At 36.0% G+C, this 49183-nt stretch carries 57 protein-coding genes; 41 read left to right on the top strand and 16 right to left on the bottom strand.

The genetic code is table 11. The features are described from left to right. Positions 1-376 precede the first annotated feature (376 nt). Together HYG89_RS11895 and HYG89_RS11890 are read left to right on the top strand one after the other, a co-directional pair. Positions 377-1558 carry a DUF4268 domain-containing protein gene (locus HYG89_RS11895; RefSeq protein ID WP_178867698.1) on the top strand — a complete coding sequence of 394 codons (1182 nt, stop codon included), beginning with the start codon at positions 377-379 and terminating at the stop codon, positions 1556-1558. A 250-nt stretch (positions 1559-1808) separates the two neighbouring features. Further along, positions 1809-2231, top strand: coding sequence for a hypothetical protein (locus tag HYG89_RS11890; RefSeq protein WP_178867696.1), 423 nt, complete (start codon positions 1809-1811; stop codon positions 2229-2231). Positions 2232-2256: 25 nt separating this feature from the next. On the opposite strand, the gene HYG89_RS11885 is transcribed toward HYG89_RS11890, so the two are convergent. Beyond that, positions 2257-2499, bottom strand: coding sequence for a hypothetical protein (locus HYG89_RS11885; RefSeq protein ID WP_178867694.1), 243 nt, complete (start codon positions 2497-2499; stop codon positions 2257-2259). Between the two features lie 681 nt (positions 2500-3180). Here HYG89_RS11885 and HYG89_RS11880 point away from each other — a divergent pair. The 3 genes from HYG89_RS11880 (at position 3181) to HYG89_RS11870 (ending at position 4917) form a co-directional block, all read left to right on the top strand. Then, a complete protein-coding gene (locus tag HYG89_RS11880) occupies positions 3181-3747 on the top strand; it encodes a hypothetical protein (protein ID WP_178867692.1) in 567 nt (188 codons plus the stop codon). 68 nt (positions 3748-3815) lie between these two features. After that, positions 3816-4304, top strand: a complete 489-nt coding sequence (locus HYG89_RS11875; protein ID WP_178867690.1) for a single-stranded DNA-binding protein — start codon at positions 3816-3818, stop codon at positions 4302-4304. A 112-nt stretch (positions 4305-4416) separates the two neighbouring features. Next, on the top strand, positions 4417-4917 hold the full coding sequence (locus HYG89_RS11870; RefSeq protein WP_178867688.1) for a hypothetical protein: 501 nt from the start codon (positions 4417-4419) through the stop codon (positions 4915-4917). A gap of 579 nt (positions 4918-5496) precedes the next feature. Here HYG89_RS11870 and HYG89_RS11865 read toward each other — a convergent pair. Both HYG89_RS11865 and HYG89_RS11860 read right to left on the bottom strand, forming a co-directional pair. Then, on the bottom strand, positions 5497-6078 hold the full coding sequence (locus tag HYG89_RS11865) for a hypothetical protein (protein WP_178867686.1): 582 nt from the start codon (positions 6076-6078) through the stop codon (positions 5497-5499). A 45-nt stretch (positions 6079-6123) separates the two neighbouring features. Further along, on the bottom strand, positions 6124-6342 hold the full coding sequence (locus HYG89_RS11860) for a hypothetical protein (protein WP_178867685.1): 219 nt from the start codon (positions 6340-6342) through the stop codon (positions 6124-6126). Positions 6343-6842: 500 nt separating this feature from the next. Between HYG89_RS11860 and HYG89_RS11855 the strand changes: the two genes are divergently transcribed. Beyond that, positions 6843-7493 (top strand): hypothetical protein, encoded by a 651-nt coding sequence (locus tag HYG89_RS11855; protein ID WP_178867684.1) that lies wholly within the window; start codon positions 6843-6845, stop codon positions 7491-7493. Positions 7494-7504: 11 nt separating this feature from the next. Here HYG89_RS11855 and HYG89_RS11850 read toward each other — a convergent pair whose 3' ends face one another. Continuing rightward, positions 7505-7720, bottom strand: a complete 216-nt coding sequence (locus HYG89_RS11850) for a hypothetical protein (RefSeq protein ID WP_178867683.1) — start codon at positions 7718-7720, stop codon at positions 7505-7507. A 229-nt stretch (positions 7721-7949) separates the two neighbouring features. Between HYG89_RS11850 and HYG89_RS11845 the strand changes: the two genes are divergently transcribed. The 3 genes from HYG89_RS11845 (at position 7950) to HYG89_RS11835 (ending at position 10691) form a co-directional block, all read left to right on the top strand. Then, positions 7950-8930: a DNA/RNA non-specific endonuclease gene (locus HYG89_RS11845; protein ID WP_178867682.1), complete on the top strand. Its 981-nt coding sequence runs from the start codon at positions 7950-7952 to the stop codon at positions 8928-8930. Positions 8931-9110: 180 nt separating this feature from the next. Next, positions 9111-10268 (top strand): hypothetical protein, encoded by a 1158-nt coding sequence (locus tag HYG89_RS11840; RefSeq protein ID WP_178867681.1) that lies wholly within the window; start codon positions 9111-9113, stop codon positions 10266-10268. Between the two features lie 12 nt (positions 10269-10280). Next, a complete protein-coding gene (locus tag HYG89_RS11835; protein WP_178867680.1) occupies positions 10281-10691 on the top strand; it encodes a zinc-finger-containing protein in 411 nt (136 codons plus the stop codon). A gap of 65 nt (positions 10692-10756) precedes the next feature. Here the strand turns inward: HYG89_RS11835 and HYG89_RS11830 are convergent, their stop codons facing one another. Further along, a complete protein-coding gene (locus tag HYG89_RS11830) occupies positions 10757-11086 on the bottom strand; it encodes a hypothetical protein (RefSeq protein WP_178867679.1) in 330 nt (109 codons plus the stop codon). 189 nt (positions 11087-11275) lie between these two features. Next, a complete protein-coding gene (locus tag HYG89_RS11825; RefSeq protein WP_178867677.1) occupies positions 11276-11602 on the bottom strand; it encodes a hypothetical protein in 327 nt (108 codons plus the stop codon). 179 nt (positions 11603-11781) lie between these two features. On the opposite strand from HYG89_RS11825, the gene HYG89_RS11820 reads away from it, so the two are divergent. The 9 genes from HYG89_RS11820 to trbC all read left to right on the top strand — a co-directional run bounded on the left by HYG89_RS11820 (position 11782) and on the right by trbC (position 20715). Beyond that, on the top strand, positions 11782-13518 hold the full coding sequence (locus HYG89_RS11820) for a PIF1 family DEAD/DEAH box helicase (protein ID WP_178867675.1): 1737 nt from the start codon (positions 11782-11784) through the stop codon (positions 13516-13518). A 21-nt stretch (positions 13519-13539) separates the two neighbouring features. Then, positions 13540-14745: a hypothetical protein gene (locus tag HYG89_RS11815; RefSeq protein ID WP_178867673.1), complete on the top strand. Its 1206-nt coding sequence runs from the start codon at positions 13540-13542 to the stop codon at positions 14743-14745. 61 nt (positions 14746-14806) lie between these two features. After that, positions 14807-15496: a hypothetical protein gene (locus HYG89_RS11810; RefSeq protein WP_218644958.1), complete on the top strand. Its 690-nt coding sequence runs from the start codon at positions 14807-14809 to the stop codon at positions 15494-15496. A gap of 227 nt (positions 15497-15723) precedes the next feature. Then, positions 15724-16722, top strand: a complete 999-nt coding sequence (locus HYG89_RS11805) for a ParM/StbA family protein (protein ID WP_178867671.1) — start codon at positions 15724-15726, stop codon at positions 16720-16722. 11 nt (positions 16723-16733) lie between these two features. Then, on the top strand, positions 16734-17258 hold the full coding sequence (locus HYG89_RS11800) for a hypothetical protein (protein ID WP_178867669.1): 525 nt from the start codon (positions 16734-16736) through the stop codon (positions 17256-17258). Further along, on the top strand, positions 17255-17992 hold the full coding sequence (locus tag HYG89_RS11795; protein WP_178867667.1) for a DsbC family protein: 738 nt from the start codon (positions 17255-17257) through the stop codon (positions 17990-17992). Before HYG89_RS11800 ends, HYG89_RS11795 begins: the two co-directional genes overlap by 4 nt. Before the next feature lie 12 nt (positions 17993-18004). Continuing rightward, positions 18005-18646, top strand: a complete 642-nt coding sequence (locus HYG89_RS11790) for a hypothetical protein (RefSeq protein WP_178867665.1) — start codon at positions 18005-18007, stop codon at positions 18644-18646. After that, a complete protein-coding gene (locus HYG89_RS16030) occupies positions 18630-19850 on the top strand; it encodes a TraU family protein (RefSeq protein WP_256734008.1) in 1221 nt (406 codons plus the stop codon). The genes HYG89_RS11790 and HYG89_RS16030 overlap by 17 nt, the downstream gene beginning before the upstream one ends. A 1-nt stretch (position 19851) precedes the next feature. Next, on the top strand, positions 19852-20715 hold the full coding sequence (trbC, locus tag HYG89_RS11775; protein ID WP_178867663.1) for a type-F conjugative transfer system pilin assembly protein TrbC: 864 nt from the start codon (positions 19852-19854) through the stop codon (positions 20713-20715). A 41-nt stretch (positions 20716-20756) separates the two neighbouring features. Here trbC and HYG89_RS11770 read toward each other — a convergent pair whose 3' ends face one another. Then, positions 20757-21218 carry a hypothetical protein gene (locus tag HYG89_RS11770; RefSeq protein WP_178867661.1) on the bottom strand — a complete coding sequence of 154 codons (462 nt, stop codon included), beginning with the start codon at positions 21216-21218 and terminating at the stop codon, positions 20757-20759. Between the two features lie 63 nt (positions 21219-21281). Between HYG89_RS11770 and HYG89_RS11765 the strand changes: the two genes are divergently transcribed. Further along, positions 21282-21755 carry a hypothetical protein gene (locus tag HYG89_RS11765; protein WP_178867659.1) on the top strand — a complete coding sequence of 158 codons (474 nt, stop codon included), beginning with the start codon at positions 21282-21284 and terminating at the stop codon, positions 21753-21755. 208 nt (positions 21756-21963) lie between these two features. On the opposite strand, the gene HYG89_RS11760 is transcribed toward HYG89_RS11765, so the two are convergent. Next, the gene (locus tag HYG89_RS11760; protein WP_178867657.1) at positions 21964-22335 is read right to left on the bottom strand and encodes a hypothetical protein; all 372 of its coding nucleotides are present in this window, start codon (positions 22333-22335) and stop codon (positions 21964-21966) included. A gap of 135 nt (positions 22336-22470) precedes the next feature. Between HYG89_RS11760 and HYG89_RS11755 the strand changes: the two genes are divergently transcribed. The 3 genes from HYG89_RS11755 to HYG89_RS11745 all read left to right on the top strand — a co-directional run bounded on the left by HYG89_RS11755 (position 22471) and on the right by HYG89_RS11745 (position 24943). Beyond that, positions 22471-23877, top strand: coding sequence for a tetratricopeptide repeat protein (locus tag HYG89_RS11755; protein WP_178867655.1), 1407 nt, complete (start codon positions 22471-22473; stop codon positions 23875-23877). A gap of 8 nt (positions 23878-23885) precedes the next feature. Then, entirely contained in the window at positions 23886-24464 is a 579-nt protein-coding gene (locus HYG89_RS11750; RefSeq protein WP_178867653.1) for a hypothetical protein, read from the top strand. A 113-nt stretch (positions 24465-24577) separates the two neighbouring features. Next, on the top strand, positions 24578-24943 hold the full coding sequence (locus HYG89_RS11745) for a hypothetical protein (protein WP_178867651.1): 366 nt from the start codon (positions 24578-24580) through the stop codon (positions 24941-24943). Between the two features lie 32 nt (positions 24944-24975). Here the strand turns inward: HYG89_RS11745 and HYG89_RS11740 are convergent, their stop codons facing one another. Continuing rightward, positions 24976-25920, bottom strand: a complete 945-nt coding sequence (locus HYG89_RS11740) for a DnaJ domain-containing protein (protein WP_178867649.1) — start codon at positions 25918-25920, stop codon at positions 24976-24978. 291 nt (positions 25921-26211) lie between these two features. On the opposite strand from HYG89_RS11740, the gene HYG89_RS11735 reads away from it, so the two are divergent. Beyond that, positions 26212-26700, top strand: a complete 489-nt coding sequence (locus tag HYG89_RS11735) for a hypothetical protein (protein ID WP_178867647.1) — start codon at positions 26212-26214, stop codon at positions 26698-26700. Positions 26701-26739: 39 nt separating this feature from the next. Here the strand turns inward: HYG89_RS11735 and HYG89_RS11730 are convergent, their stop codons facing one another. Then, a complete protein-coding gene (locus HYG89_RS11730; protein WP_178867646.1) occupies positions 26740-28710 on the bottom strand; it encodes a hypothetical protein in 1971 nt (656 codons plus the stop codon). A gap of 219 nt (positions 28711-28929) precedes the next feature. Here HYG89_RS11730 and HYG89_RS11725 point away from each other — a divergent pair, with 219 nt between their 5' ends. Continuing rightward, a complete protein-coding gene (locus tag HYG89_RS11725; protein ID WP_178867644.1) occupies positions 28930-29772 on the top strand; it encodes a hypothetical protein in 843 nt (280 codons plus the stop codon). A 51-nt stretch (positions 29773-29823) separates the two neighbouring features. Here the strand turns inward: HYG89_RS11725 and HYG89_RS16025 are convergent, their stop codons facing one another. Continuing rightward, positions 29824-29880 carry a hypothetical protein gene (locus HYG89_RS16025; RefSeq protein ID WP_372595710.1) on the bottom strand — a complete coding sequence of 19 codons (57 nt, stop codon included), beginning with the start codon at positions 29878-29880 and terminating at the stop codon, positions 29824-29826. A 569-nt stretch (positions 29881-30449) separates the two neighbouring features. Here HYG89_RS16025 and HYG89_RS11720 point away from each other — a divergent pair. The 3 genes from HYG89_RS11720 to HYG89_RS11710 all read left to right on the top strand — a co-directional run bounded on the left by HYG89_RS11720 (position 30450) and on the right by HYG89_RS11710 (position 34455). Continuing rightward, complete coding sequence (locus tag HYG89_RS11720) at positions 30450-31286, top strand: nuclease-related domain-containing protein (protein ID WP_178867642.1); 837 nt, start codon at positions 30450-30452, stop codon at positions 31284-31286. Positions 31287-31465: 179 nt separating this feature from the next. Next, the gene (locus tag HYG89_RS11715) at positions 31466-32755 is read left to right on the top strand and encodes a hypothetical protein (RefSeq protein ID WP_178867640.1); all 1290 of its coding nucleotides are present in this window, start codon (positions 31466-31468) and stop codon (positions 32753-32755) included. Positions 32756-33138: 383 nt separating this feature from the next. Then, a complete protein-coding gene (locus HYG89_RS11710; protein WP_178867638.1) occupies positions 33139-34455 on the top strand; it encodes a hypothetical protein in 1317 nt (438 codons plus the stop codon). A 50-nt stretch (positions 34456-34505) separates the two neighbouring features. On the opposite strand, the gene HYG89_RS11705 is transcribed toward HYG89_RS11710, so the two are convergent. Further along, positions 34506-35315: a hypothetical protein gene (locus tag HYG89_RS11705; RefSeq protein WP_178867637.1), complete on the bottom strand. Its 810-nt coding sequence runs from the start codon at positions 35313-35315 to the stop codon at positions 34506-34508. A 157-nt stretch (positions 35316-35472) separates the two neighbouring features. Here HYG89_RS11705 and HYG89_RS11700 point away from each other — a divergent pair, with 157 nt between their 5' ends. From HYG89_RS11700 to HYG89_RS11675, 6 genes are all read left to right on the top strand, one after another. Next, entirely contained in the window at positions 35473-35811 is a 339-nt protein-coding gene (locus tag HYG89_RS11700) for a hypothetical protein (RefSeq protein ID WP_178867636.1), read from the top strand. Further along, complete coding sequence (locus HYG89_RS11695; RefSeq protein WP_178867635.1) at positions 35808-36110, top strand: hypothetical protein; 303 nt, start codon at positions 35808-35810, stop codon at positions 36108-36110. Before HYG89_RS11700 ends, HYG89_RS11695 begins: the two co-directional genes overlap by 4 nt. A gap of 131 nt (positions 36111-36241) precedes the next feature. Continuing rightward, entirely contained in the window at positions 36242-36985 is a 744-nt protein-coding gene (locus HYG89_RS11690; protein WP_178867634.1) for a thermonuclease family protein, read from the top strand. Between the two features lie 512 nt (positions 36986-37497). After that, entirely contained in the window at positions 37498-38268 is a 771-nt protein-coding gene (locus tag HYG89_RS11685; protein WP_178867633.1) for a hypothetical protein, read from the top strand. Positions 38269-38276: 8 nt separating this feature from the next. Beyond that, the gene (locus HYG89_RS11680) at positions 38277-38747 is read left to right on the top strand and encodes a hypothetical protein (RefSeq protein WP_178867632.1); all 471 of its coding nucleotides are present in this window, start codon (positions 38277-38279) and stop codon (positions 38745-38747) included. 8 nt (positions 38748-38755) lie between these two features. Further along, positions 38756-39370 carry a hypothetical protein gene (locus HYG89_RS11675; RefSeq protein WP_178867631.1) on the top strand — a complete coding sequence of 205 codons (615 nt, stop codon included), beginning with the start codon at positions 38756-38758 and terminating at the stop codon, positions 39368-39370. Between the two features lie 17 nt (positions 39371-39387). On the opposite strand, the gene HYG89_RS11670 is transcribed toward HYG89_RS11675, so the two are convergent. After that, the gene (locus HYG89_RS11670; RefSeq protein WP_178867630.1) at positions 39388-40557 is read right to left on the bottom strand and encodes a hypothetical protein; all 1170 of its coding nucleotides are present in this window, start codon (positions 40555-40557) and stop codon (positions 39388-39390) included. 8 nt (positions 40558-40565) lie between these two features. Next, positions 40566-40967, bottom strand: coding sequence for a protein-disulfide reductase DsbD N-terminal domain-containing protein (locus HYG89_RS11665; RefSeq protein ID WP_178867628.1), 402 nt, complete (start codon positions 40965-40967; stop codon positions 40566-40568). A 103-nt stretch (positions 40968-41070) separates the two neighbouring features. On the opposite strand from HYG89_RS11665, the gene HYG89_RS11660 reads away from it, so the two are divergent. Next, the gene (locus HYG89_RS11660; RefSeq protein ID WP_178867626.1) at positions 41071-42501 is read left to right on the top strand and encodes a DUF4116 domain-containing protein; all 1431 of its coding nucleotides are present in this window, start codon (positions 41071-41073) and stop codon (positions 42499-42501) included. A 56-nt stretch (positions 42502-42557) separates the two neighbouring features. Further along, positions 42558-42866, top strand: coding sequence for a hypothetical protein (locus HYG89_RS11655; protein ID WP_178867625.1), 309 nt, complete (start codon positions 42558-42560; stop codon positions 42864-42866). Positions 42867-42975: 109 nt separating this feature from the next. On the opposite strand, the gene HYG89_RS11650 is transcribed toward HYG89_RS11655, so the two are convergent. Together HYG89_RS11650 and HYG89_RS11645 are read right to left on the bottom strand one after the other, a co-directional pair. Next, complete coding sequence (locus HYG89_RS11650; RefSeq protein ID WP_178867624.1) at positions 42976-43518, bottom strand: hypothetical protein; 543 nt, start codon at positions 43516-43518, stop codon at positions 42976-42978. Positions 43519-43815: 297 nt separating this feature from the next. After that, complete coding sequence (locus HYG89_RS11645) at positions 43816-44013, bottom strand: hypothetical protein (protein WP_178867623.1); 198 nt, start codon at positions 44011-44013, stop codon at positions 43816-43818. A 221-nt stretch (positions 44014-44234) separates the two neighbouring features. Between HYG89_RS11645 and HYG89_RS11640 the strand changes: the two genes are divergently transcribed. The 6 genes from HYG89_RS11640 (at position 44235) to HYG89_RS11615 (ending at position 48637) form a co-directional block, all read left to right on the top strand. Further along, the gene (locus tag HYG89_RS11640; RefSeq protein WP_178867622.1) at positions 44235-45026 is read left to right on the top strand and encodes a hypothetical protein; all 792 of its coding nucleotides are present in this window, start codon (positions 44235-44237) and stop codon (positions 45024-45026) included. Positions 45027-45035: 9 nt separating this feature from the next. Further along, positions 45036-45689, top strand: coding sequence for a hypothetical protein (locus tag HYG89_RS11635; protein WP_178867621.1), 654 nt, complete (start codon positions 45036-45038; stop codon positions 45687-45689). Between the two features lie 65 nt (positions 45690-45754). Further along, positions 45755-46045: a hypothetical protein gene (locus HYG89_RS11630; RefSeq protein WP_178867620.1), complete on the top strand. Its 291-nt coding sequence runs from the start codon at positions 45755-45757 to the stop codon at positions 46043-46045. Continuing rightward, positions 46045-47448, top strand: a complete 1404-nt coding sequence (locus HYG89_RS11625) for a hypothetical protein (protein WP_178867619.1) — start codon at positions 46045-46047, stop codon at positions 47446-47448. The genes HYG89_RS11630 and HYG89_RS11625 overlap by 1 nt, the downstream gene beginning before the upstream one ends. 82 nt (positions 47449-47530) lie before the next feature. Further along, positions 47531-48088, top strand: a complete 558-nt coding sequence (locus tag HYG89_RS11620) for a hypothetical protein (RefSeq protein ID WP_178867618.1) — start codon at positions 47531-47533, stop codon at positions 48086-48088. A gap of 228 nt (positions 48089-48316) precedes the next feature. Further along, on the top strand, positions 48317-48637 hold the full coding sequence (locus tag HYG89_RS11615; RefSeq protein WP_178867617.1) for a hypothetical protein: 321 nt from the start codon (positions 48317-48319) through the stop codon (positions 48635-48637). The last annotated feature ends 546 nt before the right edge of the window (positions 48638-49183 follow it).

Raw genomic sequence — 49183 nt, 5'->3', positions numbered from 1 at the left:
AAAATCATTTGAATGATTTCTTCTTGGTCTACGTGCCATAAAATACTCCATATATTGATGTTTATAACATCATTTGAGGAGCAGAATATCACTTATAGGAGTTGTTCAAATTTACGGATCCATCTCTGAGATAGGGTTGACAAAAATGCAATATTGAATGAAGTCTAGTTCTTGAGCATGAGTAAAAACGGAGATTGAAAAAAGTAGAAAAAGATAATAGTGATTCTTCATATCAAATTTATTATTTTTATGTCCATATTGACTTACTTGTGGATTGTTCATTTTATATGGACACTTATGGAGTGGATACTGTTGCATAAAAAATCAAATACAGTATGAGCTAGTTAGCTAGGTTTTTAATATTTCGGAGAGGGATATGAGCTTATATACAGTAGACACGGCTAATAAAAAACTAAAACCACTAGACATCACACAACTGAAACAACACAACCTGACAGAGCGTTATGACTTACAGGAATGGTTGGTGAGTCACCCTGAAGCATTAGGCGAAGAACTACTCATTATCCAAAAAGAATTTGATGGGTTTGATGGAACAGGTGAACGCTTAGACCTGTTGGCATTAGACACCAAAGGGCAACTTGTACTCATTGAAAACAAACGAGATGACAGTGGACGTGACGCTGTGTGGCAGGCACTCAAGTATGCCTCTTATGTTGCGCCATTTACCTCTGACGACATCGAAGATGTCTTTGCAAAATATTTAGTTAAAAATAAACCTGTATATGCAGATTTAGATGATCATGCTTTTGATGCGGATCAAGTGAAAAACACTGCCAAAATACTGATTGAACGCTTTTTAGAAGAACATCAAGAAATGGGTGTGGCAATTACCACCTTAAACCCACGCAATAGCCAACGAATAATCTTAGTGGCAGGTGAGTTTCGTAAGGAAGTCACCAATACAGCACTGTGGTTACTTGACCGTAAGATTGATGTGAAATGCGTGAAGGTATCACCTTATAAACTAGACGAACAACTGTTAGTAGATATTCAACAAATTATTCCTGTCCCTGAAGCATCAGAATATATGGTTCGACTCACCCGCAAGGAAGATGAAGAAACCATTGCCAAAGTAAAACAAGCAGATCATACCGATATTCGTTACCAATATTGGGAACAATTGCTCGCTCATTTCGCTCAAAGTGACAATTCGCTTTATAACAACATTAGCCCCAAGACCGATCATTGGCTCAGTTCAGCAACGGGTATTTCTCAATGTAACTACCATCTGATTTTATTACAGAAAGCAATACGGGTAGATATTGAGTTTGCTAGAAAGGATACCGTAGAGAACAAACAGTTATTTGATTTCTTCTATCAGCGTAAAGACGAGATTGAGCACAAATTTGGTCAGCCTTTAGATTGGCTGAGATTAGATACCAAGAAATCATCTCGGATTGAATTTAGTTTGTATACTGACGGGCATAATTCGGATTTATGGCAAAGCTATATGGTGTGGCATTTGGAACATATACAAAAGCTTGAACAGGCATTTAAGCCATATATGAATGAAGCATATCAAGCTATTAAAAATTGATTTATATCAATGTTTCATAAAGTGAAAACATTGATTTTGAAGTAAGTGTAGAGGGTAAAAGATGTATCAACAAATTGGCAGTATTAATGAGACCATTACTAAAATGTTTCGTGCGGAAACATTGACTCGCTGTGAATGGTGTTTCTTCTATTAACAACCAATCAACACTAATTACATTAAGAAAACAAGTGTTTGATTATTTATTTGTGGTATATGGTATTATAAATATATCAACAAATAGGAGTTAGTTATGGATCATACCTGTGTCACCTTAGAAGTACCTACCGCTTTAGTCGAACTGACTGTTGAAGCACTTAAACAATTCGATCATAAACCTATCTATGATTTATCATCCGGTTTCATACAGCCGCCTATTACAGAAATATTGCTCGAAAATGTATGTAGAGGTGATGTTTCAGATGAACTCGAATTTTTAGAAAAGTACAGCATCCCCTACTCTTGCCATGTGGAACCTGATCCGAATATTCCGGAAGCGCATTATCATCTTCGTCATGCTGATGATGGCACTCCAATCAAGAAAGTATATTTTGGATCACCGCACCATTTGGAAATTCATGATGTGCAAAAGCTATTAGAGAATGCAGAAAGCGAAGCTGCTCTACGTGAAGGCCTAGAATCTCTGATTGAAAAAACTAAACAGCCTGAATGGTAAAAAAAAGCCCCCCGAAGGGGCTTAATTATTTGCGTTTGGCGTAAAGAAAATAATTGATAAAAGGTGCTGCAAAAGCGATTCCACCTATATAACCGAGGATCGTAAAGTAATCTGATTCAGGAACGATACCTGTTGATTTGAAATAAGTCAGAACAAAGGTAAAGCCAATTAAAAAAAATAGGATGGCAGAAGTTTGCTTAGTAAATTTACCGAACTGCTCCGAGTTCAGGTTCACCAAGTCTGCAATATGTGACCGTGATAAATTCATGCTCATGTCCTATGTATATCTTGCTTTAGTTCCCATTTTACGCGGATTATAAATTGAGACTGTATTTAAAACATTACCAAGTGAATGATTATTAAATCGTTTGTTAAAAACAGATAGTTAAAGCGCCTGTATGTTACATAGATTTTCAGTATTCATGTTCGCAGGCTCATTTGCGCCGTTTAAATAGTTTCAGCGCTGAAACACCCAACGGATGATATTCGGGTTTTGAATAGCGTTGTTGCTCAGATGGTAAGGGGAATCTTTAAAGAAAGTGTCGAGTACACTAGATGCGGCGTTACTTTTACTGACTTAGAATTTAAAAGCAATTACGTTCCCGACCTGTTTACTGATCTTGCTGAAATAGAAGAAAGCAATAATTTAATGAACGCTGTAGCGAGTGTTCAAACCAAGTTGTTGAGCCTTTATTTGTTTCAATTCCATGTGTAATTTGTTTTGAAGTGATAATGTCATTGTTTCCGCGCGGAAACAAAAAAATCAAAAAATAGTTGCACTAAAGTGGTATATGTTATAGTATTCATGGTGTAGGTTATTTCAAATAGCCAAGCTTAATTCTTTACACTCCAACTGTTGATGATTCTCATGTGAAGAAGATAAAACCCGCCGTATGTAATGGCGGGTTTTTTTTGACATAATAAAAGCAGTTACTTAATAGGTATAAAAATGTTGAATTTTAAGTATCAGCAAGAAGTCGGCTATGAAATGTTGCAAACAAATTATATTCGTAAAAACACTTTAAAAAACAAGATAGGTATCATCTTGTTTTTGGTGGTTTATACAGCCCTCTCCTTCTATGCTTATTTTCCTATTATCGATCCTTATATCCAAGGATTTATTAAGCTTTTACAGCAGTTTGTTTTCTATTCTTTTTTAGCTGTAATGCTTTGGAGCTTTGTAAAACTTAAAAGAACCGGCGAAATACCACTTGTTGAATTCACTGAAACTTCCAAATTAAAGCCATTCTTAAATGATAATAAATATAAATTTGCCCACTTAAATATCTATCGCTGTATTGCATTAATGGCTCTAAATGATCCTCAAGTGAATGAATGTTTAATTGAGTCGGGAGCCTTTAAAGGTAAGACTATCAGTGAGGTAAAGGATGTGCTTGATGCCCGATCTGAGAAAGATGTATGCACAAAAGATGAACTTGATTCCATATCATCTGTATACATAAATAATAAAATAAATGATTCTAAAACATTTTCTGATATATTAATAAAATGTTAGCTTATTGATTAGGTTATCATGATATATTTCATGTAATGAGCTGATTACATATATGGATTTGTATTGCTATGCAAACTTTAAATAATATGCAAATTTTGGGGAACATCGGTACTAAAGCAAAGACGATTGATTTCCCTAACGGTGGTAAGAAAACGATACTTTCTGTAGCAACAAACATTGGCTATGGTGAGAACCAAAGAACGATATGGCATACAGTTTTGCTCTACAACAAAAGTGCTGAAATATGTTCGGAATTGGATAAAGGCGATATTGTTTGGGTTAGCGGCTATATGGATTATCGTAAGTGGGAAGATGAAAATGGTGTTCAACGTATAGCACCGGAACTACACGCTGAAAAATTTAATATTTTAAAAGGGCAAGCTGTTAAACCATCAAGTAATGATGTACCGGCTCAACAAGCAGGTTCGTATGCTGATTTAAATAAACAAGAACAGAACAAACAAAAAGCAGAAAATAGTCCCCCACCCTCTGCACCAACACCACCTAAAGCTAAACCTGATCCTTCTGATACAACTCCCAAAGACCTTCCTTACTAGGTCATATAACTAAAAATAAAAACCTCATGTATTGAGGTTTTTTTATATGCTCTTGCTTATTTGTGGTATATGTAATAATCTAATAGCACTTAATCAACAAATGGAGTTAATCATGTATAAGCGGGTACTTTTAACCAAACCTTTACTGAATATCAAATTTTCATCATGGGAACTTAGCAATTTTTTAAGTGGTTTTATACTGGCCAAGATTTGTAGTGTTATTTTAATAGGTCAATCGGATCAGGAAAATGTTAAGTCAATTTGCGCTTTTATATTTGAGTTTGGATCACCAGTATTAATATTAATGGGTTGTGCTGTATTGCAGCTTTATTTTTCAATTAAGAAAATTATAGATAATTCTGAGTCTGAATCAGATAAGATTGTGCGCAGGTCAATCGAACTTCGGGAATCTATTATTCATGCGTTAATGTGTTCAGCGGCAGGCTTCGGCATTTTCATAGGTTTCGTGCTTATTTTATCTCAATATATAATTTCAGTTGACCAGTTAAAGATCATTATAAATGGCATATTACCTTTTGAATTCTCACTAGCAATTTGTATGAGTTTGATTTGGGGCAATATAATTAAATTCACAACCCATTATAAAATTTAAACTAAATAAAAAGGACCAAATTTATTGGTCCTTTTTTTATATTTGTTTCCGCGCGGAAACAGACAGGATGCTCAGGTGTCAAATTGTTGGTCAGGGTTTGGGTTTAATATGATTATTGAATTCCGGCTGCGCGTTGAAATTTTGTCTTAATGTGTTTCCGCGCGGAAACAGACAGGATGCTAAGGTATCAAATTATTGGTCAGGGTTCGGGTTTAATATGGCTATTGAATTCCGGCTGCGCGTTAAAATTTAGTCTTAATGTGTTTCCGTGAGGAAACAGACAGGATGCTAAAGTATCAAATTATTGGTCAGGGTTTGGGTTTAATATGACTATTGAATTCCGGCTGCGCGTTGAAATTTAGTCTTAATGTGTTTCCGCGCGGAAACAGACATGATGCTAAGGTATCAAATTATTGGTCAGGGTTCGGGTTTAATATGGCTATTGAATTCAGGCTGCTCGTTAAAATTTAGGGCTATACGGAATAAAGTGTTGAAATTAAGATTTTAATTAAGTCTAAAATGAATCAAATTTGGTGGGATACGGAATTAGAAAGCCCTCATGTGAGGGCTGTTTTTAAACTATGCGGTAATTTCTTTTAATCGCTGAATCATAAATATCTCATCAAGATCGAAAGATTTAGCGAGGTTTAAATTGTTTTGGTATGAAGTAGCACAATCTTCTGCAATAGCTAAGTCGAGATTGCCATTTAAGTCACGCACACAAATTTGAAAATCTAAAGCATCTTTGATGGTAAGTATGTCTGCAAAACTATCGTTTGGATATTCTTTGCTTAATTTTGCATATTCAGATTTATAAGACTTTAAAGCATCTTGAATCTGATCATCGCTCATTGCGTTTAAGTATTCTGCAAAAGCATCATTAATGACAACCTTGCCTTTTCTTTGCATTTCTTCAATCACAATCACATGCTTTTGTTCAGACAACTCAAGAATACCGCTTTTTATTGCAAGCAATCTGCTATTGAGAATACGCTGAATATCAGACCATACACCAACTGGAATGGGTTTTTTGCCACTCATCCAGTCTGTAATTGTTGGTCTTGCCACTGGCAGATTGTCAGCTAGATCAGCTTTCCATGTTTTTCCAAAAGCCGCAATACCGAGTTTTTCTAGTAATTCAGATTGATTAATTTTTTCCATGTCTGTTCACCAAAAAAATAAGGCGAAATTAATCGCCCTTTAAAATTAATATTGTGCGTCTTTCCAAGTAGAAACAACCAGTCTGAATTTGTCACCGTAAGCATTAGATGTATTTACGATCTCATCCATAACTTCTTTAGAAACAACAACTGCATCATTGCCAATTGCGACTTTAAGTGAGCGTGGAGAGTAAGATACAACTTTATTAGCAAGTAAGGTATTGAATGATTTTGCGAATGGTTTAGCGATTTTGATAGTGTTCATTTTTAAAAGCCCTTTGCTTTTTGACTGATGACCTGTTCATCTGTCTATGTGTTTAATGTTAGACTAATTATAATTAGTCGTAAAGCATTAAGTTGTTTTATTTTTATTCAGCCTAGGAAAGGTAGTTCCACACTATATTCTGAGATAGAGATTTTACTTAAAGACTAAATTCCATTACTTATTCCGTAGAGCCAAATTTAGTTTTAATGTGTTTCCGCGCGGAAACAGACAGGATGCTCAGGTATAAAATTATTGGTCAGGGTTCGGGTTTAATATGGCTATTGAATTCCGGCTGTGCGTTAAAATTTAGTCTTAATGTGTTTCCGCGCGGAAACAGACAGGATGCTCAGATATGAAATTCTTAGTAGAACATTTTTGTTTTATGTTTAAAAAAATGTAGGAAAAGGTTCACAAAAAAACCACACTTAGTCATGTTGCTGATATGTGGTATATGTTTTATAATTAAATACTCGAAGAATCTATCAACATCGGAGTTTGCTATGAATGCACAGGTATTAAATACGGAAAAGTTAAGCTATAAGCATATTGGGAACCTAGCTAATGCTTTATATGTTCTTTCTCAACATGCGTTAAAACAAAAGATTCAGGCAGTCCAACTTACAGAACAAATTAAAGTAGGTGATATCCCTGAACAAGATGTAGTAGATGTTCAACAGAAAATTAAATCTGTTTTAAAGACGCAACAGTTTTTTCATAGTGAACGGCAAATAATTATTCACTATCTACTGGCTAAGGATATAGCTACTTTTAAAAAGTTTGTTGTGGTGAAAGGGGTAGCTTATGGACTGGTTAAACTCAATAAGTACAACTTGTACTGCATTGTAAATAAAAAATTGATTAAAAAATTTAATGCGGTTCAGGTTGGCGATCACTTCGATCAAATGCCATTATTGAGCGATAACGAGTTAGAGGAAATTATTTCGTTGAAAGAAGCAAAGCGCATATTCAAGCTTTACTACAATGAAGTTTTGCGTCAAACGAAAAAAGGAAGAAAAAAAATCTCAAAGCTTAAAGCCGATAAGAAGGCACAACCCAAAGAAAAGATTTTAGGGACCTCAAAATCAGCATCAGGCAGCGTAGTGGTGATTAAAAAACGGAAGCGATTTGCTCTTACAAATAAACCAGTATAAAAAAAAGGCCATCAGGCCTTTTTTTTTCTTTCCGCACGGAAAGGTTCTAAGCAACTATCAATATTATCATGCAAGGTTTTTAGTTCTTCAAACCGAGTTTCTGTCATTTTTTTAAGGAATGAGTGTGCCCAAAGTGGGATTTTGTCATCAGTATGCCATCTTTGAATGACTTGTCTGCTAATAGTTCTATTACTAATTTCGGATATGTATTTAGCTGTCTGAGCCATCCAACGCTTCCCAAAGACTGCTGTTCCGATCCTTTCTACATGAGAACTTGGTTCATTTGATGTCACTGTAAAGTTTCTCCTTTTTTTTATTATTATAAAATTAAATATTGCAAAAATAAAATATTATTTAATAATAAAAGTTCCTAAAATGATATTATATTAAATGTGGCTATCTTCTTATTTGAAATGATTTCACTGTTTCTCGTTGCAGCATTTGGTGTGTATGTTAATGTCTAATTTAAAATTTTCTATTTGTGTTTCTTTAGCTTTGCTACCGACTATATGCTTGAGTGATAGTAATTTAGGTAAGTGCAGAAATTTTTTTTATGACCAAGTTCCACCACAATTTACCAGTCCAAAGATAGGCGCAAATATTTTTCAATTATGCTATTCGGATTTTGCCGTAAGTTATTCAGGTATCTCAAAGACTGGTATATGGTCGGCAGAGTTTATTACCCCGCAAAAGTTAAAATTAGCTCAACAAATTTCGAGACAGGATAATTTTAAAGAAGAAATAAGAATTCCTGAACGATATAGAGCAAAATTAGAGGATTACAGACGTAGTGGTTGGGACAGGGGGCATTTAAGCCCATCGGCTCAAAGAGAGAGCAGGGAAGCGCAAAATGATTCATTCTATCTTACTAATATTTTCCCACAAGCCAGTTCCAATAACCAAGGTTTATGGGCAGATATTGAAAAGGCAACAAGAGGGTATATAAAGAAAACTAACCAATCCGCATATATGGTTACTGGAACACTTTTTATTGGCCCAAAGCTGAAAACTATTGGATCAGGTGTTTTAGTACCAACACACGTTTATAAGGTCATCTATTTTCCATCAACCAACATAGCCGGTGCTTATGTTGCTGTAAATGATAATTCAGGTAGGGTAGACACAGTTTCGATTAAGCAACTTGAACAGTATAGTGGTGTGAATTTCTTTCCAACCAAGAAGAAAGATGCGTCTTTAACTGTTAGATATAACCTACCGTTAACACCTAATCATACCTCTAGGTTGCGAGGTATATATCCTAATCCTGTAAATCAAAGTCAAATTTTTGAAATGCTTCCTGATAATTCGATACATAGTAAAGTTACTCGTATACCTCAATATCAAGAAAATAGAAGTGTTGCTACTGATTTAGGTAAAGGGGTAGCTAATGAGTTAAAGGATGCAAGTATCAATATAATTAGAAAAATTCTAAACTAATAGGTGTTAGTTTTTCAGGGGGGGAATTAGAAAATACTTTTTTTGGATGAACTAAATTTTGAGATTCTTATCTATTGGAGAACTTGAAAAGCTGTTATATGTATGAAGATATTAACATAATAAAACAACTTGTAAATGTGGTATATGTTATATTTATTATTAAAGTCTGAGGATGATAATATGACATTTACTGAAATATCTGATTTATTCACTTATGTAATTTTAGGGGGTATTGTCAGTTTTGTCGCGTATGTATTATTTGGTGTTGTTCGTCAAAATCGCGCTGAAAAAAAATATAATAAACTAGCAGAAATTAAAGAACAGAAACTTAATTATCTTAATGCTGAATTAGCCGCTTATGATCTACAAATCCTCCCTAAAGATAAAAATAATCTTGAAGGTGGTAGATTGCAGTCATTGAAAAGTTGGAATGTGGCTGGCGAATTTAATCTTTTACCATCCGACCTTACAGATGGATCGGAAGTGTATCGTTTCATATTTAAAAATAATGATATTTCTAGTGGTGTATTAGAAATCAATATAGATGAAAAATTAGGATCAAAAAAAACCAATGAAGCAAAAGATACCGTATTACTGAATAAGATGATTAAAGATGAATTTGATCGTCTTAAAGGGAAAGGTGGTTCCGTTCTGAAACATAGCTTTTTAACTCAAAATAGGGTTGAAGGGGTAAAAGGATTAGCCATTGCAAGTAAAAATTTAGTTTTAAAACATACAACAATTAATAAAACTGTAGAACAATTCAAAATCAATAAGGGCGATTTATTGATTCCGGTAATGAATGTTCAAAAAGAATTCTTATCATATCAAGTCATCGATAGTCACCATAATAAACGTATGAGAATTGGTAAATCGATTAAAGGTGGTTTTTTCCCTGTAGGAAAGTATAGAGTTGATAATGAAAAGTATATTTTATGCGAAGATTATCTGACGGCCGCAACATTAAACCGTGCTACAGGTATTACAGCCTTAGTAGCATTTGATGTTCAAAATATATTGGATGTAGCTCAAGATTTAATACAGCAAAATCCAAAAGTCGAACTTATTTTCGCAACTTCAAGAGATATGTTAACTACGAATAAGTCTCGTATCAAAAAGGCTCTATATTATTCGTATCTTTTTAATATGCCTTTCATCTTTCCAAAGTTTCCGGATGGTGAGCAGTATGACCACTTTAAGACATGGAATGAGTTAAATCGATATGATAATGATGAGCAGATCAAGAAGAAAGTTGATTCTCAAGTAAAATTCTTTAAGGATAATGGGAAAGTTTCGACTATACGTTTAGCCAGTGATAAATATGGAATTGAATATTGAGGTTGAATCTACGTGTCGGTAAACAATAGATTTAAGAATATAAAATGCGATTATTGCAATGATAAAACTAATGTGGTGAATGGAAGTGTTCTTTATGGACCGAATCATCGGTTGTCGAATAAATTCTTTTATTATTGTGAACCCTGCCAAGCATGGGTTGGGATGCACGAAGGGTCAAAAAAACCTTTTGGAACACTTGCGAATGCGACATTAAGGAAGAAGCGATTAGAAACTCACAAAGTATTTGATATATTTTGGATTAACAGCAAGAATCCTAAAGAGGAACGAAAAGCTGCATACGCATGGTTGGCTTCTAAAATGAATATTCAGATAGATAAATGTCATATAGGAATGTTTAATGAAGAAGAATGTAAATTAGCAATTAGATTCTGTTTAATACGAAAAAAGAGCGCCTATAAATAAGCGCTCTTTATTAAGATATATTAATGGATTATTATTTATAGCTATTATTATAATGGTTTGATTTATTATATTTGTTTTATTTCATTAGCTATCTCTTTTAAATCTAACTTCTCTGTAATAACTAAAACACTTGATTTCCATAATCGGTTTGCTTCTTCTTTAGTAACAGAAATAATATCATAACCCATTGAAGCTACGTGAATTCTATTCTCAGGTGTGTTTGGGTACTGGACTTTTGCAATACCATTCTCTACCCCGATTATATAATTTTTTGGGGTTGAATAAACATTATCACGCCAAAGATTTAATAAATTATTTTTAATAATTTCGAGGGAAGCGATATTATTACAATCAGTACCTTGAGTTACAGTCGATATTATAAAATTGATTCGCATATTAATTTATCCATTAACTTAATAATATCTATTTTAATATACGCATAATATTAGTCAATATTAAGAGAAAATAAAGTCATTATATTTTATTTGGGTATTGTTTCGCTGATTATAATATTTTACCAAGCACCGACCTATTATAAATGGTTAATAATGATTAATGGTACTTGGTAAACAATTTTAATATTATTAATTACGTTCTTTTGAATCGGGGAATCTTTGTAGATGATTCCATTCATCAGCCAGTTTGCGTCTTTCACTATCAAAGCGTTCCTTTACTTTAGCTTTTGACATTTCACGCTGTAGGGTATTTAAACCAAAATTGTCACTTTCAAGTTGAATTTCATCGGTATCCTTTTCCATGTCAGCATACATGGCTTGATCACCTTGTTTAACCTCAAATTCAGTAGTAATAACAGGTGGTTGAGAGTAATCCCGTGTTTCAATAGAAGTGGTGTCAGCAAGGGCTACAGTAGTCATGTAGGACGCTAGAGCTGCTATGACTAATTTTTTCATTTGAAAATTCCTTTTGTAAAGAATGATTATAATGTTTCTATTATAGAATATATTAATATCTTATTATCTAAAATAATAATTTAATATAAAACGATTACATAATGTAAAGGTTAAAACTTGGTAAAAATTGCTAATAAGTGGTATATTTTTATTAATATTTAACTCCTAAGCAAGTAGTTATGGAACAAAGTCTAGCACTTAATATTCTTAAAACAGGTCGTAATACCATGCTCACAGGTATGGCGGGTGCGGGAAAGACTTATGTTTTAAATGAATACATCGATTACCTAAAAAAAAGACGAATCAAATTTGCTGTCACAGCTTCAACTGGAATTGCTGCAAGTCATTTGAACGGTATGACTATTCATTCTTGGTCTGGAATAGGGGTAAAGGAAACTTTATCGATTTCAGATTTGGAAAGTATTAAGGCTAAAAAGTTCAATATTGAAGATACAGCAGTCCTAATTATAGATGAGATATCTATGTTGCATTCGCGACAGTTTGAATTGGTTGATGAAGTATTACGTTTTTGCCGAGAAAACGATGAACCTTTTGGTGGGATTCAGATAATCGTATGTGGAGATTTCTTTCAATTGCCACCAGTAGAGAAAAATAAAGATACGGGTAGTGCAAAATTCTGTTTTATGTCACCGGTGTGGGTAAGTGCTAAATTTCATATCTGCTATTTGACTAAACAATATCGTCAGCAGGGTGATGTATTGTCGGATATTTTGAATCAAATTCGGAGTGATACCGTCACACAAGAATCATTAGATATGATCCGTGCCACTAAAACGAATGATTTAGGGGATAAATATACCCGTCTATACACTCATAATATTAATGTAGATGAAGTAAATAATAAGTACCTAAATGAGTTGGAGACTAAAGAATATAGTTTCCAAGCACTTTTCGAGGGGAATAACTTTTTATGTGATTTATTGATGCGTCAGAGTCGTATACAGGAGATTTTTAAGTTCAAAGTTGGCGCATTAGTAATGTTTACTAAAAATAATGATGAGTTAGGTTACTGCAATGGAACTTGTGGTGAGATTGTCAGCGTGATTGAAGATGATGAACATGGGTTTCTACCTGTTGTCTTAACAAAAAAAGGTGAGAAAATCGTTGCGTTGCCTGAGATATGGTCCATAGGGGAAAATGGCGAGGTTGCAGCATCTATGACTCAATTGCCCCTACGTTTGGCTTGGGCCATTACCGTACATAAGAGCCAAGGGATGACATTAGATGCTGCTGAAATTGATTTATCGAATGTATTCGAGCAGGGTCAAGGTTATGTGGCGTTGAGCCGGTTACGGACACTTTCAGGCATGAGAGTGTTAGGTATGAATGATTTGACTACACATATTTCGACTTTGGTAAGAAAGGTAGATAAGCGGTTTAGAGAACTTTCAGATCAACTTGAAACAGAGTTGGAAAATCATAAGTTCACACTGGATCACAAGGCTTTTTATGCAAAAGTGAAGGCAAATAACGGTATATTGGGTCCTAGATCGGGTTATAGAGGTCCGAGAATCGGTGCATCAAAGAGTTCAAGAAAAACAGCAAAAAAAAATAGTGATTTCGTTGTAGAAGCAATCAAGGCTAAACGCACATTAGAAAGTATTACTCAAAATGGTCAAATCTGTTATTCGACAATTGTTAAGCATTTGCTTGCGGCCAAAGAATCGAATCCTGAAATTTGTCTAAATTATCTAAAGCCAAGTCCGGATGTTTTGAGTGCTGTCTCAAAAGCTATTAAATCGTATAACAGCTGTGGAAAGGAATTATCATTCAGAAAAAACAATTCTGTATTTGTTTCAGCGCATGTGAGCGTAGTCAATGGTGAAGATGTTCCTGAATGCGATATTTGGAAAGCATTAATTTTCTTGGATGATTTGGGAGAGGTAAAAGCATAGCGTGTGCTTTGGGTGTTAATTATGAGCTTAGAATACAATCATCAGGCATTTATTGCGGCGTTTGAAGGGCATTTAGATAGTTTAGGTTTTTACCTTAAAAAAGATTTTGATGATACTGAAAAAGGTGGGCGTTTCTTCGAGAAAGGAGCTAGGAAGAATAAAGCAAAAGGAAAATATAGATATATACCATCACATGAATCTTACAGTGGGAAGCCTGTAATTATTTATACTTTTTTTGAAGTGTGGGACAAGGCTACAAATAAAGTAATAAGTGGTAGTAGAACGGAATGCTTTAAAGATACATCTTCTTCTAATTCAAAAAATACTACTACATTTGATAAGGCTGAATATGAGCGCAAAAAAGCTGAAAGAGATGCTTATCAAGCTTCATTGCAAAAAAAATTTTCTGAAAAAGCATTTGAAGAATATAAAAGTTTAAAAGATGAGAATGCTGATCCCAATAACCATGAATATATCAGAAGAAAAAATGTTGCTGCGGGTAGGGGGTTGATTATTGCTAAAGAGAACATGAAGATTGGTTCTTATTACAATATACATAAGGCTGATACGAATCAGCACGATTATTACTACATTAAAAAGGGGGATTTACTGATCCCTGCTATAGATTTAAGTTTGCAATTCAGGACATACCAAAAAATAGACCCTCATGGAACAAAAAGACAACGAATAGATATTTCGACTGTTGGTGCTTTTTATTGTTTAGGAGACTGGCGAGAAAATACATTCAGAATCTATTTAGTAGAAGGATATGCAACGGGATATACCTTACACAGGGCAATGGATTCAGCTGTAGTTTTTGTATGTTTTGATGTTCAGAATATTGGTGTTGTTGCTGCACAGATTCGAGCAAGATATCCGTTTATCGAAATTATTATATGTACTGATAATGATCGTAAGAAAAGCACCAAAGTCGGCTTGTATAAAGGGTTTGAATACGCTTATAGATTTGATCAACCATTTATTTTTCCTAAGTTTGATGACGGGCCGGAATATGATGATTTGAGTGATTGGAATGATCTAGCTACTGTTCTATTGGATAGTGAGATTAAAGTAATGGTAGAGAAGCAAATTTCATTTTTTAAAGAATACGGGAAGGAGAAATGTATTAAATGGGTGGCAAAAAGTAACGGTTTAAGTGAAATGGATTTGATTGAATATGCTGAACGTAATCGTATTAAAGATTTGTTTTCAACCCTAGATTTATAAATATTGTGCTATTATTATTTATATCAATAATAAACATTAGCTAAATGTTTTGGAGAAGTTAATGAAAATTAAAGGTTTGGTTTTAGTTTTAACGTCAGCTTTATTGTTTACAGGCTGTCAAACAGTTGCTCAAGGTACAACAAAAGTGGGTGACTGGATGGAGAAATCTTCTCTAAACGAGTTTGAGCAAATGACTCATAAGGGTATTCGCGATAAATTCTTATGGATAGAACAGCAAGAGAATGGACGTAAACGGGTACAATTGGCTAAACCTTTAATTGCTGCGAAATTTGGTATTGAAAAACGGAATGTTAATAGTCTATTCCTAGTGCATTATGTAAATCATGAAGCCAATTTTATTGAAGCAAATCGTAAAATTGAAAACGGTTTTTATAATTCTGAACAGGATTTGGCTGCTAAATATTTTGTGGATCAAGCAAAGGCTAATGGTCATGAAGTAAGAGTCTATAAATCTAAAATTAGTGGTCGCGTAAACAATGGTCTAGTACAGCCAATCAAAGAAATTAATGGCGCATCAAATTTATATGATGTTGATCCAGTATTTGTTGAATATGATAAAGACAAACGTGTTGTAGCTATCATGACCCGTTCTTGGCAGACAATTTCAGGAATTGGTGTGGATAGTCGCATATATACAAACATTTATTTTGGTGGTGATGGCTTGCGTTGGTTCGAGAACAACTTCTCAAACAGCTATTTAAGCGATAATTTATTGCGTGTATATCGTTAAGTTATTGTGTTTAAAAGTTATTTAAAACACAAACCTGAAACGATGTCGAAACGACATCGTTTTTTTTTAACTTAAAGTAGGTTACAATTAAATAAAACATTATCAGAAACTATTTATTATAAAATATAGAAATAATATTTTTAATAATATATTATAAAAGAATTGTTTTATTCTGAAAGTTTTATTATATAGATAATAAAACTATTCTTAAATTGGAGTCTATTGAATTGGCTAAATCACCTAATATTCAAGAAGTTATTGTGGGTTTAGATGTTGGCAGAAGTGGGGTTAAGGTGGCATTTAACTTTATGAATGAAGTCAAATGCCACTTTATACCATCAGTTGTCATGCCTGCAAAAACAATCTCTTTTGATACTAATAAAAAGCAAACTGCTGATAATACTGTGGTTGTTGACGGTCGCGAATATTTTGTTGGTGAAACGGCTATCGAGCAAGGTGCAAATATCACAGTTGGCTTAAATGATAATTGGCTAAACGGTATAGAGCACAAAGCTCTTTTGCTCAGATCAAAAAGATTACTCAATTCTTATGGCATTAATCCGAAGCTAATTGTTGCCGGTTTGCCGGTTCAAACTTTTGAATCTCATGCTGAACAACTTTTTGAGCAAGTATCTGAAATCTTCGCCTGCAATGTTCAGCCAGTGCCGCAGCCTTGGGGAGTTTTTCAAGATTACTTACTTAATGATGAAGGTAGCTTAAAGAAAAGTTCAATTTCAGCTACCCGTGAAAAGTTTGCAGTAATTGATGTTGGTCACTATACGACTGATATTTTGCTTATGAGTAATCTTAACTGGATTCAGGAAAGTTCAGGCTCTACGGTTGGCATGTCCAAAGCTGTTTCAGAGTTAAAGAACCGTTTAAGCGCTATGGGAATTAGTGCTACAGCTATTGAGTGCCAATCGATTATTAGAGACAAGCAAATCAAAGAATATGGCAAATGGCGGGATGTTTCAGATGTGGTTGAAGCATCTATTCCGGCTACCGTTGATGTAGTGGTACAAGAAACTCGAAATCTCTTAGAAACACAAGCGCGAACTATTGACCATATTTTAGTTGCAGGCGGTGGGGCTTCCTGTGTGATCGATAAATTCAAAGCTATGTGGCCGCAAACATCTTGTATTGATGATCCTAGATATTCTGTAGTTCGTGGGATGCGTAAATACGGTGTTGCTTGTGCGCTCAACGATAAATCATTAGTAGCTTAGGTTGTTAATTTATGTCGGGGCAACGTAACAAGAAGGAATACAAAATTGTAATACAGAAGGAGAAAGACCCTGATCTGTATAAGTGGGCGCTTTCTTTGAATTACGGTTTATTTCCAAAACTGATTGTTGAAATGCTTCGTTGGTATGAAAAAAACAACTTACTGGTTAAAGGGGGAGTGGCTTCCCCTGATTTGCTACTAAAGCAAAACCTTAACACTCCAAATTTCAGTAACAGCGATTTTGAAAAGCAAGTTATTCAAAAACTTAACCAATTGGAATTGTTAATTTCTAGCAAAAATATTGGAGTTATTGGTACAGGAGTAGAGCATACAAATGATTTTGAACAATTAAGTAATGGTCAGGTCGAAATTAAAGCTAATAAACATGAATTTTCAACAACATCTAATTTAGATTTAGTGAATGAAACCAGTAACTCAGGGTCGGGTGTGGAAGCGGAAGAAGGGGATGCTATTCCTGTTCCTCTGCCGAGTACAGGCGATTTCAGGGTATTCAAGTACAAAGGTAAAGGAAAATGAAATTAATTACTAAAAAGCTATCAATGGCGCTACTGTCTATCATTCCAATGATGGCTATGGCGAATGTGGATACGGTAAAGAAGAATTTACAAAAGCAATATCCGGCAACAACAATTACCTCTGTTGAAGAATCTGCCATTAAGGGCGTTTATGAGGTTGTTTTAGGAAAAAATATCGCTTACACAGATATTTCCGGTAATTACTTTTTATTTGGTGACATCATTCGCATGGCAGATCAGGCGAATCTAACTTCACCAAAACGTGATGATTTAAAAAAAATTGATTTTAATAGCCTACCTTTTAAAGATGCAATCAAATACGTCAAAGGAAACGGCGCTCGTAAATTAGCTGTATTCTCTGATCCTCAATGTCCGTTCTGTAAGCGTCTTGAAACTGAACTGACTAAACTTGATAACGTCACAATTTATGTATTCACGAATCCTCTAGTTGGTTTGCATCCGGACGCACGAAATATTTCTAAGAAAATTTGGTGCTCAAAAGATAAAGCAAAAGCATGGCGTGAATATCTAATTTCAAGTATTGAACCAACATCAGATGGTTTATGCGAAAACCCTATTGATCGTAACGTAGGTTTGTCTAAATCACTTGGCTTTGATGGAACTCCAATGAGTATTTTAGAGGATGGCAGCATTATTGCAGGCGCGGTGTCGTTTGGTGAATTGGACTACAAATTGGATAAAGCTGCTTCTGACATGAAGAACAAAAAGAAGTAATTGGGAGGTGGCATGATGGTAATCAAAGCTAATACGAAAAAAATTGCTGTTTTGATAACCCTAATTGGGGGTATTGGCTTTTCATCAAACTTATTGGCTAAAAACTTAGGTATTTATGGTGAAACATATCCTGTAGTTGAAGTGAGTTTTATTGAAGCACTACAGGCAAGAATCCAAAAAATGGTCGATAACGGAGATTGGGAAAAGTACAAGCAAAAGTATATCAAAGATACGATGGATGGATTTAAGCGCCCTAAAGGTTTTGAATTGCCACATGCAGTAACAAGCCAAACTCGATACTTTGATCCATCGATTATTCTTGAAATGGATATGCGCCTTCCGGATGGAAAATATTTGGCGCGAAAAGGGGATTATATTAATCCGCTGAAAAATCAGAATATGTCTAGTCCACTAATTTTCATTGATGGTGATGAGGAAAAGCAAGTTAAGTGGGCTTTGCAAAAGCGCCTTGAAAATCCTAAAGCATATATCGTTCTAGTAAAAGGAAACTGGTACGAATTAAGTGTCAAAAATAAGACTAAGTTTTGGTTTGATCAAACAGGCGAGTTTATTAACCGAATGGGTATTGAGCGTACTCCAAGTTATGTGTCCCAAGATAATTTAAGGTTGAGAATTGATGAAGTCGGTCTTTAATTTTTTAAGAAAATATTTATGGCAGGCTGAGTCTCTAACTCGTTTGCATAAATCAACTAAAATAGTTTTATTAGGCCTTATCGCCAGTGCGTGTGTTGCATTTTCGACAACGGCAACGGCAGCAGATTATCCAGTTAAAAATGGTACTTGTACTGGCGAATTTATTAATCCAATCACAGGTATGTGTTGGTCTTGTATTATGCCAATTGGTATTTCAAGTATTTTCTATAAAGGTGGTCAGGACGGAACGAAGGACCTAACGGGTTGGGAGAAGTATATTTGTACGTGTGATTTGTATATTGGTGTGCCAATTTCATTTTACGAACCGGCACGAATGATTGATGTGACGACCAAGCCATATTGCATGGTTTCGCTAGGTGGTATCGAGTTTGGAAACACGGGTTCATTTGATGGTGATACCCAAGGTTTTGCCGGTGAAGAATACGGTGAAGAAAAGAAAGAATTTTACCAAGCTCACTTTTACATCAATCCGGTTATGTATGTGATCGGACAAGCATTAGACAATAGCAAATGCTTTGAACAACAAGGTTTTGATGTCGGTTATCTGACAGAAGTTGATCCAAGTTGGCATAACGCGGAATACGCAAATATGTTATCTCCTGATGGCTTCTTATATGGTACTTTCCCTGCCGTCTTTGCTTGTACTGGTGACTGTGCAGCTGCAACTGCTAATTTTGGTATTGCGGAAATGCACTGGTGTGTAGGCTGTGGTGGGCTAATGTATCCTATGACTGGTCATATTGATAACAACACATCAACAATCGAATCAGCAGGCGTAATTCAGCTTCGTCTCTTAAATAAGTTACACCGTCAAGGTATCAATCTGAGTTATTACGGTAACGATGGTCTTTGTGGTGGTTATCGACAAATTTTGATGAATAAACGTCAATACAAGTATTCGATGGTTTTCCCTGTCAGTCAGACAAAATCAGTTGTTAAAGCAATTAATCAAGCGGTAAAAAACTCTCAGGGAGCTGTTGAAGGTGATGGTAGTGGTGTATCAGATGGTGCAACAGTTGCAGATATTGAAGTGAAGAAAAGTAAGCAATGCTGTCAGCCATTTGGTCGTACAACATTCTTGTGGGGTGCGGGTCGCTACTATCCAATTAAAGGTGAAGATCAGTCATACCAAATTTATCGTAAGCGAGATTGTTGCCAAAAAGTTTATGGTTATGGGGATTAATATGAAAAATAAGTTCCTGATTTCTTCTATGTTAGCGTGTGGGTTTATGATAACTCACACCTATGCTGCTCCGACTAAAGCGACAGGCTACATAGATATTGAACAAGTTAAAAAAGACAATCCAGTTCCTAATGTTGATATTGCTAAAGTGCAAAAGGAAGCAAAGGGAATTATCGACCAAACAGTTTTACCCGAAGCCGCAAAATTGCCGGAAGGGGTAAATAAGCGTATTGAGTTAGGTCAGATAGAAATGCCGCCGCAAAAAATCCCTGATTATCTAAAAGATGATAAGGCAATGCGTGATCAGCAATTGAGTGGGCTTGATCTTGAGAAAATGGCTCAAAAGTACAATGAAGCTTTGTTAGCGGAGAAGTCAAAAAAGTCGCAGGGTCCGGATCAAGGCGCGAATGATTTTGAAGCCGGCCGTGCATACCTGTTTATATCAAGTAGTATTCCAAAGCAGACTCTCGAAAACTTACTGAATGACGCAGGCCGATTGAATATTGCTGTTTTCCTTAAAGGGAATATTGGGGATGATCCACTAAAATTCATGGGTACGCAAAAATTCATGAATACAATGAAGATCAAAACACCACCTGAACTATTTATTCATCCTGATGCTTTTACAATGTTTAAAATTGACAGAGTTCCGGCTTTGGTTGTCGCCGCATCAGACGTTAAAGAGCGATTGGATGAGCAGGGATGTGCTGCACCGGAGGATTACGACATAATCTCAGGCGATTTGAAATTAAGTGCAAATATTGCAGAGATTTATGAGAAGGCATCCAGTCCGGATATTAAGGATATTGCTCGTTACTATATGAAATATGTGAACGGAACTGATCGATATAACAATAAGAAATAATCAAGAAGGAAGTGGCCAAGCGAAAATGCTTGGCTATTTTTTTAGCACACAATTTTGTAAATAGAATCCAAAATTTCATAATCAGCACCTATACCTTCATTCGATTCGGATTGAGGTGGGGTTTGTTCTTTTACCTTGCCAGTGCTGTAATCCATTTGAGTGTATTTTAGGGGGCGAAGTTCTTTACTGTTACACTTCATTTCCGTAACGATAACAACTTGCAGACCATCTTGGTTTTGAAGATCAGGAGACTGTTCAGAAACAACAGGTTCTTCATAAGTAATGGATTCATCTAAGCTGAGTCCGGATGTGACAATATTAAATAATACAGTGTCGGATTTAACTTTTTTAATGCTAGATTTATCTACGAAGATTTTATAATCTTCATAGTCATTGTCTGTGCCTTCATTAACTAAGATTAGGTTCTTAGACGGTGTTGCAGCAAATGTTGTACTCGTTATAGCTAATAAAAGCATAGTGAATGATTTTCTTAAATTTTTCATACCGCATTATAGTTTGATTGGTGTGGTATATTATATTAAACCATTCTTATTTCTTTCGTAACTATGAAGTACAAAGATGAACAAATTGACGACATATTAAGTTGTTATTATCGGGTTGAAGTCAAAAGCTATGTTGTCAAAAAATATAGCATTAGCGCTGATACTTTAAGAAAATATTTAAAAGACCCAAATAATACAGAAAAGCTTGTAAATAAAAGAATTGCTAATAGAAATAAGCTCACAAAATATCAAGAGATTTTGAATTTTTATAATCAGTATGGTAGAGAAAAAACAATACAAAATTACAAGCTTAAAGCTGAAAAATTTGATGAGCGTCTACAAGATATAAAGTATGCTGTTTTTTATAACAGGCTTAATTATAAAGACATCATACGTCAGCTTGAAAATTGCCTTGAGGGATTGGAAAAAGCCTATAAGGTAAAGCCTGATCAATCTACTTTAAAACGGATTATTGAAGCTAATCGATATCTTATGGTGAGTGAAGAAGAAATTAAGGCTAAATATAATTTGGAATAGTATTCTTTTTGTACGCTAACAAGGTTTTATGTTTGACAATATTATATTAGACATTATAATTTTAAGTGTAGGTTTAATGACTACCGTACTGATAATGAATTAGTTCATGGTTGTAATACATTAAACTCTATTTGTTGATAGATTTGACGTTAAACTCGAATCAATGCCCGTGTGTTGAAGAACATACGGGCTTTTAATTGCCTGAAATTTATTCTCCTAAATCCCCGTTGTAGTCATATTCAGTCTGTATTGTAAATCTGACTGTAAAAGGAACCACGCTTTTTACTGCGACCCCCTGTTTAAGATAAGGGGTGAATTTAGCCTGCTTCATATTGGAATCAACTAGCTCTTTGTATTTCTGTGGTGTATTTTCAGGGTAAATAACTCGTTCAACTCGCCCAAGCTCATTGATAAGCAGGCGAACTGGTAAGCGCTCAGGAAAGCTTTCGTTGTATCTATCCGGTGTGATGGTAATAATTGGGTTATAAACGACAGACACAGGAACATCAGGAATGTTTGAGGTCGCATGTCCTAAAGGACTAAGAAACGCTAAAATAATGGTATAAAATCTAGTTCTCATTTTGGGTATACATAGTAGATTTGTATTAACAATATAATAAAGTAATTAACCGCAAATAATAAGATAACATTTATTATTTTATAATAAATAATGTATTATTACTTTCATTATTTTGCCATTTGGATTGAGTAAAAAATGGGAATTCGTAAAGGCATTCTTTCATGTGCAGTTGCTTCCTTGATGACCGTAGGGTTTGGCACTACTGCTATCACACATGCGAAAAAACCGAACATAAGTACAGAAAAAGCAGTAACAGCGGCAGATTATTATCGCCTTGGGTCGAAATATGAATCCGGTGATGATGGCTATGAAGTTGATATATCAAAAGCTATTGAGAATTATAATTCCGCTATTTCATTAGGATCGATAGATGCTTTGAATGCTAGAGGGGTACTCGCAATTCAAGATGGCAATGAAGAACTAGCCCGTAAGTTTTTCAAAATGGCAGCTGATAAAGGGGATGAAATTGCACTGTTTAATTTAGGGAATATAGAAAATTCCAAATCTAAGCAGGGCATTCTGAACAAGCCTGCAATTGATCTATATAGCAAATCAGCAAAAAAAAAATACAGTCCGGCATTAGTCGCTCTTGGTGATATTTATGCTTCGGGAATTGGTGCACCAGTAGATTACAAAAAGGCAGAGGATTATTTTATCAAGGCTGCCGATCTAAATAGTGATGATGCAGTAAACCGTCTTGCATTAATGTATTTGTTAGAGGATGGCCTTGACTCAGGGGATGAGACGGAAAATTCCAAAAAAACTGCTGAATTAATCAAGCGTGTGGCTGATAAAGGGAATCCACAAGCTTTATATATTTTGAGCATGATGTATGAGAATGGTTTCCATGTTCAGAAAGACAGCAAAAAGTCTATGGACCTACTGAGAAAGTCAGCTGATAAAGGGCATCCTGAAGCATTATTCTCACTTGGTTATTTATATTTAATGGGCCATAACGTAAACCAAGATAATGCAAAAGGCTTAGAGCTAATGAAAAAGGCGGGAATGGTCGGTTATGGTGATGCTTCAAATAACGTAGGTATGGCTTATTTAAAGGGCGAAATAGTTAAGCAAGATTATAAGGAAGCGCAGAAGTGGCTTGAACAGGCTATTGGACAAGGTAGTGTACTGGCGACCCATAATGTCGGTCTGGTCTATGAAAAAGGCTTGGGCGTTGAGGTAGATTACGAAAAAGCTAGAAAATTGTTCGCTATTGCAGCGGACATAGGTTACACACCATCAATGATTAAAATGGCTGAAATATATGAACAAGGCCTTGGTGTTAAAGTCGATCATGAAAATGCGCGGTCATGGCTAATGAAGGCGGTACAGGCTAATGATGTTGATGCAATGCTGATCTTGGCCAATTCATATTACTTTGGTGGCTATGGTTATGCGATTGATAAAGAAAAGGGTATTGAATGGCTAAATAAAGCCAAGAGCCTTGGAAGTCAGGCAGCCTACGCTACGGAAACTAGATGGAAGGGGTATGAGCGATCGGCTAAAGCTGCCAAATACGCTGAAAGTCAAAAAAAATCGTAGGTGATTGAATGAAAAAAACATTCGATATTAGTGCGTTTGAGTTGCCAAGGCATGTGATCCCATCCATAAAAGGTTATGCAGAAGATATATTCCAAGCTGTTCAAAGCTTTGGTCTAAAGCATAAGCAGCCGGAGATAATGGACTTTGAGTTTGTCACAAACATGGGAACTTTACTTACTGCATTGAGTTATATGGCAACAGCGGGAGTAGAAAGGGATGTTAATTGGCGGTTTAGTCAATATGGTCTTTTATATACTCCCGAAGTAAAAACATACTTAATGAAACATCGTGGTGGAAGTTCCGATTATGTTAATTCGATAGAATTTGCATTCGCTATTGGCATGACAGCCTGCCAAGAAAATATGGTATGGGCTATCAATGAAGGATTTAAAAATCCCTTTAGAATGTCATTCTTTTATTACAATTTCCTTGATGCGAACCTAGATTATTTGCCAAAGGATCAGGCTGATGCTAGTAAGGTTCGGAGAATTGTTCTTGAAAATGAAAGTAAGGGATATGTCCCCTATAAACATAAGCTTGAGAGTCTTTTGGATATTCCTGTCACACCGACCGAATATGTAACATAGGGTGAAGTAGTTTATATGCTATGTTTTTATACTGTTAAAATGGAGCTACGATAATTGCTTATGTGTGGTATATGAAATAAAATAATTCCTATATGGGAGAATGGGAGTTGAATATGATATTGCCTAATATAACCTTTGTTGATTATTCAGAAAATCAAGAAGGGCATGGGCTTAGAAAATCAAGTTCCGAACATAAAGCCTTATTTACCAAACTTATTGATGCTCTGACTGAGCAGCATCCACATTTAAAATCTTGGCAGATTAAGGCAATGGCTATTGAGCAATTTCTATTGGCTGCGGGTATTGATGTGATTTGCATTGATACTGTTAATGGGAAGGATTATGGTACAGGCATCTTTCATAAGGAAACTAATGAAAAGATCGCCTTTATCAAGACAAATTCAATGGTTGTAAATATACTGCACGATCTTTATTTCAAAGGTGTATTTGACAGTAGCAAGGTTGCGGAACCCGCATAAAAAAATCGGCTTTAAAAGCCGATTTTTGTTTTTTAGAACAAACTCGATGCTTGAAATGCAAACTTCCAGTCTGCTAATTGGACAACTGTTTGGTTGGTGGCATTAGCAATCGTAAAAACTGGTGATGCGTAGGCATTTGGAGTTGTAAGCGTCATCACCATGATCTGATATGAACCTGACGGCATATTGAATAAGTGCAAAGTGCCTTTTGCCGGTATGTAGAAATAACGGTTTACGATCGGTGAAGCGATAGAAGAATATTTTACGACAGTCTTACCGAAAATTGCTGTTTCTCTTGGGTTTTGAACAATGATAGTTGAAGGTCCGTCATTGCTATTGGGTAGGTTTGGTAAGACCATTGCTTCTAGTGGAAATGGTGAACCATCAGGTGCGTAAATAATATCTTTTTGCTGTAGATAAGATGGATCGGGGTACAAGACGTTGTTTCGGATTTGGGTTGCATCTTCCATTAAAAGTGCCGGTCTTATAGGTGCTGCTTCGACAACAGGTTCAGGTTTGACCTCATTCTTTGCAACGACTTCCTCGTTTTGGGCCAATTTCCCATAGATGAATGATCCGGCAAAGAAAACGCTTACCGCCAATGCGACAGTGACAAACGGGTTCATCTTTTTATTTTTAGAGACACCCATTGTCTTATCGGTATTTAGTTCCCGTTCAACATCATCTTCGTGTTGATCTTTTAGCGTTTCATCCATCAAGTTGTCGGGGTGTTCGATCCGGATATCAAGATTATGTGCTTTCGTGATTTTTAAGTTGTTATCAATGAGTTCCTTTTCGGTAGGAAGGGAAAGCATGTCATACGCATCTTGGATGCGATTAAATTGTTCTGCCTGCTTTGTGGAAGGTTTGGATAAGTTTTGATATTGATCTAGTAACTTTAAATACGATTGCTCAACTGTGGTAATGTCTGAAAAATCAGGGACATTCAAGACCGCATAGGGATTGAAGTCATTCATCTTTTACGTCTCATTGATTATTAGTTAATAAACAATAGAATAATGTTTTTTATGTTTAAAAGGAAATTATTATTATTCTTTTAATAAAAAACGGACTAACCCTATAGGTTTCGTCCGTTTTTCAACTCCATCCATAGTACAGGGGATTTGGCAGAGCCAAATCAATCGGAGTCTTGGTGAGCAGGTGAGTTACTCAAAAAAATAAGATATATTATTTTTTAGATAAAAACAAATTTATTTTGTCTTATTATTATATTACTATGTTATTTATTTAATGTTTGATTATCCATTATGCAAAACATTTTAGAATACTTTTCAAAACATAAAATGGTTACTGCTGTAATTGCCATTGCTCTTGGGGCTAGTTTAGGTGTTTCTTTGGAACTGGCAAAAGTAATGAATGTGCGTGGAGTGCTTGTTTGGTCAGGGTGCTTTGGGATATTCGTAGTGCTTTGGCTGCATGGTAAATCGTTTTTCAGTACCGAAAATTTAGGTCCATATTATTCTCGACTTTATGGGTTCGGGTTTGGTTTGATCTACACCAGTTTAGTGTTTTACCTTTTCACCTTCTATGCAGGGCAGCAAAACGAGTTTTTCAATAAGATTGCGTACGCGACATTCTTCTCGGTTGGTATTTATAACTTTTTGGTAAATAACTATGCGGGAATTGAAAAGCAACATCTTATAGCGAAAACCATGTTGGATAAAAAGATAGCTCAACAGGAAAAAGAAGCTAAAGAAAAGTTAGCAGCTGAATCTAATATTGAAGCGAAAAAATAATATTCTGCATAAAAAAGGGCCGTTAAACTGGCCCTTTTTTTATGTCTCGGTCTTATTCTTTCCTCTAGGTCTTTTTCTTTTAGGCTTTTCAGGTTCTAGTGCAGAAGGTGTTTCATTAGTTTTGGCTTGATCGTTGCTGTTTCCGAGTAATAGATCGTCATCGGATGCTGTTTGAAAGTTGCTATCTTTACCCTGATCTTCATCCTCTATTTTAACTTTTGTAACTGGTTCCGTATTGATAGAGCTGATTTCATTTTCAAGTTCATCTTGTTCTGCGATAAGTGACATTGCAAGAATATCGTCTTGTGTCATTTCAACAGGAGCTTGTAGAGTCTCGGCTTCGGAGTAATCAGGTGCGAATTCTGATGGAATATCTGTCTGATTGATGCCGCCCTCAGAATCAAAATTCTCGCAATTATTGATGCTGAGTGATGATTCTTGTGCCTTCAATATAAGCGCTAAGTCATCATCCGGATCAAGTGTTTGATCTGCTTCATTTATGCGGACATTAGCTTCATCATTTGATAATTGAGTAACATCGATGGTTTTAGCAGTTTCCGCAGGGCTGTCATCTGCTTTGAGCAGATCATCATCTGAGTTGACATTTTGGACTACGGCGTTGACGTTGGATTCTGTACTTTCAGTTTTCTTTTGGGATTTACTATTACTATCTGTTTGGTCATCCGGAGTGGAGTTCAATAGGTCATCGTCATTACTTTCGGCATTTGGATTGAGTAGGTCATCATCATTAGAATGGTTGTCACTACCCCCTAACAAATCATCATCTGAATTACTTGAGTCAGTAGCAAATTCATCAAGCTCACTCATATCAATTGTAGGACTGACTACACCAGTAATAGCCGAATCGAAGTTGAAATCTTCTGACGTTTCGATATCGATCTCATTTAGTTCATCTTCACTAATGACTGCACTTTCTTCGTTGGCATCATCATTAGAGTCATCATCTATGTTGGTAGTTGATTGGCTATCTTCGTGGGTATTTACTGGTTGATCTTTAGATTCAGTAGCAGCGATCGTATTTTCATTTTGATCCTCAGTATTGGATTCAACTTGATCTTGCTCAGAAGTGTTTTCGTCATCTTTATTGGCATCGGTCACGGTACTGATGTCAAGAGTATCTTCCTGATCAGCTACGGCGTTAGCATTAGAAGCATCAGTAGTAGGTTTGGAGTTTTGATCATTGACCGGTGCAGTATCAACAGCTGTAGCGGTAGATTCTATTACTTCCACAACAGGCTTATTGCTATCAGCAATGATTGTTTCATTTAAGGCCTGTTCAATGGACTTATTGGATAAATCGACTGGCTCTATGCCGACCAATTTAAGTTTTAGAGCATTCAGCATGTTAGTCATATTATCTATGCTGTGTGCCAAATTAACTTTGAATCCGGTTGTCGGCGCAGCTTCTCTTGGTTCTACTACATGGATAAGATCACGGATTTTAACAGCATCAATTGTGTTTAAGCTGATACCGCTATTATCTATCAGGTTCTTGACTTTATCTGTGGCCACCGAATTTATGAACAGGATGCGATTATCAATTTGAGTTGGGCTGTCACGGAATTTGTTGGTGATCCGATTGATATGCTTTTCTGATAATTCTTTTTTTGTTGCAAATGTTCTGATTTCATAAAAAACACCATCCCTTTGAGCCAGTAGGTAACTGTCAGAAATGTTGTCTGCATCATCTTTGACATCGAATTTGTTAATTGACTGGAAGGCATACTTTTTTAACAAGGCTATGATGAATTTTTCAAAGGTCTTTTCATTCAGTTTGTTAAGCTTGGTAAGTACCGGTGTAAGCTCAATTTTTTGTTTCGATTCGTTTGAAGTTTTATTTATGAATTTTAAGAACAGTAAGATGAGGATTGCGGCATCAGTGATGTAAACAAGAGTATGGGCTTCATAGCTGCCTACAAGCTGATTCAAAAGAATGGAAAATATGACAAGGGTTAAAATTTCCCAAGGGGATAATTTGATTTTTTCCATTTTCGGCCATATCACAAACAAATATAACGCTACTACTAGGAATAGTACGCATAAGTAATTGATTAATAATAGCTGAATAGGAATCATAGTCTTGTCATTCAAACTTTTGAGGATAGTTTAGATTTAAGTAAGCATTATCAATTGATTTTAGTCTATATGCAAAATTTATTATATATTTAATATTTATATTTTGCTAAACATTAATATTAAGATAATATAATGTTAAGTAAACAATTAGATATTAAAGCAATGGAATCAAAAAGCGGGTTTTTTGACATATTCTTTAGTCGAGGGCAATTCGACAACCTGAAAATCGCTATTATTTGCTTCGTTTTAGCATCGATTATCATGTTGAATCTCTTTCAGAACCCATTTGTGCAATTAACAAATGGTTTCGTGTTTGATGATGTGTCGTCATTCCGGAAAGGGTTTTTCTACGAATACTTTTTTAATTTCTCAAATATTTTCAGCTCAATACTGACCGTGACTATATTTGTTCTTTTTGTTGTGTTTCAGGTTGTGATGCTTAATCATTTTGTGAATACATGGAGCCGCGTCTATATTTTTTTCATAGTGACGGCTATGTTGGTTTTTTACATTATGATTACGACTGTTATTCCTTATGTGGAGAAGAAAGAAGCTACATACTTGTCGGGTAGTGAAATCTCAAGACTGGTATATCAAGGTGACTATAACAAGGCGTATGGCATTATTCAGGAATCAACTGCATCAGACTATGCTAAATCTTACATGACGGCGCAAGTATCACTACAGAAGAAGATGGATTTAGAAGGGGATGTTGAGTCAGAAGAATTGCTCTTATCTGATGCTAATGCGCTGAACTATTCGATGATTGAAAATGGAAACAATTTGGTCAATATGGATAGAGCGATCTTATATCGTATCTATGCCGGAACAGGTAAGAACCATCAATTATCCTCATTAGAGCAGTTTGCTAAGAATGATTGCATAAAGGCATTTATATATATTGGAGGGATAGTCCTTTTACTCTTATTTGGTGCATATAACTTGATTGTTTACCGTAGAGTGATCGGATTCTGATCCTAAATTTGAAAGGGGGCTTAGGCTCCCTTTGTCAGCGTAAATTTTTTCTCAGTATGATTTTCCTTTAATCTCTATTTCGTAGGACCTATGTAAAATTCGATCCATTACAGCATCAGCAATAGTTGGATCATGAATTTGCTCAAACCATAAATTTCGGAACTTTACTTTTAATCAAACAATATATTGCTCGAAAATTAGAAGCATTGGGTTGATGTGATTATTATTTCGGATTTGTTATTAGAAATTAATTGAAAGCGGTATTTTTTAAACTTTAGGTGGAATGAAAAGGTGATTTTTTCAAGTATATTCACTGGTATTTTTATGACGGTGGGTTTCACAGCGTTAATTTATAACTACGTGTTGATGGATGGCGATTCTAATGTGTTCTTTTTGCTTTGGGGTGGTGCTTTCTCTCTAATAGGATTGTATATCCATTACGAAGGAACAATTGGGAAAATTGGGTGGCAGAGACGGCGCTTTGTTTATAACAACCAAACACTTCAATGGTATAAGACTGAATACCCTCAATGTGTTGTGACTACAAATATCGTGAAATGTTGTTTTTGCGAAAGTACATCAATTAGCAGATATCCCTTAAAAAACAATACTTACAAAATTCGCAACTCTTGTGCTAAATGCGGTGAAGTTTTGTTTTATACGGATGAGGATTAATAATGACTATTCATGCGTATTATGGTGATATTAGCCACCTGAAAAATGAACAAAAAATGTTTGATGACTTATTAACCCAATTGAAGCTGCATTGGGGTAATAGTGAAGATTGGATTTATTTGTTCTATAACACAATGTGGTCAGGTCAGGAAATTGATGTTATTGCTTTCACCAAGGAAGCAATCGTTGTTATTGACCTAAAAAACTATTCAGGCAATCTAGTTGGGTCGGAAAATGGGGAATGGGTGATTAATGGTGAGCTTGAGGTTCAGGGTGGCTCTCAGATTAATCCATTTGTTCAGATTCGGAAGAACAGATTTGCCGTTTTAGAGTGGTTCAAAAGTGCTGAATTGTTTACCGACCAAAACTTAGGTTTTATTAGTGGTTGCATCATCCTGAATGAGTTATCTAGTACGCAAATGGATTTGTCTCATTCGGTAAGAAAGTGGTTTTATGTCACCGATATTGCTAATTCAGTGGATACTTTGTCTAAGCTCCATACCAAGGGGATTAGTCTTGCTAGTGATGATATTTTATACCTAGTAAACAAGTTAAAACTTAAAGAATATTCTTGGGATCAGGGTGCTGCTCCTAGAGTTCGCAATCTTATTCAGTCAGATGATCGTGATAATCCAAGTGATAATAGTCGTGATCAAAGTTCTGCTCCGATCAAATACACATTACAAAATCAAATGGAAAAGAAATACAAAGGTGCTTTAGTATCGTACCTATTTTTCTATGGAACGGTCATCATCTGTTTAGCTTTTGCTTTTAATATTGCTAATCATTTGAAAGATGAAGGGATTGGGTACTTATTTAGTTTGTTCTTTGGTCGCTAAAAATATCAACTGATGTAAAAAAGCCCTCGATTGTGAGGGCTTTTTTTGGGATTAATTTTCGAGTAGCTGATTGAATTGCCAAGTGAAAATACTATTAACAATTCATTGCAAAAATAGCACTAGCCTAAATTGTGGTATATGGATATTATAAAAATTATCAGCAAATAGGGTGGTTCGGTATGCAAGCTACAAACACAATTAAAAAATGGGTGGTATCAACCTTAAATGATAATGGCTTTGATGCGTCCAAGCTCAAGGTAATGCTCAATGAGCTGCTTCCAGTGGCAATGGCAGGGGAAGGTCGTAAAAATCCCGAATACTGGACAGGTTTATATCATGTCATAGCGTTTGATGGTTCGGTGTGTCTATACGCATATAATCAACGTGAAAAGAACGGCAACTTCTTTAAGTCTGATATCGCCGCGAGTGATATGGACCCGATAGATCAGCCGCATGAATTCCAAAATGACGATCCCGATCTCATTATTAAAATATCCCGTAAAGAAGCATTGAGTGATCCAAAGTTTCAAAAAGAATTAGATTCTGTTCAGAATTTTATTCAAAAGAATAAGCGCAGCATTGCCCCGCCGGATCAGGAGATTATTCTTGAACCTCAACAGTCAATAACAAACTTTGAACCGGAACATAACGCCGTTGAGCCTATGTCATACGATCAACAACAGGATCATGGCCAACTAGCTGAAAGCTACGGCGCACCGTATGAGCAAGAGCAGCTGCATGTAGATGAGTTTGCGCCAATAGTAGTTAACGATTTGGTCGAGTTATTCGATCAGCTAGATACGGAGATTAACCCTGATCATTGGGCTTTCCGTGCATATCGTGGAATTGAGTCAATTGGATGTGACTGCATCAAAGTCGTTAATCGTCCAGTGCAGTTAACGAATCAGGAAATTGCTCTGAATGGGGATTTAATGGGTAATGTCCTCATTCGATATGGTAACAGTCATAATAGTGATATGCCTGTAATAGGATTGGGTTTTCTCACTTCAATAAATGGTAAAAGTTCCGAATTGACATGCTTTATAGCAGAAGAAAATAATTTCCTAATCTTTGGTGGAGATTTGGCTGCTGATGATAAATGGTGCTTTGTTACAAACGATTTTAAATCTGCACTTTCCATTTACCGAGCTACAGGTATTAAAACGATAGCAGCACCAAAGGGTGTCGATATGGGTTTTGTATTCGATGAAGTTTTAAGAACTGCACCACAAGCGAAGATCAGATTTTTCAGAAATGAGCACATCAATATGCGATCTGCGCGGGTAGAAAGCATGAAGTATGATGCTGACTATAATATTGGCCATATCTTCATTGATCTCGATTACCCTACGTGGGGGGATTATAGCGATCTATACTTGGAACAATACGGCGAAGATGCTGAAAGCCAATTCAAAGGATTGATTCAAGATGCTCTGAGGGAGGGCAAGCAGTTTATTGAAGCGCTTTAATTCATGTGAAGGGGCTATCAAAAAGGGTGTATTCAGTATGAGTATGCCCTTTTTTATTTGACCATATATTTTATAGAGTTTGATTAACCTTATAGGATAGTGACAAACCTTCCACTTTTACCAGTGACAAACCTTCCACCTTTCTCAGTAAGTGTCCGAGCGCCGTAGATCAGCAAATATTCTCTATAACCATATACAACATTTTACAGAATAAGAGTTTGTTTTATATGTTTAATAAGCTATATTCATTGCATGAGTGTGATTTCTCTGCCTGCATTGGAGCAAAAACAATCTGCTGTACCCATCTTATAAAACTGTCCTTATCTTTTGGTAGGCGCAGTTAAACCAATGCAATGCTTACTGAATTTTTAAGGATCAGTCCTATGAAGCTTTCTGCATTTACGTCTTTTGATTTCTCAGATTCATTAGAGAACACTGTTGCCAATATAGGGCATTATTTTAATTGGTTTAGTTTAAGCAACTGCTTTAACTCAAAACACGACAATATCCTGTATGGCCTTGATTTATCCCGCACTCAGATTTTAGAGCTTATGGCAGCTGCTCATGGCTATAAAAGCTATGCCAGTTTTAAGTCTGAGAATGATAAGGAAAGCCTAGCAAGGTTAACTCAGGATTTTGGTAGCGCCGTAGAGAGGGTGATGGCGCGAATGAATGACATCCTTGGAGTATCCAACAAGTTATTTGTTCAAATGCTAGTTGGGTCCATGGATAAAAGGACTTTCATCAATCCGAAATACGAATTCAAAATTGAAGCTAGTAATTTGATCTGTTTCTATATTGGCAATTACAGTGATACGGAATTCATGGGTATTCCTAAACTTGCTCACCTCTACATGATGGCATTAAACAACATTGGGTTATCAATCGGGCTGCATCCGGAGCCGGTTCAACTCAATACCTATATTTATAAGCATTTAGTTGCCAAGACTAAATCACCTATAAGCGATTTTTTGAAAATAACCTCAGTAAGTGAATCTGATCCTCATACAGTGACCATGGATGTCAAACTTAAAAATGGTAAATGGGTCAATTTGTGCAACGGCGCACTAGGTAAAGCCATGTATGGCGGTGTGCTAAATTTATCTAGTAGAAATAAAAAAATCTCCATTGATAAGGTCACATTGCAGAATTTACGTGGTTATCTGAATGGCTGTGTTGAGCTGAAAGATGTAATGCCGCAACTGGCAGACAGCAAGCTAAAGGTGCTAAATATATATAGCAATAGCTTGGATTGTATTAGTGACTTTTTACAGAAGAATCTTAGCTATTCATTTAGCCTGCCGGATGGTGAGGAAGGGATATACGGGGATGAAATTGATGAGCGCTCTGTAGAGTTACTAGATACCTATACAGCCATATTGGAAATCGATAATTCGGATATAACGGTTAAGCTACAGATCAATGCTTTTATGCCAACTGTCATTGAGCTTTGTGATACTGGTTTGAACATCAAACCGATGTTTAACCAATGTTCAGAGATTAGTGTTAAGACCACAGCATTATCTAACCAAGACGGTAGTGATGTAGTACCTGACTTTTGGTGTGAATTCAATACTTCGGCCGTTATGCTGCTGAATGATCTTTATGGTCAATTAATCCCGAACTTGCGTAAAGCAAAATATCTGTTCGCATGTGCAATGGATAATATTCAGAATGTGACTAATCAGAACGCAGCATAAAACATAAAGGGGCCACTACTGGCCCCTTTGTAATATTCATTGATTTGTGACTACTGGTTACTATAGCCGATCGTCTGTAATGATATATTGGAAATCGCCTTATTATTATTTTTATTACTGAATGAGAAAACACGGTCATAAGCGTATGAATTATCCTGATAGATCAAGAAAGGTTGATTGCGGTATGCCTTCTTGGTGGATAGGTCAACCCATTCAAGCTGATAATGGCCAGACTGTAATTCGGTAAAGTCAAACTCATATCCGGCTTGAACATAAGCAGCGCGAGAGAGCTTCTTACGTGCATCCGAAGGTTTACTGTCATAGCTGCGTAGATGGTAGAGGAATACTGCAATATTTGATTTGCCCTGCATGTTGTTAATCTTGATATTAAGATGGCCAAATCTGTTATTGATCGGGTAATCAATCAGGTAGCCAGTACCGGCAGGGAATTCTTTACCATTAGGAGCGATCAGAATCATGTTTGGAGATTCTACTAGGTGATTTAATGCTGCTACATCATTAGCCGCTGCTATAGGCTTATTAGAAAGTACCTGTTGATTGGTTTGAATCGTACGCTGAACAGTTGTTTCAAATGGATTGTAGACCTCGCCGGCATTGAGCTGAACATGCTGTTGGTGCTGTTGTACTGTATCGGTAGGTGTAGGATTTTCTAAAGGCGGGATTTGCGGTTGATTTACCGCCTGTAGATGCGCTTGCTTACTTAGCTCTTTTAAGGTTTTTTCGTCATGGGCTTTCTGCTCACGTATGCCTTGATACTTTAGAGTCGCAAGATAATAGAATGCACCGACAAGCAGGCAAATCAATAAGATAATTACAACATTGCCATTTTGATGTTTCATTACATTATCCGCTATGAAAAAGTTTCTGAATCATTTTATTTTCATAAATATTAATAAGCAATGATTACTCTTAATCAAAATAATGTAGCGCAAAGTGTGTTGCAATATTAAGTGGTATATGTTTATATTGTGGTATATGTTTGAATGAGTAGTAGTGATGCCTAGACTTAAAAATAAAGGTACAGGAAATTTCGAGAACTGGAGTAATTTTTTAACCAAAGGTAGCAGGAATGAGTACGCTGCTCGTTGTTCTGTATTTGAAAGTTTGCAAAACGTAAAGTTTCCTGATTCAAGTCGTTCTGTGTGGCGTGAATACGTGGGTGAAGTCATGATTGCTTTAATGGATGAAACTGATCCTAAAGAGTTATCAGAGTTGTTGGTTCTCAACGGATACCTTGATTTAAAAGGGTTCATCAAGACCGCAGCTGCTTTGGGTATGGAGCGTGATGCTGCTGTTGCTAAGTATGAAAGTCTAATGTTGGAGCTGCGCAAATGAGTGATAAACCTTTAAACTTGGATGGCGTTTTAGAAGAATCTTCTAAAAATAAGAAACCGGCAAGTGACCGTCATTTGACTGAGCGCAAGTCAATTGCTCTAAACTTCTCTGATCTGCGCCGTCCTTATGCTACAGCGCTTTCTCACTGGAAAAAACATGCTTTGGCCACTCCGATCGTTTGGCTTGTTTTGGATAAACTAGGTGAGCAGAAGGAAGGTCCGGCTGAAACAGTGATGAATGTGAATGGTGCTGAGTTTGCAAGTATCATGCTTGAAGAACTTAGAAAAGTAAGAAAATAAGAAAAAGGGCAACTTATTGTTGCCCTTTTCTTTATGTAATGTTTATTAATAGAAAATAAATAATAAAAAAAGCAATTGTTATTTGATACTATAATTAATAAAATAATTCTGATTTGTTTGGTGCATTTATTATGAAAATAAAGTCCACTGTTTTAGTCTTAGGTTTAATATGTTCGGGCGTTGCTAATGCGGATTTCCAAGGCTCTGTCATAGATGTATTAGATGGTGGGCGAGTAGTGGTAAATACTGGTGGCCGCAATGTGGTCGTCAAATTACGCTCTATCGTGACTCCGTTTCCAAATCAGAATCTCTATCCACAAAGCCGCCAAGTCTTTGAGCGAGTCGTGCTGAATCGTCAGGTTTCTGTCCGCACAGATAACGGTATTGATGATACGTGTGTTCATGGGGAGCTGTTGAGTAATGGTGTGAATCTTAATGAAGCGCTGTTAATGACAGGGTTTGCATGGGTGTTTAATCCCGCTGATGCGACTCCGCAATATATGGCTATTGAAGAACATAACAAACTAAACAAGGTAGGGCTTTGGAAGCCGGAATACCATTTTAGATTTAACGATATCGCACTTCCTCCAACAATTATGGTTAGCTCATGTATTTCAAAAGGGTTCTTTAATACTCCGGAAGAAGAACAGATCGTTTTCGCTCAGGATAATCAGAAATACAATTTCTTCGAGACTATAAAGTGCATTTTCATCGGACTTTTTCTTGGGTTGGGTCTATGGTGGGGTGTGCATAAATTTGATAATGCAGGCTTTGATCTATATAAGCATTTCCGTAAAAAGCCGAAGAAGAAAGATGATGATGACAATATAGGTCTGATTAAATTGTCTGATAATCTATCTCAAGTGGATGACTAATGAATACGAATACATTGCATGTCAAAAACTCTAAAGGTTTGGGTAAAGCTAATTTCTTTATGGTATCTGCTGTTCTTTTCGTTATTCAGTTCATCATTCTGTACGCGATCCTGAAAACACCAGTGACGGAATTTTCACAGAACATAATTAAAACTTTTGTTTTCAGCTTCCTGACTATTTCGCCATTCTATGCTTTTCTCGTATTGTTCAGAATCATCAAGAAGAAAGAGGGCTTATTAACGATCAAGCAGATGTTCTCATTCATTCTTTTTTCATTGGGATTCTTTATTTTTACAATTGCGTCAGATTACGCTTTACTCACGTTGCAACTAGATATCGATAAAATTCCCTCAAATATTTTTTGTTTCTTGGTTATGGTTGTATATTTAGTGTTACAACATATCCTACTTGTGCGTAAACACAGGAATCGTACTGTTTAAAAGCATATACCACTATTGCTTATGTGTGGTATATGCTTTATATTTCCTTTTATCAACAAAAAGGGCTTTAGTATGTTAACCACAACCATTAATGATAAAAAAATCACTGTCGAATTGATTAACAAACTTAGTTTTACGGATGTGCGTGAAATTCTAAAAGTTACTATTGATGGTTCAAAATATCCGGTTTCTAAAAACGATTTCTTATTTAAAAGCGTTGATATCGAAAACGAAAATCCTACTGTTTTTTATGGTCAATTCCAACTTTTAAACGGTATGACCTTCTCAGTAGAAGATTCACTGACCCTTCAAAAAATGTATATTGATTGGGAAGCTGCGGTACTGGCCAAAGACTCAGTTGTTTACAAGGTCCATGCAGGCCGAAGTGATACATCTGCCGGTGTCCCTATGTACCATCCATATTTCAATGCCATGTATAGCCTGATGTGCCGTAAGAAAGGTTTTGATCTCGAAGCATTTGGTACGTTCTCAAGTGCGAAAGAAAAGACTTTCGCTTATCAATATACGGCGTTTCACCCATCTATGGTTGAATTCGCGGTTGGTCGTCTCAAAGAATCTCGCCTGCCGCAGCGTGTTGTTGTAAAAGATTTCATGTTCGAGTTAATGATGGAAAATGCCTGCGCTCACATAGAGGGTTATCGTGATCATCTGCGATATGAGCAACTAGCACAGATTAACCATGTGGATTACTGCAAAGACGGGAAATACTTGATCGAATACGATCACGTACTGGATGCAGACTTATCATCCGAGTTCATTGATTTTCAGGAACGAAGTGGATTCGGTGGTTTTTTGGATATTTTGAATTTGCCTATTAACTAAGGTGTTATATGAAAAGCGTTGAGCATTTACTTGAGTTTATTAAAGATAAATTAAGTAGAGAAGAACAGATTTACCTAGCTGCTCAAATTCAAATTGAAATCTATAAAAATCAATTTACATCACCTAGTAGCGTAGCTGTTACTAACGTGGTGGAAACGCAAGTTGCAAAAAACAGTTTAGTTGCTCCTGTTGAAACAGTCGATGCTACGGCGGCACAGTCGGTTCAGGCAAGCCCGATAGAGCATGTCAGTCTGTTCACTTCAATGGATGGTAAAGATATTCAATATCAATTTTTACGCAAAAAAGTTCTGAGTAGCCGACCTAAAAAATTGGATAAAGTACGGAATTTTATTGCCACTACCTGTAACGGATATGGTGGGCTAAAACCATCAGATTTGGAAATCGCAGTAAATCAATTGATAACTGACAATTTGTTTCAGCTAGAGGAAGATGGTACATTGATTTGGAATAGTAATTAGTCCAAATTATGAATCATTTTGCTTATTACGTTGATATTGTGCCAGTTAAGAAGCACATCGATGATCATTTAGCGCGTACACCGAATATTGTTGAGGTGTATCGCCGTATTATTTCAATGTATGTTTACACCCTTCATCATGCGATCAATTTAAAGTCTTTACCGGCTTTTGCTGTATCAATTTATGAAAAGGAAGTGATCGATCCGCATTCACCTAATACGGTCCGTATCCAATATAAATTGCGTGTATTTGGTAAGAAGGAAGGGGCAGTCGTAAACCTTGTGCATGTGCTGAACAAGTTTAATACCTTTCAAAAATCTTCAAACATCAGTGAAGTCAGATCAGTACCGGATGATGTCAATAAATGGGAAATCGTGCAGCGTGTACGGATTCCACCCGTCACATCAGGTAATGAAGAAGCCCTAGCTTTAGCAAATGCGATCAAGAATGATCCAAACAATAATTATATTAACTTGCTTACCAGTTCATCCAAGGCGAAGAATAAGCGTCTTATCCGGTACTACTACACACGACTTACCGTAGATCGAGACAATCTTACAAGTAAACTTGATGGATACGGCTTTTCCCGTAAAAATAAGAAAGTCTGCATCCCATTGTTTTAGATGCAGACTACAAAGACTTAGAATAGTGTTTTTTCCCGTGGGAACCCTGACGTAAAACTTACCTTAGATAGATGTTTGGCAATGTGTACGCTTTCAAGTCTGTGGAAAACCATAGCTTGCCGCGCCATAGACATCATGACTGATTTATTCTTCGATAAAAATTTGTCAATAATCTTTGTATGTTTCTCAAACAGGTTGGTTTCCAAGCGTTTGTTTGTTTCAAAATGGGCCGGTGTTGTCGGTTGGTTAGTGTATTTGGAATCAAATTCAGTCAGAAATGAATGAGCCATATCTTGCCATTGCTTGATATCTGACTCTGATCCCTCAGAATGTTTGCCATAAGCAATTAATTCAGCTCTAGTGCCTGCTAATGCTAGTAGTAATTGCCATTCCTTAAACTCTCTTGAATTTTTAATTGGAACTTTGGCTATCACCAAACCGCGCGATTCGTTGTCTTTATTCATAGCTTGTTCATACAGCAGAATGTCTAACTGTTCAGGAACCTTTTTGAAATAAGAATACATCATTGCATGGCCGGCTTCATGCACAGCAATTTTTAGTTTTACGGCGTGAGTCAGGAATTGGTTTTTTTCCTGATTGGTGGTCATGCGCTGATAAAACTCAAAATACCGAAGGGCATAGACATTGACTATGGTTAGTCCAGTTACCATGAAATAGACCAAGCTGATCAAGATTGCATTAACAGATGACTTTGGTTCAAACAGAGGTTTGCTTGTGTAATCTATGTTGAAAATAAAGACTGCTAAAGCAAGGATCATTAAGGTCTGAAAAGTTGAAAACATGGCGATTGTGCGAACAAGAGCAATACCATGGAAAAACTTTATAAACGTCAATGAAATAAGCACAATCGGAATAGTTGGTACGACTGCCCAAGCCAAATCCCAAGCCAAGACCTTATTTATGGTATTCATACCCAAGAAGGTAAGGCATAGCGCAACTATAGCGGTGATATTGACGTTGAATGCAGCAAGTGGGCTATACCAGTTCGATAGGAAGCCACTGTAATTAAGCTTACTGCTCATATAAGCCCCAAACCCCGACCAAATGGCCAAGAAAACAAACAGGCCCATGGTGGATCGAATTGAAACCCCGAATGTGAAATATAAAAAGTAAAGGCATACAAAATAAGCGATTAATAAGCCAAGTATCCAACTCACTATTTTCATAGAGCGTCCTATTTTAATGTTAATTGTTGGCGCTGCGGCGGGTAACAAAGCCCCTGATTACTACAGCCTTGGTACACCAAAGTGAATTTAGTATTAACAGGAGCGTGTATCTTTAGGTTGGCTGTACCAACAAAAAGTGTTTGTGGCTCAGGAACTTCTGTAAACTTTTTGACAATTGGGGTGCTGAGATAGCTGAATTTAATAGGCTTTCCAGTGGCAGAATTAAGTACCTGTATGCGTTTCTGATATAGGTAATAGTTGGGAGCAATTTTGATAGAGACTTTATCACCGGATACAACAGGCTTAAAGGCAAGTTGGGGGCTAATGAATTGTGTCTCAGCGGATACGGTATGAAGTGAGATTATTGGTATAAAAAACATTTTAAGTAATGTTTTTTTATAGATATTCAAAACATTCACCAAACTTTAAATTAATTTAAAATAAATTATATTCGTTTTTTAATATTTTTGTATAATCAAAACATAACTAAACATTAATATTTGGTATTTATCAATGGACGTTAATTTAGATCAGTTTATCAAAACCATTAGGGAAGTGGAGCAGGCTACAATTGACGCGATTGTGGCAGGCAAATTTACGATTGAAGAATTGCCGGAACAGCTTGTAACACAAGGAGTTTGTATAAACGCGGTCTTTAAGGAGCCTGAGTGTTTTCCGAATATACCTTTCCGAAATAAGGACAATTTAGTTTGCTTGGTAGCAAGCCAACTGTTCCCGAACAATATGATGAGTGTGCCTAGTGAGTTAGCCGGTTGGATTTCAGCTCATATACATGAGCCGATTTTGAAGTTGTTGGGGGATAAATACAAAACCGATTTTATCTGTGAAAAAGCAGTCTTAGCAGATCACCACAATATTAACCACTTCCCGTCTGAGTTGTTGGATGATTTTGATTTCCTATCAAAATTAGTCTATGCAAAGCCAAGTATCCTATCTGTTATTGATCAAAAATATATTACGGATGACCTGTGTGTAACGGCGCTACAATCACCTGAGTTTTCCCTAAACAACCTACCGACAGAATGGCGTAAGGAAGAATATTGTGATCGTGCATTTAGTAAAAACTACCTAGAAATTGTTAATTTCCCTACCGAACTCATTACTTTGAAGCGTGTGGAAATTGCACTTAGTCATTGTGATAGTAAAGAAGTGCGAGGAATTGTCGAGCTGTTACCGGTAGAACAATGGAATGAGGAAATTATCATTACGGCGGTTAAGCGTGATGAGAGCGTATTTTGGAAAGTACCGTATACCAAAATTACAACCGAGCTTATGTTTAAACTGGCTCCATTTTTAACACGATATGAGCTGCTGCATCATGCTCCGGAGGATGTATTTACCGAGAACTTGAATCACAAGCTTGTTATTGAAAATCCGCTGCTTTTAGGTGGTATACCGGCAGAAATGCGTAATCGCGTATTATGTTTGGATGCGGTATCAAGAAATGGCATGGCACTTGCTCATACTCCAAAGATAGTGCAAACCGAAGAACTCTATCATGTCGCTGTAGCTAATGATGGTCTAGCGCTCCAATATGTACCAAAACCATATCGTGATGAGAATCTTCCAATGATGGCGGTTAAGCAGAATGGCGAAGCGATCCAGTATGTTCCAAGTAATTATATTGACGAATTAATGTGTCGTACTGCGGTAATGAATAATCCACATGCCATCTACAAACTGCGCCCTGAGTTTTTGACTACCGAACTTTATTTGATGGCATTACAATCACTACCGAAAGTGCTAAAACTTGTGCCGGTAGATAAGCGGACTGAGGAATTGTGTCTAATTGCCTTAAAACAAGATAAGGATGTGTATGATTTTGTGCCAGTGCAACTGCGCAAGGAGCCAAGGATTAGAGAATTGGCTATTAAATATGGACTGGTTAATCCAACCGAAGCCGAGGAAGGTTGTGAATTCTAATTAACTATGCAACATTCCAAACAACCATGCGATAAGGCTTGCTCAAGGGAATTTAGATGAAAAAAACAAATGTCCATATCTTCATTTGGAAATTTGTAATTGGATTATTCTTTTTTAGTTTTCTTATGACTTATGTTCACTCAAATGCTGAAATTACAAATTTATCAATGTTGTTTTATGGGTTTAAGTTAGGTCTGTGGTTTGCAACTATTGCTACCACTTTGATTTGTGTATTGCTCGGTTTAGCAAAGCTCTTAAACAATAAACCTGAGAAAAATGAGCTTATTTACTCATGGTTTTATACATCGACAAAATATACGCTAGTGTTTGTTTGCACATTAGCTGTTGCTATTTTTGTCGCTTAGTAAATTGGAACTGACAAAGGTACGGAGAAACTGGTTGTTTAACTAACCCAAAAAGAAAAAAGCTATTCAAAAATTGAATAGCTTTTTTTATGAGTGTTATTGATGAGGATTAATCATCAATTAGTTCAACATCATAAGAGAAATAAGTTTCGACAAATTGAAGAAGCTGATTCACTTTAGAGATTGAAATACGATGGTTGCGATCAGGAACAGGTTTTCCAAGACGGAAGTTGATCCAATCATCAACCAAATTACGTTCTTCTTTCTTCAAAACAGAAAGATCAGGAGTGCCAGTGAAAGTAGCAGTAACCGAGAATTTACGGTTATAAGCAAACAAACTCTGAGTGTGAACAACAGGTTGTCCATTATCCTGATTCATTCCAAGTCTGATGGTATTAACCGGTGCAGACTTAGGAATATTCTTCCATTGCGTAGCAGTAGCAACAGCACAACCATTAGCTTTGCCGCGATACTGTAATGCAAAAGTCAAGGCTTGAAGGCCTTTGTAAACAAACACTTTACCGTTGTGATCGGGACAAGATGTGTGTTCATTAATGAAAAAAGTATTTCTGATTTTGGAAAGATTAAAAGATTTAACACTGTCGATAAGGATTTGAGTGTTAAGGGTCTTTTTAGCGTTCATTGCTTGCATGATATTTACTCCGATTGACGCTCGGATGACGGAAAAGGTCGCTTTTGCGATTAACTTATCCGTCACCAAGCTTATTAAAAAATTAATAAGTTAGAATTAGGATGAAGTTGCAAAATAGATGCGACTTTTCAGTTGTTATCGTACCCTAACGCTTGACAATTATTCAACACGTTTTTAAAAGTACGGCGTAACTTTTTATTATTACCGATAAAATGATTCGTATATAAAAAAAAGCTAGTCAGAGAATACTGAATAGCTTTTTTTAAAAGAAAAATTAAGGTGTTACGCTTAACTTAATTAGGCAATGATAGTGTAGCGACCATTAGAATGTATTTTCAACATTTTCATGGTATGTAAACCTTGTAAGGTTCTTGCATATTCAGCTTCATCGCGTGAGTTGAAGATATTACGTTTATTTACTGGAATATCATGATGATAGCCTGAAATAAATTTTTGAATATCGACTTCCGAAAGTAAAACTACTTTATATGACATGGTGATTCTCCGATTAACGCTCGGATGACGGAAGGTAAACGTAGGCTTACCTAATCATCATCTAAGCACTTGATTTAGTGTAGAAAAATAAATGGTAAAACTATGAATCGTTTACTTCATGGACAACATTACAGAAATGTTAGAGAAATAGCAATAATGATATTGATTTAATAATATGTATATTGTTAATATTATTATGTTTAAAATAATTCGTTATTAATATGATTATATTAGATGCTCTAGGATCGTATAATACACTTTTCTCTAAAGTTGATGGGGCGGTGAACTTGTGGCGAATCGAGCAGGCTATTGATAATAAAAAAATTTCTGTAATTCCTTCTTACCTTACTTTGTCAATTATTCGGAATTATTTATCAGATAATTCAATTGAATTGTATAAAGTTTTGGGTATTGATAATCAGAATACTGACTTCGTTCATTCAGTTGCAATGTGGGCTATGAATGGTCATGTTGTGAAACTGGCTGACACAATTTTACCTTTTATATATGACATCAATCTTTTGGACCATATTGAACCATCAGTGTTTTTTAACTTTCCAAGCCAGTGCTTATTCATCGATAACAAGATTGGCCATTTTGACGGGGCTTTAGTCTGCAAAGATTACGTTGATAATGGACAGGTTAAAAAAGATTTTATGTTGAATATTTCCCTACTTTCCAAGTCAGGAAATGGCCTTCAATTTAGTTTCCTTATACCAAAACGTGCAGATGAGAATTTTTTGAAGCAGTTTCAGCATTCAGATCATTGGGATCAGATTCAACCTTTTCTACTGATCTTCATATATATCTTGTATGAATATGGGCATAAACAGGATTTTTTTACACAAAACACTATTGATTATATTGGTTACGATTTAGCAGATCAGATAGAGCAAAACAAACTAAAGAATGGCTATTGGCGTAAAGGCCACTGGCATACTTACTTCGTAAAAAATAATGGTGTGGATCAATTTGTTATGAAGTTAATACAACCTACATGGGTAAATGGCTAAGGATCACAAATGAGCGCGGAAACAATCAAAAGGCCGATCAAACCGGTGCAGATCGCTATTGTTAGCATTGTGGTTCTTGTAGTGGCGGCTGTAGCTGCTTACTGCTTTTATTCCATTTACCAAACTAAGCAGATTAAAGTGAAACAGGAAGCTTATCATCAAAAGATGGTACGCGAGAGTGATGGAACGTGGGGGGTGCTGCCTAGAACTGCATGTACTGTATTTGAAGAAATCGGGTTAATGGGCTTGGACTACAAGCTATATGACCTTGATAAGAATCTATATGCCTGTAATTCATCAGTAGTAGAATTGCCAAGCAAAACGGGTAAAAAAACGCTACAATACCGAGTCTCCGGTTATCCTGAAAAAGCCACACATTTCACGCTTGTGTTGACCGTGCATGACAATTTAAACTCTGAGGAATCTATCGCTGCACGTAAGTCGTGGGCAGTTTCCGCAGCGGTTCTATATACAAATTTGTTTGGTAAGGCTGTTGGTGAATTCAGCGAATCTCAGATGCAAGAATTGGTGGATTTGACAGAAATATCTAATGTCAGCTACTACAAGGACGGCAAATTACTAATAACAGCAAATCTCGATGTTAAGGATGGTACAGGAACTTATACCTTTAATATTGATGGTTTGCCTAATCTCAAATTTTAATTTTTGGTGGTCTGATGAATAGTCATACTCTTGCAAGAATGATATTATTATGTGGCGCTTTAGTAGTGTCGCACGGATTCGCACAAACCCAATATACCGAACAACAAAAAAAATTGACGGTGGAGCGTTTGGCGAATCAAATAAGTTCAAACCAACAAAAACAAGTAGACGATATGGATAATTACAATAAAAACGTATTTAAGGCCACCCAAGCTCAATATGGTGGTTACTCAGAAGTTCAGGTGAATGTTCCTCATTACGAAAACGATCCTAGTTTGAGTGAAGCGCAACGTAATGCGATCAAGAACCAACAACAACGTGCCAAATTGATGAAACAATTGGTTGAGGGGGAATAATGGTTATTGAATTTGTTAACGGATTGAATGTTAGCCAATTCCTCACCTTCAATTCTAAATTGGAAGTTGTAATTTTTGATCTGTGGAAGTTTGGAAAGGACAAATTCGGAAAAGGCTATATATACGAAAAAAACGCTTTAGGGGAGTGGGAGAAAAAATCTTTCACTAACTGCGGAATTACGCTATGTCTGAATAATGGCGTGATTGAAATGCCTGATATGTATCCTTTGGAAATGGATGATATGGTGCAGTTTGAATATAAACTCACTCAATGGACCTTAAATTTCCGTGATGCAGTAAATACTCAATTGAAAAAGCTTTACGCTGAAAAATACGGCGTGAAGATTACAAAGAGCGTCCATGATTCTTTCGATTACTTCATTAATCAGGTGATCAGCAGAACCAACTATGAAAATTATGGAACCAAGGTTTACCAGTTGCATGATTTTTTCCAAAACGTATTCATTAATGAAATGTCACGAAAAATCTTGAGCTATATCGGTGACAAGGTATATCTGAGAAATGTCATGAATCTGAGTGTTCATGAGAATGCCATGAATACTTTTAACGAATTCTTGCCGAAACACTTTGCTTTAATGCGAGTAGTGGATGGTGAGGATTTGATTCGCCGCATGGTGGATACAGATTTTGTTAATCAAATGCAGTTTGCATCGTTTTTGCTTAAATCCATTGATGATGTTGTGAACTACAGTGATGATGACTACAAATTCTTAATTGATATGAATCATAAGAGTTTGTGCACTCTTTTAAACGATAAAGAAAATTTCATTCTTTGGTTTAAGCTATTCTCGGATGTTTCCAAAAAATGCTGCTTTATCAAAATCGATGAGCTATACAGTACCTTTATGCACATAGGCTTGAAACAATGCCTTAGAAATAAAGAATACATTACCGCTGTATTTGATTACTTCCAACGTAAGCAGTTCCATCAAAATACTTATGATCTCGGATATGCGATTAAATATGGTGTTATCGGAAATTGTTTGAATTGGAAAATTAAATCTACCAAGAAGGTGCACAATTTTATTGCTGATCTTGAAAATTCAATTCTTGATATCCGCAGAACTGAAATTGTTCACAATTTCCTGAAATTGAGCGACCAAGGGCATTACAAATTCTCGCTTGCAGATGTGATCTGTAAAAATACTCAGGAGCTATGGGATAACTGCCTGATCCTCTGCGGCCTGTCGCACACCGACCAAGAATGCAAAGGTTTGTCATTCACCATTTATAAAGATGGTGAACATTCATTGCTTCTCGGTGGATCGCTCGGAATGGGACAATCAACTAGCCTTTATATGGAAACATTGACTGGTGAGGAAAATTGTTTTTATCTCCGTCAGCATTGTGAGAAGTATTTCAATTCCGTTATGCGAGTTTAATCTCTGATTTGAAAGAAGGGTGGTTATTGTGCTGCCCTTTTTTTGTTATACTAATGTGGTATATAGGATGTAGAGAAAAATAATGATCTTAAAAGTATCAGCTCAAAATGAATGGAAGATGCGGGTTCATAACATTCTTTTAATTATACTAACGATTGTTTTTTTCTGTTGCCTGTTTGTGGTTGATGGATTATTGAATAAGTTCCAAATTAATCATAACAGTATTATTTTAACGACATTCGTTGTTTTTGGTTTTTTCGGATTGGTATTCTTTAGGCTTGTAATTGGGCAACCAGTAGTAGAAGGTATTCATAAAAATTATAAAGCTCAGTTAATTGATATGCCTTTTGCTAAATTAGCTGAATTGCTTACATCACCGACCGACCAAATTAATGTAATAAACCTTATTGTATTAAATCTAATACTAGAAAACGATTTTATGGACAATCTTCCTTTAAATAATATTCCTAAAGGCATATTAGAAAGTAGTCACGGTAAAGTTGCGGATATTAAGAAAATTTATAGTGAGCTAAGTCCTAAAAAAACTGATATTACTAAGCGGTTTTTATTATTAAAATTTACACAATTTGTTATACAACAAAATCCTCAAGTTCGATTATCTGATTTGGGTGTAAAATAGTGGGGAAAAGCTATTCACTCATAATGAGTTGGCTCAGATCGCTGCAAAATGGGTAAAGAAGGTAAAGCGGTTTCCAGTTGTGGTGATAGAAATGTAATGTATCGGCAGCAGGGGACAGTCGGAAGAATATAGACATAATGATCCATTCTTTCACTTATCAGACATGACCAAAGTGTCAGTTCCACAAATAAACAAGAGTCTATATAAATAGATTAGAGTGAGGTCACAATGGATTTAAAAGTTGCATTCTCCAAAGCTGAAAAAAGTAATTTAACCAATTATAAGGGTGAACAATTACTTGTTCATTCTGTTCTAATTATTGATGAAGATTTAAGTAATGATGATGAACTCTATATTATTCATCAATGGGATAGCACTTTTAAACCTGAATGGAAGGATCGAGATATAGCAGAAGCAACGAACAAGGCTCAAGCTATGATTAAATCAATTTTGGCAACTGGTGAAATAGGTTACAGATTAGAGCCAAAGAATTTAACAATGATAGTGGACGATCAATACGAAAACGACTGTAAGGTTTATCAGGTTTAATCGTGCTTATTAGTGGAAATCGGCAAGCCACTCTTGCTTATTTCGGTAGTTACTCTAATTTATTGCTGTAAAATTTGAGCAGTAACATATTGATTTTATTTTCAGTCACTCTAATTAATTAGTGGAACTGACACAAAGAGCGCTCTTTTCTGTATTCAATGCTTATACGCAAAAAATAAATTCAGATGTTAACCGATATGCTGTCTAGTAATTTGAGGATGGATTTTATGTCCGGATTTTCTGACAGCATATTGGACAAGTTTTTAATCGATTTTAAATGTTTGGTAACAAGTGGGCTTACTTCTTCTACTTCTTTTTTCCATAGCAAGAAAGCTTCTTCAAAAGACAATTGATCTTCTAGGTGTTCAGTCCATTCATCCTGAAACTTTTTTCTGAGTTCAGCAGACAGTATTACATTCGTAAGCGTCCGCTGAACACACCTTCTGAATTCATCCTATAAGCCTTAATTTAGTCCCCACTTAGAAACAAGTGGGGACTTAAATTTATGACTACAAATAATCAGACATCCATCGCATCTCTTGCGAA

The organism is Acinetobacter sp. SwsAc5 (assembly GCF_013391485.1).
Lineage (GTDB): Bacteria > Pseudomonadota > Gammaproteobacteria > Pseudomonadales > Moraxellaceae > Acinetobacter > Acinetobacter towneri.
The sequence above is the reverse complement of the archived record's forward strand: the minus strand, read 5'-3'. Positions and strand labels throughout refer to the sequence as shown.

Coding starts and splice junctions, on each gene's coding strand:
- HYG89_RS11625 (WP_178867619.1), top strand. CDS start 46,045: ATGGTTATTGAATTTGTTAACGGATTGAATGTTAGCCAATTCCTCACC.
- HYG89_RS11730 (WP_178867646.1), bottom strand. CDS start 28,710: ATGGAAAAAATCAAATTATCCCCTTGGGAAATTTTAACCCTTGTCATA.
- HYG89_RS11675 (WP_178867631.1), top strand. CDS start 38,756: ATGAATCATTTTGCTTATTACGTTGATATTGTGCCAGTTAAGAAGCAC.
- HYG89_RS11690 (WP_178867634.1), top strand. CDS start 36,242: ATGAAAATAAAGTCCACTGTTTTAGTCTTAGGTTTAATATGTTCGGGC.
- HYG89_RS11700 (WP_178867636.1), top strand. CDS start 35,473: ATGCCTAGACTTAAAAATAAAGGTACAGGAAATTTCGAGAACTGGAGT.
- HYG89_RS11885 (WP_178867694.1), bottom strand. CDS start 2,499: ATGAATTTATCACGGTCACATATTGCAGACTTGGTGAACCTGAACTCG.
- HYG89_RS11800 (WP_178867669.1), top strand. CDS start 16,734: ATGTCGGGGCAACGTAACAAGAAGGAATACAAAATTGTAATACAGAAG.
- HYG89_RS11810 (WP_218644958.1), top strand. CDS start 14,807: ATGAAAATTAAAGGTTTGGTTTTAGTTTTAACGTCAGCTTTATTGTTT.
- HYG89_RS11855 (WP_178867684.1), top strand. CDS start 6,843: ATGAATGCACAGGTATTAAATACGGAAAAGTTAAGCTATAAGCATATT.
- HYG89_RS11670 (WP_178867630.1), bottom strand. CDS start 40,557: ATGAAAATAGTGAGTTGGATACTTGGCTTATTAATCGCTTATTTTGTA.
- HYG89_RS11710 (WP_178867638.1), top strand. CDS start 33,139: ATGAAGCTTTCTGCATTTACGTCTTTTGATTTCTCAGATTCATTAGAG.
- HYG89_RS11685 (WP_178867633.1), top strand. CDS start 37,498: ATGTTAACCACAACCATTAATGATAAAAAAATCACTGTCGAATTGATT.
- HYG89_RS11695 (WP_178867635.1), top strand. CDS start 35,808: ATGAGTGATAAACCTTTAAACTTGGATGGCGTTTTAGAAGAATCTTCT.
- HYG89_RS11660 (WP_178867626.1), top strand. CDS start 41,071: ATGGACGTTAATTTAGATCAGTTTATCAAAACCATTAGGGAAGTGGAG.
- HYG89_RS11845 (WP_178867682.1), top strand. CDS start 7,950: ATGTCTAATTTAAAATTTTCTATTTGTGTTTCTTTAGCTTTGCTACCG.
- HYG89_RS11860 (WP_178867685.1), bottom strand. CDS start 6,342: ATGAACACTATCAAAATCGCTAAACCATTCGCAAAATCATTCAATACC.
- HYG89_RS11640 (WP_178867622.1), top strand. CDS start 44,235: ATGATTATATTAGATGCTCTAGGATCGTATAATACACTTTTCTCTAAA.
- HYG89_RS11865 (WP_178867686.1), bottom strand. CDS start 6,078: ATGGAAAAAATTAATCAATCTGAATTACTAGAAAAACTCGGTATTGCG.
- HYG89_RS11615 (WP_178867617.1), top strand. CDS start 48,317: ATGGATTTAAAAGTTGCATTCTCCAAAGCTGAAAAAAGTAATTTAACC.
- HYG89_RS11680 (WP_178867632.1), top strand. CDS start 38,277: ATGAAAAGCGTTGAGCATTTACTTGAGTTTATTAAAGATAAATTAAGT.
- HYG89_RS11715 (WP_178867640.1), top strand. CDS start 31,466: ATGCAAGCTACAAACACAATTAAAAAATGGGTGGTATCAACCTTAAAT.
- HYG89_RS11830 (WP_178867679.1), bottom strand. CDS start 11,086: ATGCGAATCAATTTTATAATATCGACTGTAACTCAAGGTACTGATTGT.
- HYG89_RS11765 (WP_178867659.1), top strand. CDS start 21,282: ATGAAGTACAAAGATGAACAAATTGACGACATATTAAGTTGTTATTAT.
- HYG89_RS11745 (WP_178867651.1), top strand. CDS start 24,578: ATGATATTGCCTAATATAACCTTTGTTGATTATTCAGAAAATCAAGAA.
- trbC (WP_178867663.1), top strand. CDS start 19,852: ATGAAAAATAAGTTCCTGATTTCTTCTATGTTAGCGTGTGGGTTTATG.
- HYG89_RS11735 (WP_178867647.1), top strand. CDS start 26,212: ATGCAAAACATTTTAGAATACTTTTCAAAACATAAAATGGTTACTGCT.
- HYG89_RS11820 (WP_178867675.1), top strand. CDS start 11,782: ATGGAACAAAGTCTAGCACTTAATATTCTTAAAACAGGTCGTAATACC.
- HYG89_RS11645 (WP_178867623.1), bottom strand. CDS start 44,013: ATGTCATATAAAGTAGTTTTACTTTCGGAAGTCGATATTCAAAAATTT.
- HYG89_RS11890 (WP_178867696.1), top strand. CDS start 1,809: ATGGATCATACCTGTGTCACCTTAGAAGTACCTACCGCTTTAGTCGAA.
- HYG89_RS11795 (WP_178867667.1), top strand. CDS start 17,255: ATGAAATTAATTACTAAAAAGCTATCAATGGCGCTACTGTCTATCATT.
- HYG89_RS11755 (WP_178867655.1), top strand. CDS start 22,471: ATGGGAATTCGTAAAGGCATTCTTTCATGTGCAGTTGCTTCCTTGATG.
- HYG89_RS11870 (WP_178867688.1), top strand. CDS start 4,417: ATGTATAAGCGGGTACTTTTAACCAAACCTTTACTGAATATCAAATTT.
- HYG89_RS11840 (WP_178867681.1), top strand. CDS start 9,111: ATGACATTTACTGAAATATCTGATTTATTCACTTATGTAATTTTAGGG.
- HYG89_RS11815 (WP_178867673.1), top strand. CDS start 13,540: ATGAGCTTAGAATACAATCATCAGGCATTTATTGCGGCGTTTGAAGGG.
- HYG89_RS11760 (WP_178867657.1), bottom strand. CDS start 22,335: ATGAGAACTAGATTTTATACCATTATTTTAGCGTTTCTTAGTCCTTTA.
- HYG89_RS11705 (WP_178867637.1), bottom strand. CDS start 35,315: ATGAAACATCAAAATGGCAATGTTGTAATTATCTTATTGATTTGCCTG.
- HYG89_RS11650 (WP_178867624.1), bottom strand. CDS start 43,518: ATGCAAGCAATGAACGCTAAAAAGACCCTTAACACTCAAATCCTTATC.
- HYG89_RS11750 (WP_178867653.1), top strand. CDS start 23,886: ATGAAAAAAACATTCGATATTAGTGCGTTTGAGTTGCCAAGGCATGTG.
- HYG89_RS11880 (WP_178867692.1), top strand. CDS start 3,181: ATGTTGAATTTTAAGTATCAGCAAGAAGTCGGCTATGAAATGTTGCAA.
- HYG89_RS11740 (WP_178867649.1), bottom strand. CDS start 25,920: ATGAATGACTTCAATCCCTATGCGGTCTTGAATGTCCCTGATTTTTCA.
- HYG89_RS11635 (WP_178867621.1), top strand. CDS start 45,036: ATGAGCGCGGAAACAATCAAAAGGCCGATCAAACCGGTGCAGATCGCT.
- HYG89_RS11790 (WP_178867665.1), top strand. CDS start 18,005: ATGATGGTAATCAAAGCTAATACGAAAAAAATTGCTGTTTTGATAACC.
- HYG89_RS11620 (WP_178867618.1), top strand. CDS start 47,531: ATGATCTTAAAAGTATCAGCTCAAAATGAATGGAAGATGCGGGTTCAT.
- HYG89_RS11720 (WP_178867642.1), top strand. CDS start 30,450: ATGACTATTCATGCGTATTATGGTGATATTAGCCACCTGAAAAATGAA.
- HYG89_RS16030 (WP_256734008.1), top strand. CDS start 18,630: ATGAAGTCGGTCTTTAATTTTTTAAGAAAATATTTATGGCAGGCTGAG.
- HYG89_RS11825 (WP_178867677.1), bottom strand. CDS start 11,602: ATGAAAAAATTAGTCATAGCAGCTCTAGCGTCCTACATGACTACTGTA.
- HYG89_RS11655 (WP_178867625.1), top strand. CDS start 42,558: ATGAAAAAAACAAATGTCCATATCTTCATTTGGAAATTTGTAATTGGA.
- HYG89_RS11770 (WP_178867661.1), bottom strand. CDS start 21,218: ATGAAAAATTTAAGAAAATCATTCACTATGCTTTTATTAGCTATAACG.
- HYG89_RS11875 (WP_178867690.1), top strand. CDS start 3,816: ATGCAAACTTTAAATAATATGCAAATTTTGGGGAACATCGGTACTAAA.
- HYG89_RS11725 (WP_178867644.1), top strand. CDS start 28,930: ATGTTAAGTAAACAATTAGATATTAAAGCAATGGAATCAAAAAGCGGG.
- HYG89_RS11895 (WP_178867698.1), top strand. CDS start 377: ATGAGCTTATATACAGTAGACACGGCTAATAAAAAACTAAAACCACTA.
- HYG89_RS11850 (WP_178867683.1), bottom strand. CDS start 7,720: ATGGCTCAGACAGCTAAATACATATCCGAAATTAGTAATAGAACTATT.